The sequence below is a fragment of the Arthrobacter sp. JUb115 genome (assembly GCF_004365035.1).
GTDB lineage: Bacteria > Actinomycetota > Actinomycetes > Actinomycetales > Micrococcaceae > Glutamicibacter.
Window position 1 is genome coordinate 57,672 of sequence record NZ_SOBS01000013.1, and the last position, 44,802, is coordinate 102,473.

At 61.6% G+C, this 44,802-nt stretch carries 50 protein-coding genes and 4 tRNA genes (1 of these 54 cut by a window edge); 20 read left to right on the plus strand and 34 right to left on the minus strand.

The window, feature by feature from the left end; genetic code table 11:
* The 3 genes from EDF61_RS17265 to kynU form a co-directional block, all read right to left on the minus strand.
* A protein-coding gene (locus tag EDF61_RS17265) for a thymidine kinase (RefSeq protein ID WP_133834958.1) crosses the window boundary here: on the minus strand, positions 1-420 show its 5' portion. The gene continues 204 nt to the left of window position 1, outside the view; the window shows 420 of its 624 coding nt (coding positions 1-420); it begins with the start codon at positions 418-420; its stop codon lies beyond the left edge, outside the window.
* 106 nt (positions 421-526) lie between these two features.
* Positions 527-1,909, minus strand: a complete 1,383-nt coding sequence (locus tag EDF61_RS17270; RefSeq protein WP_133834959.1) for an amino acid permease — start codon at positions 1,907-1,909, stop codon at positions 527-529.
* 123 nt (positions 1,910-2,032) lie between these two features.
* Positions 2,033-3,313 (minus strand): kynureninase, encoded by a 1,281-nt coding sequence (kynU, locus tag EDF61_RS17275; RefSeq protein WP_133834960.1) that lies wholly within the window; start codon positions 3,311-3,313, stop codon positions 2,033-2,035.
* 163 nt (positions 3,314-3,476) lie between these two features.
* On the opposite strand from kynU, the gene EDF61_RS17280 reads away from it, so the two are divergent.
* The 4 genes from EDF61_RS17280 to EDF61_RS17295 all read left to right on the plus strand — a co-directional run bounded on the left by EDF61_RS17280 (position 3,477) and on the right by EDF61_RS17295 (position 6,542).
* Complete coding sequence (locus tag EDF61_RS17280) at positions 3,477-3,926, plus strand: Lrp/AsnC family transcriptional regulator (RefSeq protein WP_133834961.1); 450 nt, start codon at positions 3,477-3,479, stop codon at positions 3,924-3,926.
* A 72-nt stretch (positions 3,927-3,998) separates the two neighbouring features.
* A complete protein-coding gene (locus tag EDF61_RS17285; RefSeq protein ID WP_133834962.1) occupies positions 3,999-4,436 on the plus strand; it encodes a hypothetical protein in 438 nt (145 codons plus the stop codon).
* Positions 4,426-5,877: a sensor histidine kinase gene (locus EDF61_RS17290; protein WP_286172332.1), complete on the plus strand. Its 1,452-nt coding sequence runs from the start codon at positions 4,426-4,428 to the stop codon at positions 5,875-5,877. Before EDF61_RS17285 ends, EDF61_RS17290 begins: the two co-directional genes overlap by 11 nt.
* Positions 5,874-6,542 carry a response regulator transcription factor gene (locus EDF61_RS17295; protein ID WP_133834963.1) on the plus strand — a complete coding sequence of 223 codons (669 nt, stop codon included), beginning with the start codon at positions 5,874-5,876 and terminating at the stop codon, positions 6,540-6,542. The genes EDF61_RS17290 and EDF61_RS17295 overlap by 4 nt, the downstream gene beginning before the upstream one ends.
* A gap of 18 nt (positions 6,543-6,560) precedes the next feature.
* On the opposite strand, the gene EDF61_RS17300 is transcribed toward EDF61_RS17295, so the two are convergent.
* The 6 genes from EDF61_RS17300 to EDF61_RS17325 form a co-directional block, all read right to left on the minus strand.
* Positions 6,561-7,379 (minus strand): polyphosphate polymerase domain-containing protein, encoded by an 819-nt coding sequence (locus EDF61_RS17300; protein ID WP_133834964.1) that lies wholly within the window; start codon positions 7,377-7,379, stop codon positions 6,561-6,563.
* Positions 7,379-8,047: a DUF4956 domain-containing protein gene (locus EDF61_RS17305; RefSeq protein WP_133834965.1), complete on the minus strand. Its 669-nt coding sequence runs from the start codon at positions 8,045-8,047 to the stop codon at positions 7,379-7,381. The genes EDF61_RS17300 and EDF61_RS17305 overlap by 1 nt, the downstream gene beginning before the upstream one ends.
* A gap of 286 nt (positions 8,048-8,333) precedes the next feature.
* The gene (locus tag EDF61_RS17310; protein WP_133834966.1) at positions 8,334-8,750 is read right to left on the minus strand and encodes a DUF3151 domain-containing protein; all 417 of its coding nucleotides are present in this window, start codon (positions 8,748-8,750) and stop codon (positions 8,334-8,336) included.
* A 2-nt stretch (positions 8,751-8,752) separates the two neighbouring features.
* Positions 8,753-9,775 (minus strand): class II fructose-bisphosphate aldolase, encoded by a 1,023-nt coding sequence (gene fbaA, locus EDF61_RS17315; protein ID WP_133834967.1) that lies wholly within the window; start codon positions 9,773-9,775, stop codon positions 8,753-8,755.
* Between the two features lie 196 nt (positions 9,776-9,971).
* Positions 9,972-11,240 carry a M23 family metallopeptidase gene (locus tag EDF61_RS17320; RefSeq protein WP_133834968.1) on the minus strand — a complete coding sequence of 423 codons (1,269 nt, stop codon included), beginning with the start codon at positions 11,238-11,240 and terminating at the stop codon, positions 9,972-9,974.
* A 222-nt stretch (positions 11,241-11,462) separates the two neighbouring features.
* Positions 11,463-12,119 carry a TrmH family RNA methyltransferase gene (locus EDF61_RS17325; protein WP_105657903.1) on the minus strand — a complete coding sequence of 219 codons (657 nt, stop codon included), beginning with the start codon at positions 12,117-12,119 and terminating at the stop codon, positions 11,463-11,465.
* Between the two features lie 139 nt (positions 12,120-12,258).
* Here EDF61_RS17325 and EDF61_RS17330 point away from each other — a divergent pair, with 139 nt between their 5' ends.
* From EDF61_RS17330 to EDF61_RS17345, 4 genes are all read left to right on the plus strand, one after another.
* Entirely contained in the window at positions 12,259-13,101 is an 843-nt protein-coding gene (locus tag EDF61_RS17330; protein ID WP_105657902.1) for an HAD-IIA family hydrolase, read from the plus strand.
* A gap of 79 nt (positions 13,102-13,180) precedes the next feature.
* Positions 13,181-13,819: a TetR/AcrR family transcriptional regulator gene (locus EDF61_RS17335; protein ID WP_166650870.1), complete on the plus strand. Its 639-nt coding sequence runs from the start codon at positions 13,181-13,183 to the stop codon at positions 13,817-13,819.
* A 35-nt stretch (positions 13,820-13,854) separates the two neighbouring features.
* Positions 13,855-14,580 (plus strand): ABC transporter ATP-binding protein, encoded by a 726-nt coding sequence (locus EDF61_RS17340; protein ID WP_133834970.1) that lies wholly within the window; start codon positions 13,855-13,857, stop codon positions 14,578-14,580.
* Entirely contained in the window at positions 14,577-15,302 is a 726-nt protein-coding gene (locus tag EDF61_RS17345) for an ABC transporter permease (protein WP_133834971.1), read from the plus strand. The genes EDF61_RS17340 and EDF61_RS17345 overlap by 4 nt, the downstream gene beginning before the upstream one ends.
* A gap of 3 nt (positions 15,303-15,305) precedes the next feature.
* Here the strand turns inward: EDF61_RS17345 and EDF61_RS17350 are convergent, their stop codons facing one another.
* The 4 genes from EDF61_RS17350 to EDF61_RS17365 are packed head-to-tail and all read right to left on the minus strand — an operon-like array spanning position 15,306 to position 20,910.
* Positions 15,306-17,636, minus strand: coding sequence for a glycoside hydrolase family 3 N-terminal domain-containing protein (locus EDF61_RS17350; RefSeq protein WP_133834972.1), 2,331 nt, complete (start codon positions 17,634-17,636; stop codon positions 15,306-15,308).
* Positions 17,637-17,681: 45 nt separating this feature from the next.
* Complete coding sequence (locus EDF61_RS17355) at positions 17,682-18,569, minus strand: carbohydrate ABC transporter permease (RefSeq protein WP_105657897.1); 888 nt, start codon at positions 18,567-18,569, stop codon at positions 17,682-17,684.
* A complete protein-coding gene (locus EDF61_RS17360) occupies positions 18,566-19,603 on the minus strand; it encodes a carbohydrate ABC transporter permease (protein WP_133834973.1) in 1,038 nt (345 codons plus the stop codon). The genes EDF61_RS17355 and EDF61_RS17360 overlap by 4 nt, the downstream gene beginning before the upstream one ends.
* A gap of 8 nt (positions 19,604-19,611) precedes the next feature.
* A complete protein-coding gene (locus EDF61_RS17365; protein ID WP_105657896.1) occupies positions 19,612-20,910 on the minus strand; it encodes an ABC transporter substrate-binding protein in 1,299 nt (432 codons plus the stop codon).
* A 216-nt stretch (positions 20,911-21,126) separates the two neighbouring features.
* On the opposite strand from EDF61_RS17365, the gene EDF61_RS17370 reads away from it, so the two are divergent.
* The gene (locus EDF61_RS17370; RefSeq protein ID WP_133834974.1) at positions 21,127-22,197 is read left to right on the plus strand and encodes a LacI family DNA-binding transcriptional regulator; all 1,071 of its coding nucleotides are present in this window, start codon (positions 21,127-21,129) and stop codon (positions 22,195-22,197) included.
* Positions 22,198-22,278: 81 nt separating this feature from the next.
* Here the strand turns inward: EDF61_RS17370 and pyrE are convergent, their stop codons facing one another.
* Positions 22,279-22,836, minus strand: coding sequence for an orotate phosphoribosyltransferase (gene pyrE, locus EDF61_RS17375; RefSeq protein WP_181148872.1), 558 nt, complete (start codon positions 22,834-22,836; stop codon positions 22,279-22,281).
* Positions 22,837-22,875: 39 nt separating this feature from the next.
* Between pyrE and EDF61_RS17380 the strand changes: the two genes are divergently transcribed.
* Together EDF61_RS17380 and nadE are read left to right on the plus strand one after the other, a co-directional pair.
* Positions 22,876-23,313 (plus strand): MarR family winged helix-turn-helix transcriptional regulator, encoded by a 438-nt coding sequence (locus tag EDF61_RS17380; RefSeq protein ID WP_105657893.1) that lies wholly within the window; start codon positions 22,876-22,878, stop codon positions 23,311-23,313.
* A 92-nt stretch (positions 23,314-23,405) separates the two neighbouring features.
* The gene (nadE, locus tag EDF61_RS17385; protein WP_133834975.1) at positions 23,406-24,230 is read left to right on the plus strand and encodes an NAD(+) synthase; all 825 of its coding nucleotides are present in this window, start codon (positions 23,406-23,408) and stop codon (positions 24,228-24,230) included.
* A gap of 3 nt (positions 24,231-24,233) precedes the next feature.
* Here the strand turns inward: nadE and EDF61_RS17390 are convergent, their stop codons facing one another.
* The 4 genes from EDF61_RS17390 to EDF61_RS17405 all read right to left on the minus strand — a co-directional run bounded on the left by EDF61_RS17390 (position 24,234) and on the right by EDF61_RS17405 (position 26,429).
* The gene (locus EDF61_RS17390; RefSeq protein WP_105657891.1) at positions 24,234-24,533 is read right to left on the minus strand and encodes a winged helix-turn-helix domain-containing protein; all 300 of its coding nucleotides are present in this window, start codon (positions 24,531-24,533) and stop codon (positions 24,234-24,236) included.
* Complete coding sequence (locus EDF61_RS17395; RefSeq protein WP_105662662.1) at positions 24,530-24,970, minus strand: hypothetical protein; 441 nt, start codon at positions 24,968-24,970, stop codon at positions 24,530-24,532. Before EDF61_RS17395 ends, EDF61_RS17390 begins: the two co-directional genes overlap by 4 nt.
* Entirely contained in the window at positions 24,967-25,170 is a 204-nt protein-coding gene (locus tag EDF61_RS17400; RefSeq protein ID WP_105657889.1) for a hypothetical protein, read from the minus strand. Before EDF61_RS17400 ends, EDF61_RS17395 begins: the two co-directional genes overlap by 4 nt.
* 116 nt (positions 25,171-25,286) lie before the next feature.
* The gene (locus EDF61_RS17405) at positions 25,287-26,429 is read right to left on the minus strand and encodes an acyl-CoA dehydrogenase family protein (RefSeq protein ID WP_133834976.1); all 1,143 of its coding nucleotides are present in this window, start codon (positions 26,427-26,429) and stop codon (positions 25,287-25,289) included.
* Positions 26,430-26,501: 72 nt separating this feature from the next.
* Here EDF61_RS17405 and EDF61_RS17410 point away from each other — a divergent pair, with 72 nt between their 5' ends.
* Positions 26,502-27,005 (plus strand): MarR family winged helix-turn-helix transcriptional regulator, encoded by a 504-nt coding sequence (locus tag EDF61_RS17410; RefSeq protein ID WP_105658003.1) that lies wholly within the window; start codon positions 26,502-26,504, stop codon positions 27,003-27,005.
* On the opposite strand, the gene mmsB is transcribed toward EDF61_RS17410, so the two are convergent.
* Together mmsB and EDF61_RS17420 are read right to left on the minus strand one after the other, a co-directional pair.
* Positions 27,000-27,896 carry a 3-hydroxyisobutyrate dehydrogenase gene (gene mmsB / locus EDF61_RS17415; RefSeq protein WP_105662664.1) on the minus strand — a complete coding sequence of 299 codons (897 nt, stop codon included), beginning with the start codon at positions 27,894-27,896 and terminating at the stop codon, positions 27,000-27,002. The two genes, EDF61_RS17410 and mmsB, sit on opposite strands and share 6 nt — an antisense overlap.
* Positions 27,893-28,945: a 3-hydroxyisobutyryl-CoA hydrolase gene (locus tag EDF61_RS17420; protein ID WP_105657886.1), complete on the minus strand. Its 1,053-nt coding sequence runs from the start codon at positions 28,943-28,945 to the stop codon at positions 27,893-27,895. The genes mmsB and EDF61_RS17420 overlap by 4 nt, the downstream gene beginning before the upstream one ends.
* A 105-nt stretch (positions 28,946-29,050) precedes the next feature.
* Between EDF61_RS17420 and EDF61_RS17425 the strand changes: the two genes are divergently transcribed.
* Both EDF61_RS17425 and EDF61_RS17430 read left to right on the plus strand, forming a co-directional pair.
* Complete coding sequence (locus EDF61_RS17425) at positions 29,051-29,851, plus strand: exodeoxyribonuclease III (RefSeq protein ID WP_105657885.1); 801 nt, start codon at positions 29,051-29,053, stop codon at positions 29,849-29,851.
* Between the two features lie 2 nt (positions 29,852-29,853).
* Entirely contained in the window at positions 29,854-30,708 is an 855-nt protein-coding gene (locus EDF61_RS17430; RefSeq protein WP_286134704.1) for a DUF8083 family protein, read from the plus strand.
* Between the two features lie 52 nt (positions 30,709-30,760).
* Here the strand turns inward: EDF61_RS17430 and EDF61_RS17435 are convergent.
* The 4 genes from EDF61_RS17435 to EDF61_RS17450 all read right to left on the minus strand — a co-directional run bounded on the left by EDF61_RS17435 (position 30,761) and on the right by EDF61_RS17450 (position 31,219).
* Positions 30,761-30,834 (minus strand) — tRNA-Asp (locus tag EDF61_RS17435).
* 61 nt (positions 30,835-30,895) lie between these two features.
* Positions 30,896-30,968 (minus strand) — tRNA-Phe (locus tag EDF61_RS17440).
* Positions 30,969-31,017: 49 nt separating this feature from the next.
* A tRNA-Asp gene (locus EDF61_RS17445) sits at positions 31,018-31,091 on the minus strand.
* A gap of 55 nt (positions 31,092-31,146) precedes the next feature.
* Positions 31,147-31,219 (minus strand) — tRNA-Glu (locus tag EDF61_RS17450).
* Between the two features lie 138 nt (positions 31,220-31,357).
* Between EDF61_RS17450 and EDF61_RS17455 the strand changes: the two genes are divergently transcribed.
* Entirely contained in the window at positions 31,358-31,729 is a 372-nt protein-coding gene (locus EDF61_RS17455; RefSeq protein WP_133834977.1) for a metallopeptidase family protein, read from the plus strand.
* A 778-nt stretch (positions 31,730-32,507) separates the two neighbouring features.
* Positions 32,508-34,268 carry a C40 family peptidase gene (locus tag EDF61_RS17460; protein WP_133834978.1) on the plus strand — a complete coding sequence of 587 codons (1,761 nt, stop codon included), beginning with the start codon at positions 32,508-32,510 and terminating at the stop codon, positions 34,266-34,268.
* 78 nt (positions 34,269-34,346) lie between these two features.
* On the opposite strand, the gene EDF61_RS17465 is transcribed toward EDF61_RS17460, so the two are convergent.
* Positions 34,347-35,324, minus strand: a complete 978-nt coding sequence (locus EDF61_RS17465) for a universal stress protein (RefSeq protein WP_133834979.1) — start codon at positions 35,322-35,324, stop codon at positions 34,347-34,349.
* Between the two features lie 169 nt (positions 35,325-35,493).
* On the opposite strand from EDF61_RS17465, the gene EDF61_RS17470 reads away from it, so the two are divergent.
* Positions 35,494-36,945, plus strand: coding sequence for an NCS2 family permease (locus tag EDF61_RS17470; RefSeq protein ID WP_208294304.1), 1,452 nt, complete (start codon positions 35,494-35,496; stop codon positions 36,943-36,945).
* A gap of 92 nt (positions 36,946-37,037) precedes the next feature.
* A complete protein-coding gene (locus EDF61_RS17475; RefSeq protein WP_166650871.1) occupies positions 37,038-37,598 on the plus strand; it encodes a DUF2087 domain-containing protein in 561 nt (186 codons plus the stop codon).
* On the opposite strand, the gene EDF61_RS17480 is transcribed toward EDF61_RS17475, so the two are convergent.
* The gene (locus EDF61_RS17480; RefSeq protein WP_286134238.1) at positions 37,545-38,372 is read right to left on the minus strand and encodes a spermidine synthase; all 828 of its coding nucleotides are present in this window, start codon (positions 38,370-38,372) and stop codon (positions 37,545-37,547) included. The two genes, EDF61_RS17475 and EDF61_RS17480, sit on opposite strands and share 54 nt — an antisense overlap.
* On the minus strand, positions 38,365-38,871 hold the full coding sequence (locus tag EDF61_RS17485) for a GNAT family N-acetyltransferase (RefSeq protein WP_286172335.1): 507 nt from the start codon (positions 38,869-38,871) through the stop codon (positions 38,365-38,367). Before EDF61_RS17485 ends, EDF61_RS17480 begins: the two co-directional genes overlap by 8 nt.
* 152 nt (positions 38,872-39,023) lie before the next feature.
* Between EDF61_RS17485 and EDF61_RS17490 the strand changes: the two genes are divergently transcribed.
* Complete coding sequence (locus tag EDF61_RS17490) at positions 39,024-39,404, plus strand: hypothetical protein (protein ID WP_105657877.1); 381 nt, start codon at positions 39,024-39,026, stop codon at positions 39,402-39,404.
* Here EDF61_RS17490 and EDF61_RS17495 read toward each other — a convergent pair.
* From EDF61_RS17495 to EDF61_RS17525, 7 genes are all read right to left on the minus strand, one after another.
* On the minus strand, positions 39,401-40,090 hold the full coding sequence (locus EDF61_RS17495; protein WP_133834982.1) for an O-methyltransferase: 690 nt from the start codon (positions 40,088-40,090) through the stop codon (positions 39,401-39,403). The genes EDF61_RS17490 and EDF61_RS17495 overlap by 4 nt on opposite strands.
* Entirely contained in the window at positions 40,087-40,407 is a 321-nt protein-coding gene (locus tag EDF61_RS17500; RefSeq protein ID WP_105657875.1) for a thiamine-binding protein, read from the minus strand. Before EDF61_RS17500 ends, EDF61_RS17495 begins: the two co-directional genes overlap by 4 nt.
* A 53-nt stretch (positions 40,408-40,460) precedes the next feature.
* Positions 40,461-40,778: an AzlD domain-containing protein gene (locus tag EDF61_RS17505; protein ID WP_133834983.1), complete on the minus strand. Its 318-nt coding sequence runs from the start codon at positions 40,776-40,778 to the stop codon at positions 40,461-40,463.
* Positions 40,775-41,506, minus strand: a complete 732-nt coding sequence (locus EDF61_RS17510; RefSeq protein WP_286172336.1) for an AzlC family ABC transporter permease — start codon at positions 41,504-41,506, stop codon at positions 40,775-40,777. The genes EDF61_RS17505 and EDF61_RS17510 overlap by 4 nt, the downstream gene beginning before the upstream one ends.
* The gene (locus EDF61_RS17515; RefSeq protein WP_105662673.1) at positions 41,487-42,173 is read right to left on the minus strand and encodes an alanyl-tRNA editing protein; all 687 of its coding nucleotides are present in this window, start codon (positions 42,171-42,173) and stop codon (positions 41,487-41,489) included. Before EDF61_RS17515 ends, EDF61_RS17510 begins: the two co-directional genes overlap by 20 nt.
* Before the next feature lie 5 nt (positions 42,174-42,178).
* Positions 42,179-43,048 (minus strand): glycerophosphodiester phosphodiesterase, encoded by an 870-nt coding sequence (locus EDF61_RS17520; RefSeq protein ID WP_105662674.1) that lies wholly within the window; start codon positions 43,046-43,048, stop codon positions 42,179-42,181.
* A 210-nt stretch (positions 43,049-43,258) separates the two neighbouring features.
* Positions 43,259-43,816 (minus strand): dihydrofolate reductase family protein, encoded by a 558-nt coding sequence (locus EDF61_RS17525; RefSeq protein WP_105657871.1) that lies wholly within the window; start codon positions 43,814-43,816, stop codon positions 43,259-43,261.
* Between the two features lie 239 nt (positions 43,817-44,055).
* Between EDF61_RS17525 and EDF61_RS17530 the strand changes: the two genes are divergently transcribed.
* Entirely contained in the window at positions 44,056-44,577 is a 522-nt protein-coding gene (locus EDF61_RS17530; RefSeq protein ID WP_133834984.1) for a hypothetical protein, read from the plus strand.
* Positions 44,578-44,802 lie beyond the last annotated feature (225 nt).

Consider the following 44,802-nt stretch of genomic DNA (forward strand, 5'->3'; position numbering starts at 1 on the left):
CGAGCCCGGGAAGGCACGGGTGCGGAAGTCGGTACGGATACCGTAGGCAAGCACTGGGACATCATCGAGCACGGCAATGCGCAGAAGATCATCGACCTGGGTGCGGGAGAGGAATTGAACTTCGTCGACCAGCAGGCAGGCTACCGGCGGCGCATCCACATGCGGCAGCAAGGCATCAGGGTCATCGCCGAGGCAATGGGCCGCGAACTTCTCGCGGAGGTTCTCTTCCGGCCCCACGCTGAAGTCGACTTCGCGTTCGATTCCCAGGCGGGAAACGATTGATTTCTCGCCCTTGGTGTCAACCCCCGGCTTGGCCAGCAGGATACGCTGGCCGCGTTCTTCGTAGTTGAAGGCAGCCTGCAGCAAGCTCGTGGATTTGCCCGAGTTCATCGCTCCGTAGCGGAAATACAGCTTGGCCACCATTGCTCCTCGAAAGTTGCGGCGCCTGCCAACCGGCAGGCCCCTTAAGATCTTAGTGCCCGCTCCGCAGATCTCAAGCGAACCAGCACCGCGGACGACTGCCCTGCTACTTCGCCGCAGGCTGTTTCTTGCCGGCGAAAACCAGCCTGTAGAGCACCGACATTACGATGACGAAGGGAACACCGAAGATCAGGGTGTACTTGAATTCCGGCACGAAGAACGAGGTCACCAGCAGGCCGCCGAGCAGTACCGAGCCGAGAATCGACGCGGCCGGGTAGCCTGGCAGCTTGTACTCCAGGACGGCCCGGTCCAGGCGCACCTGGCGGCGGAAGGACACGTGGGTCACCAGGATCATGAACCACGTCGCCAGGGCACCGAAGGTAGCCAGCGACATCATGATGCCGAAGCCTCCCTCCGGAACCAGCGCGTAGACCAGTGCTGCCACGGCGATGCCTCCGGCAGACATCCACACCGCGTGGATAGGAGCGCCCGCGCTGTTGGTCCGGTGTGCCAGGCGCGGCGCGTGCCCGGAATCAGCCAGCGAATGCAGCATGCGGGTTGCCGCATAGAGCTGGGCATTCATGGCCGAGAGCGCGGCAATGATGAGCACGAAGTTCAGTACCGAATCGGCGAACGGGATACCCATCTGGGACATCACAGTGACAAATGGCGATCCGCCGGCCAGCAGTTCGCTGGTGGGCGCCACCGCGAGGATCAGGGCCATGGTGAACACGTAGAAGAGCAGCAAGCGCAGGAAGGAGACCTTGAAGGCCTTGCGTACGGCAATCTTGGGGTTCTTTGCTTCTGCGGCGGCAATGGAGATCGCCTCGATGCCCATGTAGGAGAAGATCGCCACGATGACAGCGGTCCACATGCCGAACAGGCCATTGGAGAAGAAGCCGCCTTCGGCCGAGTAGTTATGGAACCCGTATTGGTCGCTGGGGTCGTGGAACACCAGCCAGAGGGCAATGATGATGAACGCGACCACCGCGAAGACCTTGATCGCGGAGAACCAGTATTCGGTGGTTCCGAAGATCTTCACGCTGGAGAAGTTCACGCCCAAAAGCGCGGCCGAGAAGACAAGGACCCAAACCAGCCCTGGAATCTCGGGGAACCAGTACTGCATGTACTCGCCTACCGCGCTGACTTCGGTGCCCACGGCGAAGATCAGCGCCGACCAGTACAGGTACTTGGTCAGGTACCCGGCGAAACGTCCAAGATAGCGTTCGGCGTAGACCCCGAAGGAACCGGCTACCGGCTGCTTGACGGTCATTTCCGCCAATGCGCCCATGACCAGCAAGGCGACGACCCCGCCAATGAGGTAGCTGATGATCACCGAGGGACCGGCCATGGCGATGGCGAGCTTGCTGCCCGCGAAAAGACCGGTGCCGATGGCACTGCCCAGCGCGATCATGGACATCTGCCCAGGAGTCAGCGACTTCTTCAAACCCGAACCGACTTCAGTGGCGCGTACCGGCTGCTTGCCCAACGATGCTCCCTTTAGACCTATGCGAACAGCACGGCATCGAAAATGCCGTGCTGCTCTTAAGGTTACTCTCGCGCAGATTCGCTGGCTTCGGGGCACCAAGGCCTGAAAGCGGCGGAATTTGCGTTATGTCACGGCATTACGCACGGCGTACTCTTCGCGCTGCCAGGCATTGGTGTGCAGAATTTCACGCAGTTTCTCCACGGCGTCCCAGATATCGGTGCGCGTCAGGTACAGCGGGGTGATGCCGAAGCGCAGGACTTCCGGTTCCCGGTAGTCCCCGATGACGCCCTGGTCAATGAGCGCAGCGATGATTTCATACCCATGCTCATGGCGGAAGCTGACGTGGCTGCCGCGAGCAGCATGTTCGCGTGGAGTCACCAGTTCCAGGCCGTAGCCGGCGCAGCGGGTTTCAACCAGCTCGATGAACAGGTCCACCAGCTCCAGCGAGTTGGCGCGCACCTTGTCCATGTCCGCTTCCAGCGCGATATCCAGGCCGACCTCGATCATGGCCAGTGAAGTAACCGGCTGGGTACCGCACATGAAGCGGCGAATGTCATTTGCTGGCGTGTAGCTGTCAGCCATCTCGAAGGGCGACTTGTGCGACCACCAGCCGGACAGCGGCTGCCAGAAACGTTCATGATGGCGGGCATTGACCCAGATGAAAGCCGGAGAGCCCGGGCCGCCGTTGAGGTACTTGTAGGTGCAGCCCACAGCGTAGTCGGCATCTGCGGCATTCAGGTCAATCGGTACTGCACCTGCGGCATGGGCCAGATCCCAGACCACCAGGGCTCCGGAGCCGTGGATGGCTGCAGTGGTCTCGCCCATGTCCCACATGGAACCGGTGCGGTAGTTCACATGCGACAGGGCAACCACGGCGACAGTTTCGTCCAGTGCGGTGCGCAGCGAGGACTCTCCATCGATGAGCTTCACCTCATAGGCCACACCGGTTTCCTGCGAGAGCGAGTTGACCAGGTCGGCCAACCCCTCGGCGATATAGATGTCCGTGGGGAAATTGTCTCGTTCGGTGAGAATCACCCGGCGCTGCGGGGCATCGGCCTTCTGCGTGCGCAGTGCCGAGGCCAAGGCCTTGAACAGATTCAGCGTGGTGGTATCGGTGATCGCAGTCTCGCTGGGGTTCGCGCCCAGCAACCGCCCCAGCTTGTCGCCGAGCTTCAGCGGCATCTCGAACCAGCCGGCGGTGTTCCAGGAACGGATCAGGCCCTGGCCCCATTCTTCGGTCACCACCTGGGCGGCGCGTTCGGCTGCACCCTTCGGCAACGCGCCCAATGAGTTGCCATCGAGGTAGATGACGCCTTCCGGGAGGTTGAAGCGGTTGCCAAAGGCCACCAGCGGGTCTGCCGCGTCCAATTGGGCAAGGGACTCTCGGGTCAGTTCCGTGGTCATTGGATCTCCTGTTCGGCCAAGATCAAAGCGGGAGGACTTCCGTTCTCCCTGGTGCATCCATCGTAGAATCTAGTTCGATATAGTGCGACCAGATCCAAACTTTTCCAAAGAATTGAGTTGATTAGCCGTGGCAGGTTCATTATGGACGGTTCAAGGCGATGCCATGCCGAATCCTGTTCGCGTCGACGAAACGGATCTGTCCATTCTCACCGAGCTGAGCAAGGATGCTCGAATTGCCAACAACGTCTTGGCTGCCACAGTCGGCTTGGCGCCATCGACCTGCTTGGGCCGGGTGAAAGCACTCTCCAAGGCGGGGGTGATCACCGGTTACCATGCCGCGATCAATGAGCGTCTTCTTGGTGTTGCCGTCAACGCCATGATCTCTATTGTGGTCTCGTCCACAGCCCGAGACCGCTTGCTCTCCTCGGCGCATCAGCTCAAAGAGCTTGCCGAGGTCAGGGAAGTCTTCGTTCTTGGCGGCTCGCCGGATTTGCTGGTTCGGGTGGCTACCCAAAGCATCGAAGACCTACGGGCATTCGTGGCCGCGCACTTGGGCTCCAACCGCGCGTTCTCATCCACCCAGACGGTAATTATCTTCGAGCACCTGGCTTAGCCGAGACAGGCTTTTTGTCATCTAACGGCGTCTCTCATCTATATCTCATTTATTTCAGCCACAATGAAAAACATGGGAAAGGAAGCTTTGCGCCGCGTCTTTGCGACGATCGCTGTCATCGCAGTCGTTTTTCTTGGCGCGTTCGGAATCAGCCAAGCCTTGGAAGGCCCGGCGGACCGGGACCTCGGTGAAGGGTTCATCTTCGAAGAAGTGACTCCTTCCCCGACAATCGGCACACCTGGCACTCCTTCCTCTTCACCTTCTTCCTCGGCGGCTGAATCCCAAAAGCCGTCCTCCAGCCCGAGCACCTCTGCCAAGCCGACAACCTCGGAAAAGCCCAAGCCCAGCGCTACCCCGACACCGAAGCCCAAGCCGAAACCTCCAGCACCAGCACCGCCAAAGAAGACCGTTGTCCCGCTGCCTCCTTCGGGCACCCAGTATGACGACGATGACGACGATGACGATGACGACTACGAAGACTATGACGACGACGATGACGATGACGACTAGAGCGCCGGAACGCCGGTGGTCCATCCGGGCCCGAGTTCTGACCGGGATGATGCTCCTGGTTGGCTTGGCCTTGCTGGCAGCGGGTACGGCAAGCTTCGGCGTACAACGCCACGAACTCAATGAGCGCTTGGATGAGTCATTGACTCGCACCGTCAAGGAATTCGAAGTCCTCACCGAAACCGGTGTTGATCCGCGCACCATGGAACGCTTCAAGCACGCCGAAGACCTGCTGTACATTGCAATGCAACGCACCCTGCCTTCTCCGAAGCAGGGCATGCTCTCCCTGGTAAGTGACGAGGTGCGTTGGACCGCACCGGATATCGTCAACACCCGCCTGGAAGATGATCCGGAATTCCTGGAATGGGCCAGAAGCGTCCAGGACGCCAACCATATCCGCTTGGGAACTGTCGATACGGAAATCACGACCTACCGCGCCGTTGTTGTTCCGGTCAGCCTTCCTGCAGACCACGAGCACGGCGCCTTCGTGCTGGCCTATGACTACTCGGCAGAGGCCATCGCTAATGACCGCAATTTCATGATCTTCGGCGCCGTCGGCGCCTCGGTCATGCTCGTCGCCGCACTGGCCGCCTGGCTTGTGGTAGGACGGATGCTCGACCCGATCCGCCGCCTGCAAACTACCGCGCAACAGATTTCCGAGACCGATGTATCCCAGCGCATTGAAGTTTCGGGAAATGACGAGTTCGCCGAACTGACGGTCACGGTCAACGAAATGCTGGATCGCCTCGAAGGAGCACTCGGTTCCCAACGCCAGCTGCTCGATGATGTCGGGCACGAATTGCGCACTCCGGTGACTATCATCAACGGGCATCTGGAACTGATGGATCCCAACGATCCCGATGATGTTATCCAGAGCCGGGATATCGCGATGGATGAGCTCGGGCGCATGTCCTTGCTGATCAATGACCTGGTCACCCTGGCAAAGTCCAACCGCACCGATTTCCTCCAGGTGGAGCCTGCAGAAGTCGGCAAGCTGCTTGACGACATCCTCGACAAGGCCCGCGGTCTGGGGCCGCGTCAGTGGCGCGTTGACTACCGCACCGAGGCCACCGTGACTCTCGACCCGATCCGGACTACCCAAGCCATGCTGCAGCTCTGCGCCAACGCGGTGAAGTTCTCTGCTGAGGATACCCGCATCGGCTTGGGCAACGAGATCGTCCGCGATGGCCAAGGCAACACCACCTTGCGCTGGTGGGTATCCGATGCCGGCGTGGGCATACAGGCTGAAGATCTTGAACGTATATTCGAGCGCTTCGGACGTGGCCAGAACTCGGTTCGTTCTTCGGGGTCCGGTCTGGGGCTGAACATCGTGCAGGCCATAGCGGAGACCCACGGCGGACGCGTGTGGGTGAATTCGGAACATGGCAAGGGTTCCACGTTCTACATTGATATGCCGTTGACGACTGGAAGCAAGGAAGCATGAGCCAGATACTGATCATTGAAGATGAACCGCGAATCAGTTCGTTCGTAGCCAAGGGGCTGCGTGCTGCGGGACTGACCTCATCCATCGCAGAAACCGGGCATGATGGCTTCACCCAGGCCATCGAGGGTGATCATGAGCTGATCATCCTCGACCTCGGCCTGCCGGATGAAGACGGCTTCTCGGTATTGCGGCGTCTGCGCGCCGCGCAGATCGATACTCCGGTGATCATCCTGACCGCACGCGGCAGCGTGGAAGACACGGTAGCCGGCCTGCAGAACGGCGCCGATGACTACATGGCCAAGCCATTCCACTTCGATGAGTTGCTGGCACGGGTGCGCTTGCGCCTGCGCGCCGAGGACAATGCACCTGAAGTTTCCTCGCTGACCCACGAAGACCTGAACATGGACCTGCTGCGCCGCCGGGTGACGGTCAATGAGCGCGAAGTCGATCTTTCCGCGCGTGAATTCGCGCTGGCCGAAGCCTTCTTGCGCAACCCCGGCCAAGTGCTGAGCCGCGAGCAATTGCTTTCCAGGGTCTGGGGTTATGATTTCGACCCCGGATCCAACGTGGTGGATGTGTATGTCCGCTACCTGCGCAACAAGCTCGGCTCGGAACGCTTTGAGACGGTACGCGGATTCGGCTACCGACTCGCCTCGGAGCGGTAGCCGAATCCTGCACGGGGTCTAGCGCAACGTCGGATCCGGAACGAAGCCCTGCTGGAGCAAACGGCTCCAGCGATTGGCTGGCAGCTGCGGATTCAGCAGTGCAATGCCGATGCAATACTTGGACATCGATACCTCTCGGATGCCCAGCTCGGCCAAGGCCTGGTCCGAAGCGCCCCGGCCATCAGCGGACTTGGTCTCCACGACAATCAAGTCTGGTCCGTCAACCCTCGATTCGCCGTTGGCGTATTCCAGTTCGACGTCACAGGTCAGCCGTTCGCCGTCGATGGGATTCACGAAAGTCGCACGCCGGTAGGCGCTGTCCAGCACTGGCTGCAGCTGGGGGACGTCCTGCCCGTACTCGCGGCGCAGAACCGATTCCAGGAACCCCAGGTTCTCTTCGGTCAGCTCGCCCGCGCTGTCCAGATCCTGCTCTACGCGGTGCTTCACCGTCGACCCTCGAAGCCCCTTGGTCTTGATCTCGAACATCGACAGCCCTGTGTCCGCATAAGTGCGCGAACGCACCTTGTATCTCCGGCGCCGTCCCTGGCGGTGGGCGCGGTACTGGTCGTAGTCCTCGGTATCGAAATACACCGATTCGTAGCGGAAGGTGCGCAAGCCGTCGATCTGCATGATCTTGAATTTATCGCCCAAACGCTCGGATAATTCCGTGAATTCCTCTGGGGTCAGCAAGAACTTCTTGTCGACGCGGGTCTGCAGCGCGGCTTCGGAGATGACCTCTTCGAGACTGATCGGTTCCCGGCCGATGACGGCTTCTTCCAAAGCCGCTCGCGCCTGGGAGGCAGCGAGGTCCGCGCGCTTGGTAGCAAGCGCCGTCATCAGGACCACGTCTCCTGCTTGGCTCCGTTCTGCGCTGCCGGTGCGGACTGGCTGTTCGCCAATTCATAAGTGCCGGAGAAGCTCTCGGATGCGCTGGACTTGGCATTGGACTTGCTGCCGGCAGCGTTGGTACGGAAGCGGACATCAACGATGGTCAGGTCGCGAACCATGTCCAGCTCGACAACTACGGTTCGCAGTACCTTGGCATCCAGCAGTTCTTCCAATGCAGCCTGCAGGTCCGCCTTCTTCGGGTAGGCACGTTCCAGGGTCACGGTCTGGCGATCGGTGCGTGGGGCGAAGCTCGGGTGGTCGGCCAAGAACATCACCAGGACCAATGCCGCGGTGGCTGCTGGAGCCAACCATGCCGGATCCGGGTGCAAGCCATTGACCAATCCGATGGCCAGTGAAATGAAGTAGTAGGCCACTTCTTCCTGGGTCAGGGTGTCCGAACGAAGGCGAATAATCGAGAGAATACCGAATAGGCCGAGGCCAAGCCCCATGCCCGCGCCGCTACCCGAGAGCAATAAGGTGACAGCGAAGATGCCCATGCTCAAAGCAATATAGGCCAATACGAGGTCGCGGCGGAAGTGGCGGCGGAAGTATACGAAGTACACGAGAACCGTAATACCGATGACGTTGGACGCTAGTCCCATCCAGAATGACAACATTGCTCTACCTTTCAAAGGTGTGAAGTGATGATCCCTTCTAAATGAACTTTAGGTGAACTAAATGAGTCCAAAAGTAGAACAACATGAGAACGCCCTCATATTACTGAATGAGTCATGACCTGCATGTTTACCTTCTCATGACGGAGAGGTCGCCGTCTGGCAGGTTTTTCTCAGCTTCTGCGCACCCGATTTTTCCTAGTTCATGAGCGCATCCTCGATGCGTTAAACAGCTATCGGCGGCTCCTCTCTTTGCGAGAGGAGCCGCCGATAGCTGTTTAAGAATTGCTTACTTGCCAGCTTCGATTTCAGCCTTGGCCGTAGCATCCGAGTCGTTCAGGAACTTGCCAATGCGGTCGACTTCTTCAGTCTCGCCGATGGCAGCAGCTGCACGGCCCAGCGCGTAAAGCGAACGCAGGAAACCGCGGTTCGGTTCGTGGCGCCAAGGCACTGGACCCTGTCCGCGCCAGCCGGCTTTGCGCAGCGAGTCCAAGCCGCGGTGGTAGCCAACGCGTGCGAACGCGTAGGACTCCACGATGCGGCCCTCACTGTGCGCTTCGTTGGCAAGCAGCGCCCAAACCAGTGACGAGGCAGGGAATCTTGCCGCCAAGTCCGTGGCTTCATCACCGGCTTCATAGCGTGCGAGCACTTCGGTTTCTTCCGGAAGCAGGGTTTCCGGGATGCCCAGCAGGTTTTCTCCGACCATGGTTACTTCAGCGACTTTCCGGCCGAGCCGAGCTGCTGGGCAGCTTCAACGATGCGGGCAGCCATGGACTCTTCGGCCTTGGCGCCCCACACGCGTGGGTCGTAGGTCTTCTTGTTGCCAACTTCGCCGTCAACCTTCAGCACACCGTCATAGTTGGCAAGCATGTGGCCAGCTACCGGGCGGGTGAAGGCGTACTGGGTGTCGGTGTCGATGTTCATCTTGATCACGCCATAGGCAACTGCGTCAGCAATTTCCTGCTCAGAAGAGCCCGATCCGCCGTGGAATACCAGGTCGAATGGGTTCGCCTTGCCAATCTTGGCGCCAACCTGGGCCTGGATATCCTTCAGGATCTCTGGGCGCAGCTTTACGTTGCCTGGCTTGTAAACGCCGTGGACGTTGCCGAAGGTCAGCGCGGTGATGTAGCGGCCCTTTTCGCCAGCGCCCAAAGCCTCGATGGTAGCCAGGGCATCTTCGACGGTGCTGTACAGCTTGTCGTTGATTGCGTTTTCCACGCCGTCTTCCTCGCCGCCAACGGCACCGATTTCAACTTCGAGGATCTGCTTGGCGGCTGCGGTGCGCGGCAGCAATTCTGCGGCGATACGCAGGTTCTCTTCAAGGGTTTCAGCAGAACCATCCCACATGTGGGAGTTGAAGAATGGATCGCGGCCTGCAGCGACTTCAGCTTCCGAAGCGGCAAGCAGTGGCAACACGAAACCGTCCAGCTTGTCCGCTGGGCAGTGGTCGGTGTGCAAGGCGATGTTCACGCCGTAGTTCTTGGCAACCTGGCGGGCGAAGGCCGCGAAGCCCAGCGAGCCGGTAACCATATCCTTGATGGATGCACCAGACCAGTATGCGGCGCCGCCGGTGGAGACCTGGATGATGCCGTCGGATTCAGCCTCTGCGAAGCCGCGAATTGCGGCGTTCAGAGTCTGCGAGCTGGTCACGTTCACTGCTGGGAAGGCGTAGCCGCCTGCCTTGGCAGCATCGATCATTGCATTGTACTTATCGGGGGTTGCGATAGGCATGCTTCACTCCTGGTGATTAGCGAGGTTACGCGTCTCCATTGACGGCGGTTCGCCATCCATCCTATCGGCTATGTCACTAACTAAGCCCTAAATCTCGTATCGTGACACGGGGAATTCCGCGGTTGACCGCAAAGCAAACGGCCAACCCAGATGAGAGCTCGTCTCATTACGGTTGGCCGCTGGCTTTTTACCTTCTCTATTTGGTTGTTGCGCTTACAGAGGTGCTTCCCGACGGAGCTAGCTGTGTCTTGGTCGTGGTGCTGGGCACTGATGCAGAGCTCGTGGAAGCCTTCGGAGTTTCAGTTCCGGTCGAGGTCGACTTCGACGAATCCGTCTTTGGCGCAGAAGCTGAGCCGGTTGGAGGATCCGGAACGACTTCTTTTTCAGGCTCCGTTGGCGTTTCCGGAACTGAAGGTACCTCCTCCTCAGGTTCTTCCGTGGGTTCAGGTGCCGTGGATTCGCTCTCGCCTGGACTCTTCGAATCGTCTGGGCTCTTCGAACTATCCGGGCTCTTCGAGCTATCAGGGCTCTTCGAACCGTCCGGGCTCTGTGAACCATCCGGAGAATGCGAACCGCTTGGAGTCTCACTCTCGCTCGGCGACGGGCGCTGCGACTCCGATGGCGTCGGCTTCGGCCGTGGAATGATTGGAGTGTCATCCTCAGGGACAATGACGTCTGGATCCGGACCGCTTGGAGCCCGATCAGGAACCCGCGAGCCGTTGCCCTTCGGAGCACTGCCCGCATTGACCGTCAGCCGCTGCGAATTAATCATTGCCTGGCGCTGCCCCGGAATGGTTGGCAGGTAGTTACGCGGATCGTGCCAACGTCCGTCGATGATGACCTCGAAGTGCACATGGCAACCGGTCGAGTTGCCGGTAGTGCCAGCCAAGGCGATCAGCTCACCCTGCTCAACGCGTTGCCCCACTTTGGCAATCAACTTCGAATTGTGGCTGTAGCCAGTCTGGACATTGCTGCCGTGATCAATAGTCACGCGCATGCCGGAGTGCCCGGCCCATGCCGATACGGTCACCGTTCCAGCTTCAGAAGCGTAGACCGGCGAGCCGCAGGAAATAGGGTAGTCCTGGCCAATGTGGATCTGGTTGCCAGGACCGGTAGGGTTGGCACGCCAGCCGTAAGGGCTGGAAATACTGCGGGTCTTGACCGGGTGCATCAGTTGCAGGTCGCCAGGCAATTTACCGAGCTCGCCGACCATGCCCGCGAGCAGAGCTGAGGATTCGTTGTCATTGCCGGACGCTTCTGAGCCGGCGTCAGCGCCATCAAGCATTCCAACGGGACGGCCGTCAATAGCCAGCTCCTTGCCGGAACCGCCAAATGAGTTCAGTGGCGCATCTGCACTGACATAGACCGGTCCGTTGAACATTGATGGATCTGCCACAGCATCGATACCTACAGGGATATCGCCCTGCCTGGAGTCACCGGCCTGCGCCATGATCGGGATCGCCAAGGCTCCCGTCAGTCCTAGCGCGGCGACGATAGAAGTCGACCATATAACCAATGGCCTTCTGCGCCGAGGCAGCCCGGGCAACAGCAAGTCACGGTTCACTTGATGACGTCGTTTCACGACCGCCCTCTCCCAGATCACGTTTTCATAACTAAAACCCAGAGTAGGCGGAAAATGATAACTAATCCAGATGCTCGACTAAACTCGTCAGTATTAAATTTCTTGTTAACCTACTTTTTGCCCAAACACGTGCCTGCGTACCCACGCATGCATGGCAATCCCGGCTGCGGATGCCGCGTTGATTGAACGAGTCGAGCCGAACTGCTCGATGGACAAGGTGTCCTTGGCCGCAGCGTGGACTTCCGGGCTGAGTCCCGGACCTTCCTGCCCGAAGACCAGCACGCAGTCCTTCGGCAGGTCGTAGGTTTCCAGTGGAACGGAGTCCGGGAAGATATCGATTCCCAGAATCGTCAACCCCTCGCCTTCAGCCCAGGCAACGAACTCCTCCACTGTTGCATGGTGGCGTACGTGCTGGTAACGATCAGTAACCATGGCGCCTCGTCGATTCCAGCGGCGACGGCCGATGATATGGACTTCTTTGGCCAGGAAGGCGTTTGCGCTGCGTACCACGGTGCCGATGTTCATATCGTGCTGCCAGTTTTCAATGGCGATATGGAAATCGTGGCGGCGTTCGTCAAGATCAGCAATGATGGCGTCCATCGTCCAGTAGCGGTACTTGTCCGCGACGTTGCGCCGGTCGCCCTCGGCAAGCAGCTGGGGATCGTACTTTCCGTCGGTTGGCAGTTCCCCCTCCCAGGGGCCTACTCCGATCACATGCTGCGCGCTCGGGTCATTAACTGGTTCATGCGTTTCTTCGTTCACAGTATTAAGCCTAGTTCGTTATGTTCGTGCCCTTGTTCACGGTGCATTTGCGTGCGCCTGTGTAATCTCTTAATAGAACGGGATACTTTCAGTGCCGATAGCTCCCACCACATATTTCCCTAGGGAGGATCCACGCCTCGTGACAACTTCAATCCGCGGTACGCGAACTGTCCACGACATCAAATGCTGGCTCACGGACATGGACGGCGTATTGGTTCACGAGAACCAGGCCATCAAGGGCGCCGCCGAGATGCTGAGCTACTGGCGCGACAACAACCTGCGCTTCCTGGTCCTGACCAATAACTCCATCTACACCCCGCGCGATCTGCGTGCTCGCCTATTGGCCTCGGGCCTGGACGTCCCGGAGGAAAACATCTGGACCTCCGCGATGGCCACTGCAGAGTTCCTGGCTCGCCAGCGCCCCGGCGGCCGCACCTTCGTCATTGGCGAAGCCGGTTTGACCACTGCCCTGCATGATGCGGGGTTCATCATGACCGACCAGAACCCTGACTACGTCGTGCTGGGCGAAACCCGCACCTACTCTTTCGAAGCCATCACCAAGGCCATCCGCCTGATCGAAGGCGGGGCGAAGTTCATCGCCACCAACCCGGACGCTACCGGACCGTCCACCGAAGGCATTATGCCAGCCACCGGTGCGATCGCGGCCTTGATCTCGCGTGCAACCAACCGCGAGCCATACGTGGTGGGCAAGCCGAACCCAATGATGTTCCGTTCTGCCCTGAACCGAATCGATGCGCACTCGGAAACCACCGCAATGATCGGCGACCGCATGGACACCGATATCGTTGCGGGCATGGAAGCCGGACTGCTGACCGCATTGGTCTACACCGGCATCACCGCCCGCGAAGACATGGACACCTTCCCGTTCCGCCCGGACCTGCAGTTCCCATCCGTGGCGAATCTGCACGCGGAACTCGCCAAGGGTGCCGCTGCAGCGGAAGCGCCTGCAGCCAAGAAGTAGCAGCTAGCGGATTCAGCAAGGCCGGGCTTTTGCCCGGCCTTGCTGCGTTGACGCAAGATTCCGGAAGTATGCTGAAACCGTGACCGAGCAAGTACCGAACGAGGTCCCGAGCGCGCGGAAGCGTGGACGGCCCAAAGGCAGCACCACGGGGACAACTAGAGCGGCGATCCTCAAAGCCGCGTCCAAGGAGTTCTCCCGTGCCGGATACGAGGCAGCCAGCCTCCGGTCGGTAGCGCGCCGAGCCGGGGTGGATCCAGCACTGGTTCACCACTATTTCAAGGACAAGAGCGACTTGTTTGTCCAGACCATGCGCATCCCCGTCAACCCAGGGGAAATCATCGCCGAGGCGGCAACAGCGCCGTTGGAGGAGATGGGCGAGGCGCTGACTCGCGCATTGCTCGCTACCTGGCGCAAGCCGGCTTTCTGCACGGCAGCAACGGCAATGATCCGGGGCTTGGTCTCCAGCAGCAGCGCGGCGAAAGTCCTCCGTCCATTCCTGCAAGAGCAGATCTTCTCGCGCTTGGGTGCGCGTTTGCCGGAAGAAAGCGCCGAGCCGAGGGTAGCCCTGGTGGCCAGCCAGGTTGTCGGCCTGATTGTCGCGCGCTACATCATTGGCTTGGAGCCTTTGGCCTCCATGGATGATGAGCAGGTTATCGAGCTGGTGGCCCCCACCATCCAGCGCTACCTCACCGGCCAATTGCCTGCGTTGAACCATTGACATGCCGCTGGCAGAGGTCCCTAATTCATTATGTGATGAATAAAACGGCTTGTGTCGATGTGCAGCGGCTCGACGTCAGACGCGGAAGGGCATTGGTCCTGGACCACGTGGAATTCCAGCTCGCGCCGGGACGGATCATCGGCTTGCTCGGCCCCAGCGGCAGCGGCAAGAGCACCTTGCTGCGAAGCATCGTGGGCAACCAGGTCATCAGCAGCGGAACAGTCTCCGTTCTCGGAAAGCCCGCCGGGCACAAGTCCCTGCGCAACCGGGTCGGCTACATGACCCAGGCAGCCAGCGTCTATGACGATTTGAGCGTCCGGCAGAACATCGCCTACTTCGCCAAGATCCTCGGCCAGCCCCCAGCAGAAGTGGATCGAGTCCTCGAAGCCACGGACCTGGCGGACCAGGCTGGCCGGCTGGCCATGGGCCTGTCCGGCGGACAGCGCAATCGGGTGTCCTTGGCCATCGCGCTGCTCGGCTCGCCAGAAATCGTCATCCTGGATGAACCCACGGTGGGTTTGGACCCGGTGCTGCGTGCGGATTTGTGGGCGATGTTCTCGCAGTTGGCGGCCACCGGCCTGTGCCTTGTCGTCTCCAGCCATGTCATGGACGAAGCCATGCGTTGCGATGAAATCCTGCTGCTGCGCGAGGGGAAGCTGCTCGGCCAGATGAGCCCGGCTGCATTGATGGAGTCAACCGGTGCAGACAATCCCGAAAATGCCTTCGTTGCCCTGATCGCGGCAAAAGGGAACCAGCCATGAAACGGACGCTCGCCACCACCGGTCGGGTCCTGGCCCAGGTGCGCCATGACCCGCGGACCATTGCCTTGATGCTCATCGTGCCCAGCCTGCTGATCGGCCTGATCGCATGGATCTTCACCGACACCCCGGCCTTCAGCCGCATTGGCCCGGCAATGATCGCCTTGTTCCCATTCGTGGTCATGTTCCTGGTCACCAGCATCGCAACACTGCGCGAGCGGCGCAGCGGAACCCTTGAGCGCCTGCTGAGCATGCCGCTGGCCAAGGGCGAATTCATCTTCGGCTACGCGCTGGCGTTCACCCTGGTTGCGATCCTCCAGACCATGATCGCGGTCAGTTTCGCCATCTGGGTTTGCGGCTTGGAGATCGAAGGCAGTTTCTGGCTGCTGTTTGCGGTGGCCGCCCTCGACGCGCTGCTGGGCATCAGCCTCGGCCTGATGGCCAGCGCCTTCGCACGCACCGAATTCCAGGTGGTTCAATTCATGCCGGCGCTGGTCATCCCGCAGTTCCTGCTGTCCGGAATCATCCTGCCCCGCGAGCAGCTGCCCGGCGCGCTGGAGGCCATCGGCGCCTGGCTTCCGCTGTCCCACGCCATCGACGCCCTCTCGGATGCCGCGGCGGGAACAGTGGATTCGGCGACGGCAAGAAGCATGCTGGTCATCGCCGCCTGGATCGCCGCCGCGCTGATCGTCGGTTCCCTGACCCTGCGGCGGCGCACCGCCTAGCGGCTACGCGATGTCCACCGGGGTGTCCAGCACGCGGCCCTCGGCCACTTCGCGCACCTTCCCGGTGATCCGGAACTCGGCCTGCAGTGGCAGGTCCTCGCTGCTGGTTCCCACCAGCGCGGTGAACTTGCCCGGTTCCACAATGCGCTTCCCGGACAGCCCGGTGAACGAGGTTCGGTCAGCATGCACGGTGAAAGCCACGCGCTTCGACTCCCCTGCCTCAAGCTGCACCTTGGCGAAGCCGGCCAGCCAGCGGCGCGGGCGCACCACCTGCGACACCGCGTCAGCCAGGTACAGCTGCACCACTTCGGCACCGGAGCGCGCTCCGGTATTGGCCACGGTGGCACTGACCCGAATGGTGCCGTCGGCAGCGATTTCAGTTTCCGGCAGTTCCAGCCCGGAGATCTCGAAGCTGGTGTAGGAGCTGCCGTAGCCGAAGGGGTAGAGCGGACGCGGATCGAGGTTGGTTACGCCTTCTGAATGCCACGCCAGCTTGGAAGCCAGGTAGGTGCCCGGCTGCCCGCCGATATGGTCGGGGATCTGCACCGGCAGCTTGCCCGAGGGGTTGACCTCGCCGGTCAGCACGCCAGCCAGTGCCGGCCCGCCTTCCACCCCGGGCATGAAGCACTGGATGATGGCCGCGGTGCGATCAGCGAATTGCCCCAGCGAATACGGGCGCCCAGTGACCAGCACCAGCACCGTCGGGGTCCCCGTGGCCAGCACGGCTTCCACCAGATCCCCCTGCCGCCCGGGCAGGCGCAGGTCGACGACGTCGCAGCCCTCCCCCGAGGTGCCACGGCCGAAGAGCCCGGCGAGGTCGCCAACGGCAACCACCGCGACTTCGGCGTTGCGGGCGGCCTGGACCGCCTGGGCGATGCCCGAATCATCCAGATCGGTGAAGTCCACGCCACGGGCATACTCGATCTGCGATCCGGCGAGCGCGGGAGCCAGCTGCAAGGCTTCGAGGATCGAGGCCATCGGCACGCCGTAGTCCTGCTGCTCGGCGAAGCGCGAGTAGACATGGTTGGTGAAGGAGTAGCAGCCCAGGTGGGTGCGAGGCTGGGAGGCGCTGGGCCCGATGACCGCCAAGCGTGCCGGGCTGGCCAAGGGCAGGATCTGCTCGTTGCGCAGCAGGATGATCGATTCCTCGGCCATTTTCCGGGCATGGGCACGGTTATCGGCCGAATCCAGTTCCACGTCATCGCCCAGCCAGGCCTGGCGCGGGTTCCAGCCCGGATCCAGCAGGCCCATCTGCAGTTTCTGGGCCAGCACGCGGCGCACCGCGGTGTCCAGGACTTCCTGCTCCAGCGCTCCGGCGCGGACCGCCTGGGCCAGGTTGGCGAAGGCGGTGGTCTCCGGGAGCTCAACGTCCATGCCGGCTTCCAGGGACAGCCGGCCCGCGGCGTCCTCGTCTTCTGCGACTTCGTGCATGCTGTGCAGGAAGCTGACGGACCAGTAGTCCGCCACGACGGTTCCCGCGAAGCCCCAGCGGCCCCGCAGCACTTCGGTGAGCAGCCGGTGGCTGCCAGCGGGCGCTTCGCCATCCACGTCCGCATAGGAGTTCATCACGGACTTCACTCCACCCTCGCGAACCGCGCGTTCGAACGGCGGGAACACCGTGTCTTCCAGCGCCCGGGGGCCCATGGAGACCGGCGCGTGGTTGCGCCCGGCTTGCGAGGCCGCGTAGCCGGCGAAGTGCTTCAAGGTGGCGTGCACCCCCGAGTCCTGCAGGCCGCGCACGTAGGCTACGCCCAGCTCCCCAACCAGGTGGGGGTCTTCGCCCATGGTCTCTTCCACCCGGCCCCAGCGGTAGTCGCGGGTGACGTCCAAGACCGGGGACAGGCCCTGGTGCACTCCCATCTTCAGCATGTCGGCGCCGATGCGCCGGGCCATGCCGCCAATGAGTTCCGGGTTGAAGGTGGCGCCCCAGGCAATGGACGCCGGGTAGCAGGTCGCGCCAAGGGTGGTGAAGCCAGTCAGGCATTCCTCGTGGGCGATGGCCGGGATGCCCAAGCGGTTCGCGGCAATGACCTGTTCTTGCAGCTCGACCAGGCGTTCGCGGCCTTCGGCGGGGGCCAGCGGGATGGTGCCGAAGGCGCGGGTGATATGCCCCAAGCCGTCCTTGATGGCGGTTTCGAAGCTGGGGCCTGCGGTGAAGGTATCGGCCATCGGCGCGACGTTGCCTTCCCCGTCCTGGTTTTCTTCCTCCGGGCGGATCCAGAACGAGCCCAGCTGCCCGGCTTTCTCTTCCAGGGTCATTTCATCCATGAGCGCGGCGACGCGCTGTTCGGCAGGAAGTGAGATGTCGTGCCAGGTTTGCTCGACGGTTTTCATGGCAGTTCCTTGTCTTCAAAGATTTCGATTGCTTGCGGGGGCGGATCAGCCCTTGACTGCGCCCTGCAGTCCATTGACGATGCGCTTCTGCATGGCCAGGAAGAAGATCAGTGCCGGGATCATCGCCAGCGCGGTGAACGCGAAGACGCCGGCGGTGTCGGCCGAGTGCTCGCTGGAGTAGTCGGCGACGCCCAGCGGCAAGGTGCGCATATCCCCTTGCAGCAGCAGCAACGGCAGCAGGTAGGCGTTCCACGAGCCGACGAAGGCCAGTACGCCGACGGTGACCATGCCCGGCCCGGACAATGGCAGCAGGATCCTCCAGAAGAAGCCGATGCGGCTGGCGCCATCGAGCTGGGCGGCTTCTTCCAGCTCCTGGGGCAGCGCCATCAGGAAGGGGCGCAGGATGACCACGGTCATGGGCAGCGCGAAGGCCGCCTGCGGCAGGGCGACGCCCCACCAGGTGTTGCCCATGTCCAGGTCCCGGGTAATCAGGATGAACAGCGGAACAATCGCCACGGTGGCCGGGAACAGCAAGCCAAGCACGAAGACCATGAAGATCGGCTCGCGCAGGCGGAACGTGTAGCGGGCCAGCGGGTAGGCAGCCATGATGCCGAAGACCACCACGACGATGGTGGTGATCACCGCGATCATCGTGGAGTTCAGCGCGTACTGCCAGAAATCCGGGTTCTTCAGCACGCCGGCGTAGTTCTCCAGCACCCACGGCTCGGGAAGGCCTGCCGGGTTCTCGGCCAGCTGCGCGTTGGTGCGGAACCCGCCGAGCACCCCGTAGAGGACCGGGCCCAGGGTGATCGCGACAACCGCCAAGGCGATGGCGTAGACCAGGACGTTTCCGCCTTGCCGGCCGTTGCGCTTCTTGGCGCGTTTTGCCTGGGCGGGGGTGTGCTGGGGCCTGGTAGCCAGGGTGGCGCTCATGCTTTGGCCTTCTTCCGCTTCGTGCGCTCATCATCGGGCTGCGAATCCCGCTTGAGGATGAGCTGCTGGTAGGAGATGGCCAGAACCAGGGCGACGATGAACAAGATGACCGAGGCGGCCGCGGCGATCCCGAAGTTCTGGCGCTTGGTTCCTTCCGAAACCAGGAAGCTGGCCATCGTGGTGGTGGCGTTGGCCGGTCCGCCGCCGGTGAGGATCCAGACCATGTCGAAGAGCTGCAGCGAGCCGATCATGGACAAGAAGCCCCAGGTGCGCAGGGTGGGGCCCAGCAGCGGGATGGTGATCTTGCGCTGGATCTGCCACCAGGAGGCGCCGTCGATTTCCGCCGCTTCGTAGAGCTCGGACGGCACCCCCTGCAGCCCGGCAAGGAACAGGATCACCGCCAGGCCAAGGTACTTCCAGGTCAGCACTGCCAGCACGGTCCACAAAGCGAGTTCCGGCGTGCCCAGCCAGCCCTGGGCCGGCCCCTGGATTCCCAGCTTGGACAAGATGGTGTCGAACACCCCGTACTGCGGCTGCAGCAGCTGGAACCAGACCACCCCGGCGATGACTTCGGACAGCACGTAGGGCACGAAGATGATGGTGCGCAGCAGGGACTGGATCTTCATCTTCCGGTTCAGCAGCAGGGCGATGCCCAGGCCGATCGGCAGCTGCAGGGCGATGGAGCCGCCGATGATGACCAGGTTATGGACCAGGGCATCGGTGAACACCTCGTTGCCCAGCACCCGGACGTAATTCTTGAAGCCCACGAAGTCCACCAGCGGGCCGAAGCCCTTCCAGTTGTACATCGAGAAGCGCACGGCCTGGATGATGGGGACCAGCATGAAGACCGCGATCAGCAGCAATGCCGGGCTGACGAAGAACAGGATCTCCAGGTTCTTGCGCCGCTGCGCGGGCTTGCGCGTGCGCTTGGCACCGGCAGGCGGCAGTCCGCTTGGCGCAGAACGCCGCCTTTCGGAAAGCCCTGGGCCACCGCTGGCTGGCGGACTGGCTGCGTAGGTTACTTCTGGGGCCACGGCGTGGATCACTTCTCCAGGTCAGCGGCATCTTGGCTGGCGTCGACGATCTTCTGCGCGTCGGATTTGCCGGCGAAGAGCAGGGCGATCTCGTCGTTCATGGCCCCGCCAATGGAGGCGCCGAACGAGGTGTCGAAGTACAGCTGGAAATATGGCGCCTTGTCGCGCACGTCCATCAGCGAAGCCAATGCCGGATCCGAGATCGCGTCCTTGGCCGCCGGGTTGGTCGGCAGGCCCATGTCCAGCTCGGCGAAACCGCGCTGGACCTCGTCGGAGAGCATGTGCTTCACGAAGTCCACCGCCGCGTCGGGGGCGCCTTCGGAAACTGCCCAGGCGTCGCCTCCGCCAAGCTGCGCGGCCGGGTCGCCCTGGCCGCCCTCAATGGCAGGGAAGGGGAACCATCCGGTGTCTTCCCCCATGCCAGTGCCGTCTTCGGTCAGGCCCTGCATGACCCCTGGCTCCCAGTGGCCAGCCAATTCCATGGCTACCTTTCCGGTGGCCAGCAGGCCCGAAGCGGAGGTGGGGCCGGACTGCGCCGGGGTAGAGAGGAAGCCCGGGTTGAATGGCTCGGACTTGATCAGCTGGTCCACGTCTTCCCCGGCCTTGGTGAAGCACTGGTCGCTGAAATCGAGATTGGCGACCGAATCGGCCAGGGTCTGCTGGGAGCATTCGCGCACTGCCGCGTAGTACCAGTAGTGGGCTGCCGGCCATTTGTCGCCGGCGCCGATGGAAATCGGGTCGATGCCTGCCTGCTTCAGCTTCCCGGTGGCCGCAATCAGTTCATCGAAGGTCTGCGGGGCCGAGTCGATGCCCGCTTCCTTGAACAGCGCCTTGTTGTACCAGAACCCCGCGCCGCCCAGCGAGAACGGCAAGGCGTAGGTCTTGCCATCGAGCTGCCAGCCGCCGGCGTTCTCGCCGAGGAAGGCGATTTCCTCGGAGGCCGCCTCGGTCAGGTCCTTGGTCAGCCCGGCGGCCACGTGGGCTGCGAGCTCCCCGCCACCACGTTCCATGTAGACATCCGGGGCGTCGCCGCTCTGGAAGGCCGCATCGAGCTTGGTGAGCATGTCCTCGTGCTGCATTGCGCTGACTTCGACCTCCACCCCTTCATGGGCGGCTTCGAAGTCGGCTGCAACCTGTTCGTAGTAGGCCTTGCCGTCGCCGTTATTGGAGTTGTGCCACCAGGTGATGGTGGTGGTTCCGTCTGCCGACGTCCCTTCCTGGCCTGCATCGGCGGCGCAGCCGGTGGCCAGCAGGGCAGTCGTGGCGGCCAGCGCCAGAATCTGCGCACCTCGGATCTTGGATAACATGCTCGTGCTCCTCAGCTGTGATGAAGACCTGCCGGCATCGGACGGCAGGCGATTGGCTCCACCAAGAATTGCACCGTGACGCAGGTCATGTCAATCGTTTTCGATAACGTTTTCGAAATCCATTGCGAAAACGTTGTCGAAAGATCCGCAATCGGTCGTCACGCCCCCGTGAAGTCACGGAATTCCGGAGTATTTTGCGCTACTGTTAGTGACGTGATGACCCCTCAGACCGGAATCCCCGGGATCGCCAATGCCCAGCAGCCGCAGATCCCCGGCGAGCCTTCCAGCGCACGCGTGACCATCAACGACGTCGCGCGCGCCGCGCAGGTCTCCGTCTCCACCGTCTCGAAGGTCGTCAACGGCCGCTACGGGGTCGCCCCGGCCACCATCGCCAAGGTCCACCAGGTCATCAGCGAACTGGGCTACGAGACCTCGCTGGTCGCCTCCTCGCTGCGCAGCACCCGCACCAACATCATCGGCATCCTGGTGGCGGAGTTCGAGCCCTTCTCGCTGGGCCTGCTCAACGGCATCTCCGCGACCCTGCGCGGAACCCCATACGATTTGATGGCCTACGCGGGCAACCTTTCCCCCGAAGGGCATGCCGGCTGGGAACGCCGCTCCCTGTCCCGCTTGGGCGGAACGCTGATCGACGGCGCCATCATCGTCACCCCCACCGTGGAAGTCCCGCACAGCTCGGTGCCGGTCGTCGCCATTGACCCGCATGCCGGTCCGGAAATGCCGATCGCCATCGACGTGGACAACCGTTCCGGGGCCTATACGGCCACCCGGCACCTGCTGGATCTGGGCCATCGCCGCATCGGGCACATCCGCGGGCGCGGGGACCTGGCTTCCGCGCACCTGCGCGAGCAGGGCTACCGCCAAGCGCTGGAAGAGGCCGGCGTGGAATTCGATGGGCAGCTGTCGCACGATGGCGATTACCAGCATGATGCCGCGGTGCAGGCCGCCCATGACCTGCTGGACCTGCCCCAGCCGCCCACGGCGATCTTCGCGGCCAATGACCTCTCGGCCCTGGCCGCCTTGCAGGTGGCCGGCGAGCGCGGGCTGCAGGTTCCCGGCGATCTTTCGATCATCGGCTTCGATGACATCCCGGCCGCGGCACAGTCCTCTCCCCCGCTGAGCACCGTGCGCCAGCCGCTGCATGAGATGGGCGCCCAGGCGGTGAGCATGCTGCTGGGCCTGCTTGCGGGCGAGGACGTCCGCTCCCCCGGCCATCTGCCTGCCGTGCTCGTCCCGCGCGAGACCACGGGCCCCGCGCGCAGCAGCTAGCCGGGAAAAGCAGAGCACCCCGCCGCGCACCGGGAATTCTCCGGTGGGCAACGAGGTGCTGTGCAGGGAATCGCTTGCCGGCTACAGGCCCAGCTCGTTCTTGCCGTAGGCGAACAGGTACGGAACGCCGGCTTCTTCTTCGATGCGTTCCTTGGCTCCGGTGTCGCGGTCAACGATCACGGCCACGGCAATCACGTTGCCGCCGGCCTTGCGCACGCCCTCGACAGCGGTCAGCGCCGAACCGCCGGTGGTGGAAGTATCCTCGAGCACGATGACATCGCGGCCTTCGACGCTCGGGCCCTCGACCTGGCGGCCCATGCCGTAGGACTTCTGCGCCTTGCGGACCACGAAAGCGTCGATGGCGCGGTCCTTGGCCCGGGCGGTGTGCATGATGGCGGTGCCTACCGGGTCAGCGCCCATGGTCAAGCCGCCCACATTGCTGAATTCCAGCTTGGCCTCGTCCAGCAAGCCAAGCATGACTTCGCCAACCAAGCCCGATGCTTCCTGGTGCAGGGTTACACGGCGCAGATCGATGTAGTAATCAGCTTCCTTGCCCGAGGACAAGGTGACCTTGCCGCGCACAATGGCTAGTTCTTGGATCAGTTCTTTTAGTCGCTCACGGGCGCTGGTTTCGCTCATACCCTCGATTCTAGTCGGCATCATGGCTAGGCTGATTCCATGAACGCAAAACGCCCCTTGGGTTACTGGCTGAAATTGGTGGATTCGCTGATTGACGAGCAGTTTGCAGCGACTTTGGAAGAGCACGGTGTGACACGCAGGCAATGGCAGGTGCTCAACCTGCTGGAGCAGCAACCTGCCACCGAGGCGCAACTGGACGCCGGGCTTTCCCCGTTCTTCGCCTCGCCGGATGAACCGCAATCATTGAGAGAGCACCTTGCCGAGTTGATCGAATCCGGCTGGGTTACGGCAATCAACGGCGAGTATTCCATCACCGATCGGGGCCACACCTCGTTGCTCAAGCTCAGTGAGCTCGTGGAAAAGATCCGCACCCAGTTCGGCCAGGATCTGGACGGTTCCGAATATGACGCGGTGGTCGAAGCCTTGGAAAAGATTGCGCGCAATCTCGGCTGGAACCCGGACCAGGATTCCGAATAGCCCCTCCGGGATTTGTTGAGAACAGATTAACTTTCGTTCCCAGCCTGTGCAGCGGTACCGCACGGCGAGGGCTCATGCCTAGGATTAGAAGCATGCGTGAACTGCAAGCAAAGATCATTGAAGAGCTGGGCGTGCGCCCGGAAATCGACGCGGCCGACGAAATTCGCCGTCGTATCGACTTCCTCAAGGACTATCTGGCCGCTACCGGCGCCCGGGGTTTCGTGCTGGGCATCTCCGGCGGCATCGATTCAACGCTGGCTGGGCGCTTAGCCCAGTTGGCCGTCGAAGAGGTGCGCGAATCCGGCGGCGAGGCGCACTTCGTGTCGGTGCGCCTGCCGCATGGCGTGCAGAAGGATGCGGCCGATGCGGAAGCGGCCATGGATTTCGTGGCTGCCGACGAGCAGTTCGAGGTGAACATCCAAAAGCCTGTCGCCGCTTTCGATGAAGCCCTGGCCGATGCGGGCCACCTGGCGCTGAGCGATTTCAACCGCGGAAACCTCAAGGCCCGCACCCGGATGATCATGCAGTACGCCATGGCCGGGGACCGCGGGATGCTGGTCCTGGGCACCGATCACGCGGCCGAATCGATCACCGGCTTCTTCACCAAGTTCGGCGATGGCGGAGCGGACCTCCTGCCCCTGGCCGGGCTGAATAAACGCCAGAACCAGGCACTGCTGCGCGAGCTGCAGGCTCCTGAGCTGCTGTGGGCCAAGGAGCCTACCGCGGACCTGCTGGACGGCCAGCCGCTGCGCGCAGATGAAGAGGAACTTGGCCTGACCTATCCGCAGATTGATGACTACCTCGAAGGCCGCGAGATTGACCCTGCGGCGGCCGAGGTCATCGAAAGGCGCTTCGTGGGATCCCGGCACAAGCGCACCGTACCGGCCACCTACTGGGACAAATGGTGGCGCGCTTGAGGATTACCCCAAGCCGGTGATTTCCTTCAGCGCCTGGACATGTTGCGCAAAGGCCTCCTGCCCAGCTGAAGTCAGCTTCGCCCAGGTACGAGGCCTTTTGCCCACATACCCTTTCTTGATCTGCACGTAACCGCCGGCTTCCAGTGCGCTCAGATGCCGGGAAAGCACCGAATCCGAAATGCCGATGGCTTCTTTCAAGGATTTGAAATCGGCTTCGTCCACGGCTTGCAAGGAGCCCATCAGTGAAAGCCGTACCGGGTTGGAGAAGTCGTCGTTGAGCCGTTCGCGAGCATGGGCATTCACTTGCGCACCATCGCAATTCCGGTCAGGAACAACGGCGCGGCAACGATAATCCAGATCAACGCGATGGCGCCCCAGCCCATGGGTCCCGCCCCGAGCAAGGCCACTGCCACCGCGTAAAGCACCATGCTCGCAATGAACCCCCGAAGATACATCTTGGAATGCCCGCGCGGCAGCGAGCGGTAGAGCTTCCCGTAAGCCAAGGACATCGCTGCAACGGATACGCAGAACAACGCCATGATGACGATGAAGCCGATAAAATCCGCATCGGGACGAAAGACCTGCAGCAGAGCAGCCAGGCCGCCCATGAGCACTCCCAAGATGATGCAATAGGTGCCCAGCAATTTGGCTCCGTACCCGGCGGCACGCTGCATTCCCTGCTGCGCCAACCCCAGGGCGGCCAGTTGCTCTTCAGGGCTCATTTTCTTGCCGGAACTCATTTGCTGGCCGCCTTGCGAGCCTTCTGCTGGCGCTGTGCGTAGACGGACGTCATGGTCATGCAAATTGCCATGAAGAAGCCCATGCCAATGAAGATCAGGGAGTTGTTGCCCGTGGCATAGGCGGTCATGGCCATTGCCGCGAAGGCCAGACCTGCCGCAACGGTGATGATGGTGTACCAGGTGCTGAATGGAATCTTCATTGTCCTGCTCCTTTGGCTTTGATCTTCCGAGTTCCCCAACCATAACAAGTACTTTCCGCTTTGGAAAGTACTTGTTATGAATTAGCTGGAAAGATTCCAACGGACGGATGCCCCGGCTACACGAAGGCACTGACTCCGGTCAGGGCACGTCCCACAATCAGCGAATTGATTTCATAGGTGCCTTCATAGGTATGGAGAATCTCGACATCGCAGAAGACCTTGGCCATTTCGAAATCGCTCACAATGCCATTGCCGCCAAGCATCGCTCGGCCCAAGGCGGCCGAATCCCGCGCCAGGCGGGTGGCAGTGGACTTCGCCATTGCCGCATCCACCATGTGCAATTCCGCGCGCTCTTGCTTGCGGGCAATATCGCCCATCATGGAAAGGCAGGCGCTCAGGTTGCCTGCAATTTCGGCCAGGGGCTGCTGAATCAACTGGAAAGCGGCCAGCGGCTGCCCGAACTGCTGGCGCTGCGCGACGTACTCGCTGCAGATGTCGAGCGTTGCCATCATCGCGCCGACAGCCTGCCACCCCACCCACGCGCGAGATTGCATCAATAGCTGGTTTGCCGCAGCGAAGCTGGTCACCCCTGGAAGCTTATTCGCGACGGGAATCCGCACATTCTCCAGCCGAATATCCGCATTCTGCATGCTGCGCAGCCCGATCTTGTGTTCGATCTTGGAAGCGCTATATCCAGGGCGGTCCGCTTCAACGAGGTAGGCCCCGACCTGCGAAGTTTCCTCGTCCTTGGCCCAGACCAGCGCGAAATCGCTGAAGGTGCCCATGCCGATCCACCGCTTGGCCCCGTTCAGAACGTACTGGTCCCCGTCGCGCTGCGCGGTGCTCCGTATGCCGCCGGCGATATCCGATCCATGTTCCGGTTCGGTCAGCGCAAATGCGCCGTAGGCTTCAAAGCCGGCGAGCTTGCCCAGCCACTGCTCGCGCTGCTCCTCCGACCCCAAATCGCGGATCATCCCGAGCACCAGTTCGTTGTGGATGCCGACCACGGATGAGATTGAAATATCGGCGCGGGCGAGTTCTGCATGGATCAGCCCCCGCAGCAAATGCGAGCTGTCCCCCAGCTGCAATCCGCCCAGTCCGAGTTCGGCCAGTTTTCCAATCAGCTCGGTCGGAAATTCTTCGCGGTCCCAATAGCCAACGGACTGCTTGCGCACCTGATGCTGCGCTACCTGCCTGATTCCAAGCAGTCGCTGCCGTTCGGTTCCACTTAGTTCTCCGGCCACATTCAAGAGGTCCATCCGGGGATTCCTTCCAAACCATAGGATGTCCAAGTATATTGTTGGACTAAGTCTTCTTTTGGGGGTATGCACATGACTTCTCCGCTCTCACGCGATCCAATCGCGCAAGCCAGGGAACAATGGATTTCCCATGGATGGTCAGCCGAGGCCGACTCCATGGCCGCAATTACCGCGGTGATGCGCACGGCATCGATTTACCTGCAGCGAGCCGATGCCATCCTCAAGCCGCACGGGCTGACCTTTGCGCGATTCGAAGTACTCGCCTTGCTCGGTTTCTCCAAGCGCGGCTCCCTGCCCATGAGCCAAGCCAGCCAGCTCCTGCAGGTCCACGCCACCAGCCTGACCAATTCGGTAGACCGCCTGGAAGCTACCGGTTTGGTGCGGCGCATCCCGCACCCGACCGACGGCCGCACCCGCCTTTTGGAACTCACGGCCGCAGGCCAGCAAGTGCTGCCAGCGGCCCGCGGCGATCTGAACGAAAAGCTCTTTGCCCAGAGCGATCTCTCCGGCACCGACGCCACCGAGATTTTCGAGATCCTGGCCCGATTCCGCAAGGCCTCCGGGGACTTCCTATAGCGATCCGTCGCGGATCGCGTTGATGATCCCGGAAAAATCGGTTCCCGCATCGCCCTCATCGCTGAACTTGCGGTACAGCGCTGCGGCCAGGGAGCCGAGCTGGGCATCGGTACTCGTATGCTCCAGCGCGCTAGCTGCCAGGCCGAGGTCCTTGGCCATCAGCGCTGCGGCAAATCCTGGCTGGTAATCGCGATTGGCAGGGGAAGCAGGCACAGGTCCGGGCACCGGGCAATTGGTGGTGACCGACCAGCATTGCCCCGACGCGGAGGAAATGACATCGAAGAGCGCCTGGTGCTCCAAGCCCAGCCGTTCTCCGAGCACGAAGGCCTCGGCAGCGCCAATCATCGAGATGCCCAGCAGCATGTTGTTGCAGACCTTGGCGGCCTGGCCTGCGCCGTACCCGCCGCAGTGCACGATCCGCTTGCCCATGTGCTCCAGCAGCGGGGTGATCTCTCCGAGATCTTCGGCCTGCGCACCGAGCATGAACGTCAAAGTCCCCGCTTCTGCCCCGACCACGCCCCCGGACACCGGAGCGTCGGCGCTTCGATGCCCCGCGGAGACCGCAAGCTGCGCCGCTTCACGGGCCTGCGCTACGTCGATGGTGGAGCACTCCAGGAACAGCGTATTGGGCTTGGCGCTATCGAGCAGGTATTCGCGGTAGGCATCGAGCACGTGCTTGCCCGAAGGGAACATCGTGATGACGATGTCCACGCCGGCGGCCGCCTCGGCTCCGGTAGCCACGGTGCCGATGCCTGCTTCTCGGGCGGCCTGCACCGCATCAGGAACCACGTCGAAGCCCTTGATCCGGTAGCCTGCCTTGTGCAGGTTGATGGCCATGGGCAATCCCATATGGCCCATGCCCAGGAATCCGATAACTGGTTTTGCGTTCATGAGTGGCTCTTTTCCGCTAGATCTTCACCGAGCAGTGCGAAAGTTAGTTCTGCCCCGAACAGGGGCTCCAAATGCCGTTGCGTGCGCTGGCCCGGGCTTAGCCCCGGGACTGCTTCCGTCCATTGCGGGGTGCGGTCCTTGTCGATGACTGCGGCGCGAATCCCCTCGGCGAAATCGGGGTCATCAAGCCGGTGAACGGCAGCCCGATACTCTCGCTGCAGGTCTTTTCTCAAATCCGCTCCAGCCAGGTGGATCAGTTCTTCGGCCAAGCGCACCGAGCTCGGGCAGGCGGCGCCCAATGCCTTCAACGCCTCTTGGGCTTGCGGGTACTCGTGCAGCTCCAGTGCACGCATGACCGCTGGGGTGCTTGCCTCGCCAAAGGCCTGCACCCATTCTTCGTGCAGGAAGCCAGGCTCCGGAGTCTCGGCATAGCTGGCCAGCACCGACGCGGCCGGCTGGACCTCGAGGTCTGCGAGCACGTCGGGGATCCGGGCCTCGGGCACATACGAGTCGGCCAGGCCCAAAGCGATGGTGTCGGCCGCGCCGAATTTCATTCCAGTCAATGCCGCCAATCGTCCGGCCGCATGCGGGGCACGCGCCAGCAAATGCGTTCCGCCTACGTCCGGGAAGAATCCGATACCGACTTCCGGCATGCCGCAACGGCTGGTTTCGGTAACTATGCGATGGCTGCCATGCGCCGAGATGCCGATGCCGCCGCCAAGGACGATTCCGTCCATGAGCGCAATGTACGGCTTGGGGTACTCGTCGATCAGGACGTTGAGCTGGTATTCAATGCGCCAGAAGTCAGCCGAAGCACCGCTGCGGTCCAAGATATCCCGGTAGATCGCCACGATATCCCCGCCGGCGCACAGGCCGCGCTCCCCTGCGCCCATAACCGCTACCTGAGCGATATCCGGGTCATCGCGCCATTCCAGCAGCACGTCGAGGAAGTCGCGGCACATGTCCGCGTTGAGGGCGTTCAGGGCCTTCGGCCGGTTCAGCGTAATGAGCCCCAGGTGCCCCCGGCGTTCGGTCAGAATCTCAGGCAACAGACTCTCCTTTGAGTGATTGAGGTCACCTACTAGTGTCGAATATACTCGGACTTCCAACTAAATTGAAGTGGCACAAGACAGCAAACTTGATAGGTTGAACTAGTGAAGATTGCAACCTGGAATGTGAACTCGCTGCGAGCCCGCGCCGACCGTGTTGAGGACTGGCTGCGACGTACCGATGTAGATGTCCTGGCTATCCAGGAAACTAAGTGCAAAGACGACAATTTCCCCTGGGAACTGTTCGAGAACAACGATTACGAGGTAGCGCACTTCGGAGTCAACCAGTGGAATGGCGTTGCCATCGCTTCTCGCGTTGGCCTCGAGGATGTTGAGCGCACCTTCCCCGGGCAGCCGGAATTCGGCAAGGCCGGCAAGAATCCGATCCAGGAGCCTCGCGCCATCGCGGCAACCTGTGGCGGAGTGCGTGTCTGGAGCCTGTATGTACCCAACGGACGCGCGTTGGATGATGAGCACATGGGCTACAAGCTGAACTGGCTGGATGTGCTCAAGCAGGAATCCGCCCGATGGCTGGCGGAAAACCCCGAGGCGCAGATTGCCTTGATGGGCGATTGGAACATCGCGCCAAAGGACGAAGACGTGTGGGATATCGACTTCTTCCTCGAGAACAAGTTGACCCACGTCTCGGCGCCAGAGCGCGCCTCCTTCGCTGCCTTCGAGGAGCTGGGCTTCACCGATGTCGTGCGCCCGCACACCGAAGGCGAATACACCTACTGGGATTACACGCAGTTGCGTTTCCCGAAGGGCGAAGGCATGCGCATCGATTTCTCGCTCACCTCGCCTGCGCTCACCGCACGCGTAACCGGCGCAAGCATTGACCGCGAAGAACGCAAGGGCAAGGGCGCCAGCGACCACGCCCCGGTCATCGTGGAGCTGGCCGACTAGTCATGGCGGCAAAGATGATTGGGCCCGCCGCAGAGCTGACCGCAGCTACAGCGCACCTGCGCGTCTACGAGCCGCTGGATGCTTTCGAGGATTGGGCCCAGTCCATCATCCTGCGTACCCCGCGGCGCACCGCGGAGCAGTGGGATGACTTCGAGAACGAGCGGCTGTGGAGCCGCACCCTGCGCCATGTCTCCGACCCGTTCCCGCACAATGAGCCGGAATTCTTCCGCAGCGTGAAGTCCTTGGACTACCAAGGGGCCGAGCACACGCGCTATTGCCCGGGGCAATTGCAGGCACGCAGCCTGCTCGCTGCCGAACAAGCCGAAGAAGCCATGCGGGCCGAGGTTTTCGACCTGCTGGTACCGCCGGCAGCGCGGCAGGCTAACGCACAACGCGTTGATGCCGACCGCCTGGCCAATGACCTGACCCATCTTCACACGAGGACCTCTTCATGGGGCATCCCGCTGGGCTGGTTTGCCCTCTTCCGCGAGGACGACGAGCACGAGCTGGTTCACAGCGGTGAGCAGCTGAAGACGGTTCGCATGTACGCCACCTTCGAACAAGCCATTGACCGCCTGGCTTGGGCAGTCCAAGCGCTGGCATCCCATGCGCCGCAGTCGCAGCTCTTCGAGGAGCTGGGCAGCCTTGGCGGATGGCTGGAATCCTTCGACAACAGATCGGTCATTGAACTGGATTATGGCCTGTTGGCAGAAATTGTGTGGCCCGATGATTCCGCGAACGACTTGATGCACGGCATTCAGGCGTTGGAAGACGAGGACATGACTAGCGCCGCCGCCGCATATCGCCGGCTGAGCAATCGCTGGATTGGACCGCGGCATCTTGGCCGCGCGAACTAACTGCCCCTGGATACAGCAAAAGCCCCGGAATCCGGAGCTTCTGTTTAGTGTGCGACCCTGACGGGACTTGAACCCGCGACCTCCGCCGTGACAGGGCGGCGCGCTAACCAACTGCGCTACAGGGCCTAGTGCTTTGAATAAATTCAAGTCACACAGTAAAACCCCCGGGATAAACCGAGGGCCTGCGTGGCTCCGACCGGCGTCGATCCGGTGACCTTTCGATTTTCAGTCGAACGCTCTACCAACTGAGCTACAGAGCCTGGTACCACTAAGTGGACACCAAATCTACTATTGAAATAGTAAATTGAGCGACCCTGACGGGACTTGAACCCGCGACCTCCGCCGTGACAGGGCGGCGCGCTAACCAACTGCGCTACAGGGCCTTGCTTTCGCAAGCCAATGGATTTCTCCATCTGACAACCACATAATGGTTGTTTGTACCCCCAACGGGATTCGAACCCGTGCCGCTGCCGTGAAAGGGCAGTGTCCTAGGCCGCTAGACGATGGGGGCCTAAGTTGTTCGCTTCGGTTTCTTGCTTCTCCGTAGCGGACTCCAATAACTATACGCAGTGTTTTTTGCTTTTGCAAAATCGGCACCTGGACGAGTTTCACCCATGCCAAATCGGGTGCGCGGGCCTAGTCTGGAAGCATGCTTTTTGAGATGGATGACGACGAATTCCAGACCCTGGTCGAGCAGGCCATCGACGCCATTCCGGAGGCTGCATTCGCCATGATGGACAACGTCATCTTCTTCATCGAAGACGAGTATGAGCCGCTTCCAGGAGAACCCAAAAACCCTGAAATTCTGGGGTTATACGAGGGTATTGCACTCACGGAACGGGACCTGGACTGGGGCACGGGCGCACTTCCCGACCGCATAACGATCTTCAAGAATCCGACGCTTCGAGCCTGCGAAACACGTGAAGATGTAGTGCGGGAAATTGGGATTACAGTGATGCACGAAGTGGCCCATCACTTCGGAATCGACGACGCAAAATTGCACGATTTAGGGTGGTCATAGCCCCAAATCCGCAGAATCTTCTTTTGAGATCTGCCTCACAAAAATACTCAAATACAGTGGTCGCGTCGAGGTCGAAAGAGACCCAAAGCACAGGCGTGGCGCTTGGAATCGCCATCCGGGTCCAGTCGACCGGCGGGCAAGCCGCCCAAAAGCCGTTTCGCAACGACTGGCGCGCCGGTCGGTTTCCCGTTGCCCCGCTAGCGGCTGCTTTATCCGGGCGTGATCAGGTGCAGCCAGCCGGAGGAACCTGGCATGTCCCTTGCCCTTGTCCACCCAGCAGCTCTGGGCCCCTCCGCCACCAAGGGCAGCGAGGTGATCCCGATTGGGAGCACGGCACCGCACCCCTTCAAGAGGATTTCGCCATTGGAGCCGGCGCCTCCGAGGCAGACCCAGCGAAGCAGAGCTTTGCGCCCTCCCGGAGTACCTTCACTTTTAAAGGCAAACCTTTTTTGCAGCCGCACATTCCCCTCCGGCACGTTACCCAAGCTTCACGACAATCGATACCTTGGTAACGAGGCGAGATATATGTCTGAGTAATTTCCCAGCCACTCTTGATCAGCCACACAGATCCCAAATGCCACTATCTTCGCAGATCACCGCCGAATACCCAGGCGAATTACACGAATGGGATTCATGTGACTGATGTGAACAGTGTTGCCAAGCGTGTCTTAATTGGCCTAATGTGCTATTTGGAGTCTTATCCGAATCGTGACCTACTCATCGGTGAAGGTCACGACTCACGCACTCCGCGTCATCCAAGTACTTAGTGAGGAACGATATGGCTACTCGCCACACGCTCGGTGTTGCTGCAAGCACCCTAGCCCTAGCGGTGTCCTGCATTGCAGGCGCTTTGCCCGCTTCCGCATCTACTTCAGCTCTGCTTCCTCAGTCTGTGGCCATCGCTGCCGCACCTAGCGCTTCCGCGCTACCTTCGGACGCAGAGGTCCAGGACGCAAAGAAGGATAAGGCTTCGACGAACGCGATGATCGCGCGCATCGAAGCTTCCCTGGCTTCCAGCCGCGCCGAACTGAAGCGCGTTGAAACTGAGGCCGCTCAGGCTCAGGAATCCCTGCTCACCGCCGGCGAAGAGCGCGATCTGCGCACCGCTGCGGCCGAGAAGGCTGTAGAACAGCTCGAGTACGCAAAGACTTACCTGGAGCAGAGCCGCAACGATCTGGGTGCTATCGCTTCGGATATCTACCGCAATGGTGCAGGCACCTCGACCCTGAGCCTGCTCCTTGATGACAACCAGGAAGGCGACCTGTTCTACAAGGCCGCTACCATCGACGCGTTGAGCGAACAGAAGGTCCAGTCCGTCAACACCGCCACCGAGGCCGAAGGCCTCGTTTCGGCTTGGCAGGAATATGCTGATGCGGCACAGAACGCCGCCGAAGAAGCTGCAGCCAACTATGACGCAGCCGCAGCGACCGCGAACAGCACCCTGTCCACCTACGAAGCAGCTATCGCACCTGAGAAGCAGCTGCGCGATGACTTGATCGGCCACCTCGCTACCTTGAAGCAGAAGGAAGAGGCCGAGGTTCGCCAGGCGGTTGAAGAGCGCGAAACGCAGGAGCAGGAAAAAGCTCTCGCGGACGCCATCGCCGAAGAGGAAACCGCCAAGGTTCCCGAAACGAAGCAAGACTCCGTTCAGCCGCTCTCGGTTGAAAAGCCACGTGAGCTGGAGCAGGCCGAACCTGAAGAGGAAACGGTCGAGTCGGAGCCTGAGAAGGTTGAAGAGGAACCGGAAGCTGTCGAGCCTCCCGTAGCGCCGAAGCCGGAGCCAACTAAAAAGGCCGAGCCAAAGCCGGAACCAACTAAAAAGGCCGAGCCGAAGCCGGAACCGACCAAAAAGGCCGAGCCGAAGCCAGAGCCAACCAAAAAGGCCGAGCCGAAGCCAGAGCCAACCAAAAAGGCCGAGCCGAAGCCAGAGCCAACCAAGAAGGCCGAGCCAAAGCCGGAGCCAAAGCCAACCAAGAAGGCCGAACCGAAGCCGGAACCCACCAAAAAGGCCGAGCCGAAGCCGAAGGCTACCCCGAAGCCGGCACCCAAGCCTGAGCCAAAGCCGGAGCCCAAGCCGAAGGTCACCCCGAAGCCAGCGCCTAAGCCTGAGCCAAAGCCGGAACCTAAGCCGGAGCCGAAGCCTGAAGTCGCGCCGCAGTCCGGCAGCAACTACTCAGCAGCGTTTTCCTGGGCCTTGAAGACCGCGGATGATCCCAGCAAGTACTACGTCTACGGTGCCAACGGTCCCGATGCTTTCGACTGCTCGAGCTTCTCGCAGCGAGCTTTCGGCAAATCCGGCATCAGCCTGCCACGTACTTCGTCCCAGCAGTTCGCTAGCGCCCCGCAGTACGTGTCGCTGAGCAACCTGCGCCCAGGCGACTTGGTGTTCTCGTCTTCCAACGGCGGTTCCTCGTTCTACCACGTAGCCATCTACATCGGCAACGGCCAGGTCGTCCACGCTCGCAACCCGAACGCCGGCATCTCGGTGACTCCACTGAGCTACGTCAACAACCTCTACCCGAAGGCAGCCCGCTACTAAGCGCCACCCCCTCGAGCACGAAGGCCGCACACCCTGGTGGGTGTGCGGCCTTCGTGCATTCTGGCTACAGGCGTGCGGTCACTGCTCCTGCGCCCGCGTATCGAAGTCCTTGCGGTTCTCCAGGCGAGGGTCATCCGAGTCCGGCACGACCATCACCGGGCCCTTGGAGTGGTGCAAGACGCCCTGCGAGGTTGAGCCAAGCAGCATCCCGGTAAAGCCGCCGCGGCCACGCGAGCCGGTGACGGTCAGTACCGCATGCTCGGATTCGCGGATCAGCACCTCGACGGGAGGCCCGGAGACCACATCGGTTTCCATCTTCAGCGCCGGATAGTGCGACTTCAGCCATTTGGAGCCCACACTCATCTGGTAGCGCACATCTTCCAGCACGGCTTCCTGGTCAACGGTCGCCGGCATCCATGCCAGCGCCGCCCCCACCGGCGGCACCGCGCAGATCAGGCGCAGCGTCAGGTCGCTGGCGATGGCCGCGTCCGCGGCTGCCAGCACCGCTGAACGCGCGCGGTCTGAACCGTCAACGCCGACCACGATGCAGTTGCGGTTCGACGCCGCGACGGCACCGGCCTCTTCCTGCTCCTTGGCCATGGCCAGCGGAACCACGACGGTCGGGCACTTGGAGTGCGCGGGCAGTGCCGAGGACACCGAGCCGAGCAGGCGGCCAACGAAGCCACCGCGGCCACGGGTCCCGACCACTACCAATTCGGCGTCCTGGCTCAGGTCCAGCAGCACGCCGGACGGGTCGCCGGATTCGATATAGGTGCGGATGGCCGCCGTGCTGCCTTCAAGCTCTGCGCGCGCCTGGCGCACAATGTCCTCGGCTCCCCCGCGGATCAGGTCGTCATCCAGGGTCGAGTAGCCTGCGTCCATGGAGGACGCGGCGAACACCGGGATGGTGTAGGCGGACACGATATTCAACACGCTGCCGCGGCGTACCGCTTCGCGTTCGGCCCAGCGCAAAGCGCATCTGCTCTGCTGGGATCCGTCCACGCCAACGACAATTCCTTCAATCTTCTCTGCTGCGACTGGTGCTTCGTCACTCATCAGACTCGCTCCTCAACTACCTCAGATATAACGGGATGTGATTTCCCTTACCACCAATGTACTTGCTTCCGCAGTTCTAGGTGTGAGTTGGGTCTAAAGTTTTCGCGTACAGCCTACTGGACACTCGGATCGATATGAATCAGCGCCCGAAACGTCATAGAATTTTTCCATGTCCTCCTCCACACAAACCGCGTCCGGGAATGCTATGGCCGCGCGCATCGACCGATACTTCAAGATTTCGGAACGGCGTTCAACGTTCTCCACCGAAGTTCGCGGCGGCATCGCCACCTTCTTCGCGATGAGCTACATCGTCGTCCTCAACCCGCTGGTTCTTTCCGGTGCCGATTCCTCGGGCGGCGAGTTGGGCATCCAGCGCGTTGCCGCGGTGACCGCATTTGTCGCCGGCATCCTGACCATCCTGATGGGCATCTGGGCCCGCCACCCATTCGCCATGGCTACCGGCTTGGGCGTCAACGCCTTCGTCGCTATCACCGTGGCAACCAACCCGGAACTGACCTGGGCTGATGTCATGGGCCTGGTGCTCATTGCGGGTGTGGTCATGTTCGGCCTGGTGCTCACAGGGTTCCGGACCGCGGTGTTCAATGCGGTTCCAGCCGGATTGAAAACCGCCATCGTGGTGGGCATCGGCATGTTCATCGCACTGATCGGCCTGGTCAACGCCGGCTTCGTCCAGCGCCTCCCGGATGCCGCGAACACCACCGTTCCGGTGGGCCTGGGCTTCGACGGAGAGCTGATGGGCTGGCCGATCCTGGTCTTCGTTGTCGGCCTGCTGCTGACCATGGCCCTGGTGGTGCGCAAGGCCAAGGGCGCGATCCTGATCGGCATCGTCGTTTCGGCGATCCTTGCCAACATCCTCGAAGCCGTCTTCCACATCGGCGCGATGGAGACCAATACCTGGTCGCTGGTGGTTCCGTCGCTGCCCGAGTGGACCCTTCCGGACCTGTCGCTGATCGGCCAGGTCAGCGTATTCGGCGCCTTCAGCAAGATCGGCGCCACCGCCGCTTCGCTGCTGGCCTTCGTCATCCTGCTCTCGATCTTCTTCGATGCCATGGGCACCATGGTGGGCTTGGCTTCGGAAGCTGGTTCCATGGACGAGAACGGGCAGATCCCCAACGTGGACAAGGTCCTGCTGGTGGATGCGGCCGGCGCGATCGTCGGCGGCGGCACCTCCAGCTCCTCGGCGCAGATCTTCGTGGAGTCCGGCGCCGGCATCGGCGAGGGCGCCCGTACCGGCCTGGCCTCGGTAGTCACCGGCCTGCTGATGATCGTCGCGATGTTCCTGAGCCCGCTGATCTACCTGGTGCCTTTCGAAGCCGTGGCGCCGGCACTGGTCGTGGTCGGTTTCATGATGATCACCCAGGTCTCCAAGATCGATTGGAACGACTGGGGCATCGCGCTGCCGGCCTTCCTGACCTTCACCCTGATGCCGTTCACCTACTCGATCGCCAATGGCATCGGTGCCGGCTTCATCTCCTACGTCTTCATCCGCGCCACGCAGGGCCGCGCCAAGGAAATCCACCCGCTGATGTGGGTTGTTTCCGCGGCTTTCGTGCTGTTCTTCGGCATCGGACTGATTGAGATGTGGGCCGGGGTCAAATAGCCCCGAAGCCCTCCAGGCGCCCCGTCATTGCTCCGGCGATGGCGGGGCGTTTTTTGCCTCCGGCCCGGCGGGAACTGGCTAGGATGGGCACTATGAGCGATCAGCAGAACACCGCTGGGCAGTGGATCCAGGTGGCCGCAGGCTTGAAGAACCCCTCGATGCGCCGGCTTCTCGGGGCCGTATTGAGCGGGCACGGGGTACCCGAGCAGGCCAATAAGTCCGAACGCAAGGACTTGGAGCGCTGGGCCAGCATCGGGCTTCTGCGCCAAGAGGGGTCCGGCTGGGCGCTGAACGACGAACTGCTGGAGAAGACCTTGGCTTCGGCCTCGGCCGCGAAGGCCGACCGCGTCGGGATCCGCCGCTTCTTCGACGGGCACCGGCTGCATAGCCTCCCGGCGAAACCAGCGGACCGCCATGAAGTGCTGGTCTACCTGCGCAATGCGGTGATAGGAGCCGGGGACGAACTGCGCGAAGAGCAGCTCAATGAACGGCTGCGGGTATTCCACCCGGACGTCGCGCTGCTGCGCCGCTACATGGTTGACCACGGCCTGCTGCAGCGCGCAGCAGACGGGAGCGGATACCGGATGGGCCCCGGGGAGCTAGCCGGTAATCGGCACGGCCCCGGTGGCGAAGCGCTGCACTGCCGCCCCTGAAACCAGCTGCGCCGGCAACGGCGCAGTGCGCAGGCTGCGTTCGAATGCAGGGCCGAGCTTGAGCGGTTCGTCGCTGGCCAGGAACACGATGTTCCCGTAGCGCCGGCCCTTGAGCATCGGCGGGTCGGCGATCATGGCCACATGCTCGAAGACCTCCAGCAGCGTCGCGGCTTCCGCCTTGGCGCCGGACAGGTCCGCGGTATCGCCGCAATTCATGATGTAGACGCCCCCGGCATCCAGCACGCGCTGGGCTTCGCGGGCGTAGTCCGCCGTGGTCAGCACGCGCGGGGTGGTGCTCCCGGCGAAGACATCGCGGATGATCACATCGCGGCTCGCATCGCTCAAGGTGGGCAGCACCTGGGCTGCGTCTCCCACGCGCAGGCGTACCAGCGGAGCGCGCGGAACCTCGAAGTGGACGCGCACCAGCTCGGCCAGCTTGGCATCCAGTTCCACCACGACCTGCCGGGCGTTTTCATAGCTGGCCGCGACCCAGCGGGCCATGGAGCAGCCACCTCCGCCAAGGTGGAGCACGCGCAGCTTGCGGGCGCGCCCGTCGTATTGCCCGGCCGGGAAACCGATGGCGAAGACCGGTTCCATCCAGCGCATGTACTCGAAATCGAGGTAGGCCGGGTCCTCCAGGTCCACATGGGAGGAGGGCACGCCGTTGACCTTCAGGATATAGCGGCTGGCGCCGTAGGGATCAGCTTCAATGATCGCCGTTCCGGTGTCGATCGGATACTCTCCGAGCATTGATTCCTTGGCATCCCTAGCCACGCGCGCGCACCATTCGTTGTTCGATTAAGCCATCCCAGCTGCCAGTCAGGGCTTCACTGGTTCCATCAGGCGTGAATCCCTGCTTCGCGAAGAAGGCCAGGGCCCTCTCGTTGCCTTGCAGGACCCAGACCAGGGCGTCGTGCTGTCCAAGGACAACATCGAAGAGGTGCTGGCCCAGTCCGGTACCGTAGTACTCTTCCAGGACATAGAGCATGCCCAATTCGACGTCCACTCCGGCATCCTGGTCTTCTTCGATGACCGGAGTTCCACCGGCTAGCCCGATGATGCGGCCATCGCGGTCTTCCGCGATGAAGAATTGCGCTCCGGATGCCAGCCCGCGTTCCCACCAGGCTGTCTGGCCATCAAGTTGGCCTTCATGGTGGGCGAAAAAGGACTCATCGCGAAGTGTGGCGTACGCTTCTCGCCAGGCTTGCAATTTCATTTGCAGCGCTGGGCGGACGTCTTGTTCAGTAGCCAGTCGGATTCGGTAGTCGTTCATTTGCGGCACTTCTCTAGCCTACGGCAGTGACTTCGCTATTTTCTTCCAACGCACCAAGGCCCCCTCCTACTAAAGTAGTATTGCGGACTGTCCAAATGCTTGAAAAAATATTCACGTAGTCGTAAACTTTTTGGCTCAAAGGGGGGTCGGACTTGAACCGGAATACAAAATACGCTGCCTTGACTGGTGGCCTTGTCGGTTCCCTGACCCTGACCATCAGCCTTTCCTCGACCTTCTGGGTGATTTTGCTCGGTTGCGTTCTCCTAGCCGCCGGCTTCAGCATTCTGGCCAGGTTCGAACGCTTCTGGGGCCCGGCCGAACCGGACCACTACTACTACATCGTTCCCATGCTGGTTGGCCCGGTAGTTGCGGGGCTGGTGCGCAATACCGGTTATGCCCTGTGGGTCGGCCCGCCGATGGGTATTCTCTGCGGATTGGGCGTGTACTTCTTGATCCTGAAGTCGCCGCCGTTCAAGCACGATGAAGCCGGGGAACTCGAATTCGAGCGCCCCGAGCGCTATCCAACGCGCTAGAGGACTCGCGCTAGCGCGAACCCGTCCCACCCCTTGACGCCTATAGTCTGCAGCGCCGTGGCTGATACGCGCGGGTCATCGCGCAACCACCGCAAAGAGTCCTGGATTCCGCGAACATCGGCTTCTTGCGTCCCATGCCGGGATGGGTCATCCAAGACCGCGCCGCTGCGCACCACGTTGTCGAGCACCAGCACGGTGCCTGAATGCGCCAGCTCCAGTGCGCGTTCCAGGTAGGGCACGTTGTTGCGCTTATCGGCATCTATGAAGATCAGGTCAAATGGTGCAACGCGTTTGGAAATCAGCGAATCCATGGAACCCTGAGCGGCCCCCAACCGGATTTCAACACGTTCTGAAAGCCCTGCCCGCTGCAAGTTCTCACGCGCAATCGAGGCATGCAGGGGTTCAAATTCGCAGCTGATGACGGTACCGGCTGCACCGACGCCCCGGGCGAGCCAGCTGGTGGAGTAGCCCCCGAGGGTTCCGATCTCGAGGACCCTGCGGGCACCTGTGATCTCGGTGAGCAGCTGGAGGAACTTTCCCTGGGCAGGACTGACTTCAATCCGTGGAAGCCCGGCACTATGGGAATGCTCCCGGCCTGCCTCCAAGGCATCAACGCGCAGCCCCAGCGCCTGTTCCAAATATTCATCGACGGCTGCGGCATGGTGCTCTGCAGAATGGTGGATCATGACGGCATGTTCTCCTCACTATCCTCAATAGCCTTCTCCAGGCGTTGGATTTTGCCATCGAGCTCACCTTCGTAACCGGGGCGGATATCGGCTTTCAACACCAGCGATACGCGCGAACCGAATCGGCCAACGGCCATGGTGGCTTGCTTGACTACCTCCATGACTTCGTCCCATTCACCTTCGATCTCGGTGAACATGGAGCTGGTGCGATTGGGGAGGCCAGAATCGCGGACGATTTTCACCGCTTCGGCCACTGCATCGTGGACCGAACCGTTGGGGTTGTCGTTACTTGGGGCTACGGAGAAAGCTACAATCATGCTTCCACTGTCCCACTACGCCTTGTGCTTGTCATCCGCCTTGCAGGCAATATCTAGGCAGCTAGTCCGCTCGCCCTCAAGACGATGGCCGCCAGAGCACCGACGACAACGACGACAAGATAGGGTGCCTTGAAAGCCAGTGCGATAATCGCCGCCGCGAGCGCACCGATACGGGCGTCAATCACCAGTTCCTGCCCGGAGGTGAAGGCGTTGACCGTCACCAACGAGGCGAGCAACGCAACGGTCAGCGTGGCCGCGACATGGGACATGGTCGGCGAGTCCAGAACCTTGCGTGGCACAAAGTAGCCGCATAGCTTGATTGCGTAGGCCGTCAGGCAGGCTCCCAGAATCCACCAGCTCAATTCGCTCAAGGCTGGTCCTCCTCAATGCTTTCCAGATCGCCGTGCTCGGTCGCAGCCGGGGTCCGGCGGCCGGTGGCCACCGCGTAGATCGCAGCGCAGGCCGCGGTTACCAGAATCGGCAAGCCCGGCGCGGTGACCGGCACAGCCAGCGCGGTGAGGATTGCGGCCGCAATCGCGATCATGACCGGTTCAACTGACTTCAAGCGCGGCCAGAGCAAACCGATGAAGGCGGCGACCGCGGCGCCATCGAGCCCCCAAGCCGCGGGGTCCCCCATGCGTTCTCCGAGCAAGGCTCCGACGAGGGTGAACAGATTCCACAGGACGTAGACGCCCACCCCGGCGGTGAAGAAACCACGGCGCTTCTCGGCCAGGTCCGATTGCCCCAAGCTGACTGCGGTGGATTCATCGATAGTCACCTGGGCCATCCAGGGCACATGCCGTCCCAAAGGCCGCAATGCCTGCTTGATCTGCATCCCGTACACGGCATTGCGGATTCCCAGCAGCGAAGCGGCGGAGAACGCTGCCGAGGCAGCACCTCCGCCTGAGAACACGCCGATAAAGGCGAACTGCGATCCGCCGGTGAACATCAAGGCGCTCAAGGCAACGGTTTGCCACAGATCCAGTCCTGCAGCAATGGACAGGGCCCCGAAGGAAATGCCGTAGAGCCCGGTGGCGATCGCGATGGAAAGGCCCATCCTGGTCGCCGGAGTGAACCAGCTAGCGGACGTGGCGTGCATCGTACCTGACCTTGTAGACACCGCGCTTGACCTTTGCGTCGCCGATCTCGACGTGCTGCAGCTGGTTCAGGTGCTTCACGTGGGTGCCACCGCAAGGTTCGGCATTCACCCCGGCGATGCTCACGGTACGGATGCCCTGAGCATCGGTGGCCGTTGTGATTTCTCCGCCGCCAGCGATGAGTTCATCGACGCGTCCTTGGAGCCAGGCCTTGGCGGCGGCCCGTTCGTTCTCATCGCCCAATGGCAGGTCGAGGCTGGCCGGATCGAAGTCGAGGCGCGACTGCCCAGGGAAGTGCGAGTGGCCCTGGTGCTGCCAGCCGCGGTCTTCGCCAGCGAAGCCCAGGACGTGCCCTGCGGTGTGCAATGCGGCATGGGAAAGGCGCAGCTCGCCATCGATCTCAGCTAGGACCTGATCACCCACCTGCCGGGCGCCGGCGCCGTACAAGACCACCAGTGCATTCGCGTCGCGCTGGACTGAGACAGGCAGCCCGTCCACGGTGCCTGAGTCTTCGGGCTGGCCTCCACCACGGGGATGGAAGATATTGGGGCTCAGGGCAATCCACTGCCCGTCTTCGCCGCTTCCCGTTGCAATGACTCGGGCCTCCGCAGCAAAAATGTACGTGTCCTGCAGGTACAGGTTGACCTGTGCGATTTCTCCGGTGTTCATGTGGCCTAGCTCAGCTCCAATTCTTTGCGCAGTTCTGCCGGGCGGTTGCTCGTCAATTCCCCGACACCCAGGTCCACCAGGAATTGCGCATCCGCGGGACGGTCAACCGTCCAGATGCGCGCCTTCAGCCCTTGTTCCAGCCATCGGCGCACAAGATGCTCATTGGCTCGGGTCCAGGCGACCCCGGATCCAATGATGCCAGCTCCCCCTGCGTTGATCAGTTCGATTCCTTCAGGCACGGAGCGGTAAAGAACATCGTAGACACCTGCTCGCCCCAGGTCGCCGGAATCAATGAGCTGCCGGACATAGTCCGGGTTGACCTCGGTCATCAGCTGGCACAATAGTGAAGTGCTGACGGTGCGTGCCAGATAGCGCAGGGAATTCGGCTCAAAGCTCATCAGGGTCACCGCGATCTGCCCTTGCGAGCCGGCCGTGCCCGTCTGCGGGTCGAAGCCATGGGCTGCCAAGACCTGCAGCACACCCTTTTCGAGCAGGTGGCCATAGGGGCTTGGATGCTTGATTTCGATAGCCAGGCCAATTGGCTTGCCGCGTGCTTCAATGAGCTCGAAAAGTTCGCCGAGGCTCAGGAGCTGTTCATTCTCCGCCCCGTACTCGGCCGGGACCAGGCTCGGAACGACTCCAGTGAAGTCCATGGCTTTCATCTGGGCCAAGGTAAATCCGGCAACCAGACCGGCTGAATCAGAGGTGCGGTCGACTGTTGGATCGTGGTGGCAGACGACGATTCCGTCTTTGCTCAGATGGACGTCGCATTCGATTCCATCGGCGCCTTCGTCGATGGCCTGCAGATAGGCAGCACGAGTGTTCTCCGAATATTTATGGGAGCTGCCGCGATGGGCGAAAAAAAGCGTATCCATAATTCCTACGCTACGCGATCATCGCTCCTTGGCAACGCAGATTGCCCTCTGCCAAGACGCTTATTTCTTCGACTGCTTTCGTGGCTTCGGCCTGCGGATGCAAGCACTTGCTGCCATCGTGCAAAACACGAAGTTACCCGGCAAGAAAAGGTGTCCGCTTTCCTGATTCTGCCCCGGAATTCCAAGGCAAAATCGCCATCGTCATGGGAATCAGCCTGCACGCCGATAGCTGGCTGCGATTGCCCCGCTGGCCAGCGGCTGCGCTGATATCAACTGGAGGTGACGGGAATCCTGCAATCCTGCCTCATGCAGGGTTGGTCCATGCCCGGCGATGACTGGATGGACTAGGAAGTGGTATTCGTCGATAAGTTCCATCCGGTCCAGAACCGTTGCCAATTTGCCGCTACCGAGCAGCACTCCATTGGGGTACTGGTCCTTCAGCTTCTGCACCGAGGCGCGTAGGTCGCCGCTTAGCAAGTGCGAATTCTTCCACGAGTACGCGGTGCGGGTGCTTGAGACAACGTACTTGGGCTTCTCCTCCAGCTGCAGCGCCCAGCGAAGCAGCGCTGGTGGCGCTGCGATATCTCCACGAGCGACGGCCGGCCAGTAATCTTCCATCAGCTCGTAGGTGGCACGCCCCCAGAGCATCGCTCCGTGCGCATTCATCAGTCGTGTGAAGTAGTCGTGCAATTCGTCGTCGGCGATGCCTTCGCGATGATCTACACAGCCATCCAGCGTGACGTTGATGCTGAATGTCAATTGTCCCATCGCAAGCTCCTGTAGCTATAGCCTCACCACCAGGTCCCCGGTGCCTTGACTGTAGGTTTGCCGGCCAGCCACGTCAAGCAGCGACGATGCATCATCAGGCAACCGGTGCGAAAGCAGAGACAGGCCCGTTCGCATCGGCGATGTCCGCCCAGCATCTGCGTTGGATGCAGAACCTGTAAGCGAAACACAATTTCACACTCATCCTCCGGGAGACTAAGCGTCAAAGGTAGGCTCGCAGTATGCCGCCACCAGACTCATCCCCAAGTTTGTCCCCTGGTCCCCGCGACCTCATGCCCATTGTCCAGGGCCTGGTCCAAGGCCCCTGGCCAAAGACCGAAGTCGAGCGTGAAGTCCTGTTCGGTGCCCTTGGATTCGTTTCCGGAAACAACGTTGATGCCGAAGACCACGATTCACCACATCAAATGATGAGCCTAGACCTCGGCCTGCCAGGAAAAATGGTGAGTTTTTGGGATACTTACCGTCAGCAATTCCTCAGCGTCTGCACCCACCTCTACGGATCGCTGAACGCCCAGGACCCGGTGGCCCAGTATGGCTACGAAGCCCTGCAGGCGCAGCTTTCCCAACTGTATGGCACTCCTGAGCGCCCTTGGGACGACGAAGATCAGTCGGTGGGCATGTGGCGCTGTAATGGCCGGAGCATCACCCTGCAGCTATTTGACCGGTCGGATAGCACCGTGATGCTCACCATCGAAGACCTGGCACTCGCGTCAATAATTGAAGCCGAAGAAGCAGCCCACTAGTCTTCTCACTCCTTGGACTGCTTGAAGCGGTTCAAAGCGATTGCGATGCTTCGATAATAGGCAGGCCGCAAGCCAACAGGAACAGTGCTTAAACAAGTGCAGGGGCCAGGCTTTCATGCCTGGCCCCTGCACGGGTTAAACAGGTGAGGCCCCGGCACCAAACGGTACCAGGGCCTCAAACCATCTACTCAAGTTAAGTCCGGCGGTGACCTACTCTCCCACACC

Bases quoted from the DNA above. Each gene is read 5' to 3' on its own strand.
- kynU (WP_133834960.1), bottom strand. From the start codon at position 3,313: ATGACCACGGAACTGACCCGAGAGTCCCTTGCCCAATTGGACGCGGCA.
- EDF61_RS17510 (WP_286172336.1), bottom strand. From the start codon at position 41,506: ATGCACGCCACGTCCGCTAGCTGGTTCACTCCGGCGACCAGGATGGGC.
- EDF61_RS17300 (WP_133834964.1), bottom strand. From the start codon at position 7,379: ATGACGGCGCTTGCTACCAAGCGCGCGGACCTCGCTGCCTCCCAGGCG.
- EDF61_RS17500 (WP_105657875.1), bottom strand. From the start codon at position 40,407: ATGATTGTAGCTTTCTCCGTAGCCCCAAGTAACGACAACCCCAACGGT.
- EDF61_RS17380 (WP_105657893.1), top strand. From the start codon at position 22,876: ATGAACGCAAAACGCCCCTTGGGTTACTGGCTGAAATTGGTGGATTCG.
- EDF61_RS17340 (WP_133834970.1), top strand. From the start codon at position 13,855: ATGAATAAAACGGCTTGTGTCGATGTGCAGCGGCTCGACGTCAGACGC.
- EDF61_RS17345 (WP_133834971.1), top strand. From the start codon at position 14,577: ATGAAACGGACGCTCGCCACCACCGGTCGGGTCCTGGCCCAGGTGCGC.
- EDF61_RS17470 (WP_208294304.1), top strand. From the start codon at position 35,494: ATGTCCTCCTCCACACAAACCGCGTCCGGGAATGCTATGGCCGCGCGC.
- EDF61_RS17280 (WP_133834961.1), top strand. From the start codon at position 3,477: ATGCCGAATCCTGTTCGCGTCGACGAAACGGATCTGTCCATTCTCACC.
- EDF61_RS17405 (WP_133834976.1), bottom strand. From the start codon at position 26,429: ATGGACCTCTTGAATGTGGCCGGAGAACTAAGTGGAACCGAACGGCAG.
- EDF61_RS17305 (WP_133834965.1), bottom strand. From the start codon at position 8,047: ATGTTGTCATTCTGGATGGGACTAGCGTCCAACGTCATCGGTATTACG.
- EDF61_RS17370 (WP_133834974.1), top strand. From the start codon at position 21,127: ATGACCCCTCAGACCGGAATCCCCGGGATCGCCAATGCCCAGCAGCCG.
- EDF61_RS17295 (WP_133834963.1), top strand. From the start codon at position 5,874: ATGAGCCAGATACTGATCATTGAAGATGAACCGCGAATCAGTTCGTTC.
- EDF61_RS17355 (WP_105657897.1), bottom strand. From the start codon at position 18,569: ATGAGCGCCACCCTGGCTACCAGGCCCCAGCACACCCCCGCCCAGGCA.
- mmsB (WP_105662664.1), bottom strand. From the start codon at position 27,896: ATGAACGCAAAACCAGTTATCGGATTCCTGGGCATGGGCCATATGGGA.
- EDF61_RS17290 (WP_286172332.1), top strand. From the start codon at position 4,426: ATGACGACTAGAGCGCCGGAACGCCGGTGGTCCATCCGGGCCCGAGTT.
- EDF61_RS17520 (WP_105662674.1), bottom strand. From the start codon at position 43,048: ATGGATACGCTTTTTTTCGCCCATCGCGGCAGCTCCCATAAATATTCG.
- EDF61_RS17310 (WP_133834966.1), bottom strand. From the start codon at position 8,750: ATGGTCGGAGAAAACCTGCTGGGCATCCCGGAAACCCTGCTTCCGGAA.
- EDF61_RS17365 (WP_105657896.1), bottom strand. From the start codon at position 20,910: ATGTTATCCAAGATCCGAGGTGCGCAGATTCTGGCGCTGGCCGCCACG.
- EDF61_RS17350 (WP_133834972.1), bottom strand. From the start codon at position 17,636: ATGAAAACCGTCGAGCAAACCTGGCACGACATCTCACTTCCTGCCGAA.
- EDF61_RS17455 (WP_133834977.1), top strand. From the start codon at position 31,358: ATGCTTTTTGAGATGGATGACGACGAATTCCAGACCCTGGTCGAGCAG.
- EDF61_RS17285 (WP_133834962.1), top strand. From the start codon at position 3,999: ATGGGAAAGGAAGCTTTGCGCCGCGTCTTTGCGACGATCGCTGTCATC.
- EDF61_RS17515 (WP_105662673.1), bottom strand. From the start codon at position 42,173: ATGAACACCGGAGAAATCGCACAGGTCAACCTGTACCTGCAGGACACG.
- fbaA (WP_133834967.1), bottom strand. From the start codon at position 9,775: ATGCCTATCGCAACCCCCGATAAGTACAATGCAATGATCGATGCTGCC.
- pyrE (WP_181148872.1), bottom strand. From the start codon at position 22,836: ATGAGCGAAACCAGCGCCCGTGAGCGACTAAAAGAACTGATCCAAGAA.
- EDF61_RS17525 (WP_105657871.1), bottom strand. From the start codon at position 43,816: ATGGGACAATTGACATTCAGCATCAACGTCACGCTGGATGGCTGTGTA.
- EDF61_RS17530 (WP_133834984.1), top strand. From the start codon at position 44,056: ATGCCGCCACCAGACTCATCCCCAAGTTTGTCCCCTGGTCCCCGCGAC.
- EDF61_RS17395 (WP_105662662.1), bottom strand. From the start codon at position 24,970: ATGAGTTCCGGCAAGAAAATGAGCCCTGAAGAGCAACTGGCCGCCCTG.
- EDF61_RS17495 (WP_133834982.1), bottom strand. From the start codon at position 40,090: ATGATCCACCATTCTGCAGAGCACCATGCCGCAGCCGTCGATGAATAT.
- EDF61_RS17475 (WP_166650871.1), top strand. From the start codon at position 37,038: ATGAGCGATCAGCAGAACACCGCTGGGCAGTGGATCCAGGTGGCCGCA.
- EDF61_RS17465 (WP_133834979.1), bottom strand. From the start codon at position 35,324: ATGAGTGACGAAGCACCAGTCGCAGCAGAGAAGATTGAAGGAATTGTC.
- EDF61_RS17485 (WP_286172335.1), bottom strand. From the start codon at position 38,871: ATGAACGACTACCGAATCCGACTGGCTACTGAACAAGACGTCCGCCCA.
- EDF61_RS17400 (WP_105657889.1), bottom strand. From the start codon at position 25,170: ATGAAGATTCCATTCAGCACCTGGTACACCATCATCACCGTTGCGGCA.
- EDF61_RS17460 (WP_133834978.1), top strand. From the start codon at position 32,508: ATGGCTACTCGCCACACGCTCGGTGTTGCTGCAAGCACCCTAGCCCTA.
- EDF61_RS17410 (WP_105658003.1), top strand. From the start codon at position 26,502: ATGACTTCTCCGCTCTCACGCGATCCAATCGCGCAAGCCAGGGAACAA.
- nadE (WP_133834975.1), top strand. From the start codon at position 23,406: ATGCGTGAACTGCAAGCAAAGATCATTGAAGAGCTGGGCGTGCGCCCG.
- EDF61_RS17430 (WP_286134704.1), top strand. From the start codon at position 29,854: ATGGCGGCAAAGATGATTGGGCCCGCCGCAGAGCTGACCGCAGCTACA.